The sequence below is a fragment of the Aeromonas rivuli genome (assembly GCF_020149575.1).
Classification (GTDB): Bacteria; Pseudomonadota; Gammaproteobacteria; order Enterobacterales; family Aeromonadaceae; genus Aeromonas; species Aeromonas rivuli.
Map to the genome: position 1 here is coordinate 4172501 of NZ_CP079742.1, position 56317 is coordinate 4228817.

The following is a 56317-nucleotide window of genomic DNA, read 5'->3' on the forward strand; positions in this document are numbered from 1 at the left end:
GCCCGCAGCAATATTCAAGATGGCACCATATTGCACCTCAGCCGCAGGAGTGCCAGCAACCCTGATGGTTATCCCCTGCTGATCGGCGAGGATGTCACCGTCGGTCACAAGGCCATGTTGCATGGTTGCACCATAGGTAATCGGGTGCTGATCGGCATGGGCGCCATCATGCTCGATGGAGTCGTGGTCGAAGATGAGGTGATGGTGGGTGCTGGCAGTCTGGTGCCGCCAGGCAAGCGACTAGAGTCGGGCTTCCTTTATATGGGCAATCCGGTGAAGCAGGCTCGCCCCCTCAAACCCGCCGAGATAGCCTTCCTCAAGACGTCGGCCGATAACTATGTCCTGCTCAAGGATGAATACCTGCAAGAAGCCTGATAATGAAAGACCCGGCCCTGATGTGATCTCGGGCCGGGTCTGCATTCACAATGTGTCCTCTATATAAGGAGGAGAGCTACGCCCTTGCTATTAATGGGCCTGATCCCAGTTGTCACCCGTTCCGGCTTCCACGACCAGGGGGACATGCAATTCGGCCGCCCCCGACATCAGTGCCTTGATGAGGGGCACATACTCTTCAACCTTGTCCGCCCGGACTTCGAACACCAGTTCATCGTGAACCTGCATCATCATGTGGATGGAGTCATCCTCAATGCCGTTCAGCCATGCCTCGACCTGGATCATGGCGCGCTTGATGATATCCGCCGCAGTCCCCTGCATGGGGGCATTGATAGCCGCGCGCTCGGCACCTTTGCGCAGCCCCGCGTTACGGGACTTGATGTCCGGCAGATAGAGGCGACGGCCGAACAGGGTCTCGACATAGCCCTGCGCCTCGGCCTGCTGGCGAGTGCGCTCCATGTAGTCGAGCACCCCCGGGTAGCGTTCGAAATAGAGATCCATGTATTTCTGCGCTTCGGCACGGCCGATCCCCAGCTGCTTGGCAAGGCCAAAGGCACTCATGCCATAGATAAGACCGAAGTTGATCGCCTTGGCACTGCGGCGCATGTCGGTGGTCACCGCATCCAGTGCAACGCCGAATACCTCGGCGGCGGTCGCCTTGTGGATATCCTTGCCCTCGGCAAACGCGGTCAACAGCCCCTTGTCTCCGGAGAGGTGCGCCATGATACGCAGCTCAATCTGGGAGTAATCCGCCGCCACCAGTTTGTAACCCGAAATGGGCACGAAGGCCTGACGAATGCGGCGTCCCTGTTCGTTGCGGATGGGAATATTCTGCAGGTTGGGATCGGTGGACGAGAGTCGGCCAGTCGCCGCCACCGCCTGATGATAGGAGGTGTGCACCCGTCCGGTCTGGGGCTTGATCATCAGCGGCAGCTTGTCGGTATAAGTCGACTTGAGCTTGGCTAACGTGCGGTGTTCCATTAGAAGCCGTGGCAACTCATAGTTCTCGGCCAGCTCGGCCAGCACCTCTTCCGCCGTGGAAGGCGCCCCCTTGGGGGTCTTCTTGATGATGGGCAGTGCCAGCTTGGTGAAGAGTATCTCGCCAAGCTGTTTCGGGGAGGAGAGGTTGAACTCCTGACCCGCCAGCTCGTGAGCCTGACCCTCCAGCTCTTTGAGACGCAGCTCTATCTCCTGGCTCTGTTGATGCAACAGCTTGGGATCTATGGTGGTGCCCAGCAGTTCCATGCGTGCCAGCACCGGCAACAAGGGCAGCTCTATCTCCTGGAACACCTTGACCAGGGAAGGCTCCTGAGCAAGCTGGCCCCAGAGGGCGTGATGCAGGCGCAGAGTAATGTCGGCATCTTCCGCCGCATAGGGAGCGGCTTGCTCCAGCTCAATCTGGTTGAAGGTGAGCTGCTTGGCGCCCTTGCCGGCGATCGCCTCGAACGAGATGGTCTCCACCCCCAGATACTTCTTGGCCAGGGAGTCCATGTCGTGACGGCTGGCAGTGGAGTTGAGCACATAGGATTCGAGCATGGTGTCGAAGGCGATACCCTGCAGGTCGATGCCATGATTGAGCAGCACGTTACGGTCGTATTTGAGATTCTGACCCACCTTGAATCGGGTGCTATCTTCCAGCAGCGGCTTGAGCTTGCCCAGCACCACCGCCTCGGTCAGCTGAACCGGCGCCCCCAGATAATCATGGCCAAAGGGCACGTAAGCGGCTTTGCCTGGCTCGATGGCGAACGAGACGCCTACGACACGCGCCTCCATGTAATCGAGACTGGTGGTCTCGGTGTCGAAGGCAAACAGCTCGGCCGTGGCCAGCTTGCCCAACCAGCTGTCAAATTCAGCCTCGGTCAAGACACACTGATAGTCGGTCTCGATGACAGCGGCCTTGTCTGACTCGGCCTGTACGTCTTCATTAGCAGTGGCATCGTCACTCCCCTCCAGCTCCTTGACCAGGTTGCGCAGCTCATATTCCCGGTAGACGGCCAGCAGTGACTCCTTGTCGATAGGGCCCAGCACCAGCTGCTCAAGGGATTGCTCCAGCTCAACGTCGGTCTTGATGGTCGCCAGCTCATATGAGAGCCGCACTTGCGGCTCCTGCTCGCGGAACTTGTCGGCAAATGCTTTGGAGCCACGAAAACCCAGGGCGGCTACCTTGTCCAGATTGGCGGCGATCTGGTCGATGCTGCCGATCCCTTGCAGCAGGGCCAGCGCCGTCTTCTCACCGACGCCCGTCATGCCGGGGATGTTGTCGACCTTGTCCCCCATCAGGGCCAGATAGTCGATGATGAGTTCCGGCGGCACGCCAAACTTCTCGATGACACCCTCTCTATCGGTTTTTACATCCTTCATGGTGTCGATCAGAGTGACATGGTCAGAGACCAGCTGCGCCATGTCCTTGTCACCAGTGCTGATGAGCACCGGCAACTGCTTCTCGGTCGCCTGGCAAGCCAGGGTCCCTATCACATCGTCGGCTTCGACCCCCTCGATCATCAGAAAGGGGAAACCCATTGCCTTGATCATCTTGTGGATGGGGGCAACCTGACTGCGCAGATCATCCGGCATGGGCGGGCGCTGAGCCTTGTAGTCCGGATAGATGTCATCGCGGAAGGTCTTGCCCTTGGCATCGAACACCACAGCCACATGACTGTCGGGGTACTGTTTGCGCAGGCTGCGCATCATGTTGGCCATCACCCGCACGGCGCCACTTGGCAATCCGGTCGAGGTACGAAGGTCAGCCTGTTGGGAGGCGAAGAAGGCGCGATACAGGTATGAAGAACCGTCGACCAGAATGAGGGGATTGCTAGGGGCCATGAAGTCGTCCTGCCAGAGAAATAAACAGCCGCTAGGATGCCACAGGGGCACGGCAGCACCAAGGGGGCTGGTCTAGCCGATTACTGGCTGAATGCCAACCAAAATCTGTGGATAACTCTGTGTCTAAAATAGCAATGCAGCAGCCAACCCTGTGATAAAACACAGAGGCAAACAAAAAAACCATTTAAAACCAAAGACATACAAGGCTAGAGCGATGTGATGTTGCAGCTTTGATGATCTAGGCAAATGTGGAAAAAATTTTAAGGGGATTGGTAAGGCAGGATCCAAAACGAAACAATCCTAGCACAGCACTGTGACTTGACCAGTCGGGGGTGAACGATAACCATACCAAAGTGCCAGTTTCCATCCTGGCTCACATTTTCGACAACCAGGAGTATCCCCATGAAAAAAGTGGCCGTGATCTTGAGTGGCTGTGGTGTGTTTGATGGCAGTGAAATCCATGAAGCGGTGATCAGCCTGCTGGCCCTGGCACGCCAAGGCGCAACGTATCAGTGCTTTGCCCCCGATGTACCCCAGCTGCATGTCATCAATCATCTGACCGGAACGGTCAGTGAGGGAGAGAGCAGAAACGTGCTGGTCGAGGCGGCCCGCCTCTGCCGCGGCCAGATCCGTGATGTGGCCGAGCTCGATGGCGCCGACTTTGACGCCCTGTTGCTGCCAGGAGGCTTTGGTGCGGCCAAAAATCTCTGTGATTTTGCCGTCAAGGGCGCGCAATGCCAGATCCAGCCGGACGTGCTCAAGGCGTGTCGCAGCTTTGCCAATGCCCGCAAACCCGCCGCCTATATCTGCATCTCCCCCGCCATGATCCCCCTGGTTTATGGCGCTGGCACCCTGGCCACCATAGGCAATGACCCAGATACTGCCACCGCCATGGAGACCATGGGCGCCAGCCACCTCGACTGCCCGGTCAACGAATGCGTGGTCGATGAGGAACGCCGGGTTATCTCGACCCCGGCTTACATGCTGGCCAACAACATAGTCGACGCCGCCGATGGGATAGAGAAGACGGTCAAGCGGCTGCTCGCTATGTGTTGAACGCTATTCCAGAGAGCCAGGGACTGGTTGAGGGTCTGCGAGCTGTATCACACTCCTTGGCACTCTGATGTCAGCAAAGAAAAGGCCGCTCCATGAGCGGCCTTTCAGCGTGCAGCGGCGTATCGTTTAGATGGCTTCGTCCATCTGATCGATCTTGCCGAGCAGGGCGCGCAGGCGCTCTTGCCAGGCAACGTGCTCATTGCGCAGTTGATGGTTCTCATCTTGCAGCTGATTGTTCTGCTGCTTCAGATCGTCCAGTTCCATCTTCAGCAAAGAGATGTTGTCGACGGCGGATTGGACTTTGGATTCGAGTTGTTCAAGGACTTCTAATGACATGATGCCTACCTATTTGTTCAATTGCGATGCCCCACAGAGGGCGATTCCAGCGCGTGAGGCCAGCATACCCTGAGCCGCTCGGCACAAACAAGCCGGAGCGAGGGAAAATGGGGTCTCAACGCCCTCCCAGCTCAAATCTGCGTCTATTTCCTTCACATCAGCCTCTGCCTCAGCCAGACCAGGCCAGGTAACCCCCAATCAACAGGCAGGCGACCAGATACATGAGGGCTCCGTAGAGCAGATTCCAACGCAGCAGCAAGGCAGCACTCAGGTTGTAGCGAGCGGCCAGCGCCAAGTTGGACCCGGACAGCGGGCTGGTCCCCGTCGCCAGTCCCCAGCCAAGCAGGAAGCACATGCCGAGCAGGCTGGGATCCGGGTTCAGGGGCCAGATCAGGGGAGCCAGACCCGAGATGCTGATCAACGGATGCACCCCGAAGATGGCGACCACCAGCATGAACAACAGGGTCAAACAGGCTTCGAGCCAGCCGAAGTGATTGAACAACGGCAGACCGTGATCGCCGAAGGCAAAGGTGGAGAGAGTGCTGTTGATGCTGGCCGCCAGCAGACCCGCTCCGAGGAACAACACCAGCTGGCCACCAATGGCGGGGAAGCGCTCCACCACCTGGCGCTTGAGCGCCATGGCACGCCCCTGAGACGGCATGAATACCAGGGCAAGGGCGGGTGCCACCAGGGCGATCACCGCCAGAATGCTGAGTGCAGGCCAGAGCTGCTTGACCACTACCACCACCACGGCCAGGGCCACCGGCAGAAGCAGGGTCTGCAAGCGCAGCGGGTAGCCTTGAAATTCCGCTATGGCTCCCAGCCTCTCCACCTGCCAGGCGGTGATCCCCATGGCCAGCAAGGCACCGACGATACCGAACGGCATGATGCTTGCGAGATGCATCCCTGGGGCATAGGTCAGGGCAACGGCCATGGCCACGAAGAAGGGTGACCAGAAGGCGGCGGCGCAGAAAATACGGCTGAGCACCATCACCTGACGCCGCTCCAGGCTGTTATTACGCTCCAGGCGATCACCGATGATGAAGAGCACAGACAGGTTGATGACGGCGCCGAGCAAATTCAGGCTCGCCATCGTGCTCCACAGTCCTTTGCGCCCCGACCATGCGTTAGTGCCGCCCTGCAGGCCGGCACTGGCCAGGTTGAGGGTACTCACGGCGGCAAACATGGTCAGCATATTGATGTTGGGTAGCAGCCAGTCCCCGAGGGAGAGACTGGCGCCGCGCCAGAGGGAGAACAGCAGTAGCAACAATGCGGCGCCATAGAGTGCCAGGGCTTGCCGTTTTGCCGCCCCCGCCAGCCTGGGCCAAGTCAGCAATGAGGCGAGCCAGGCCGCCAGCGCCGCTGGCCAGGGCGAGACACCCCCGTAAAGATGCAGCAGGTTAAGCAGCCACATTGCCAGGATCAGGTATCCCGACCACAACTTGGCCATGAGCCCGCCTTAATGAGAGTTCAGAGACACTGGTCCATGTCCAGCGAGGGTTTGTCACAGTCGGGATGGCCCACTATCTTGGCGGGCACGCCGGCGACGGTCGTATGAGGGGGCACCGGGTTGATCACCACGCTGCCCGCCCCTATCTTGGCGCCCATGCCGACCTCGATATTGCCGAGCACCTTGGCGCCCGCCCCTATCATGACCCCTTCACGGATCTTGGGATGGCGATCGCCACCCGCCTTGCCGGTCCCGCCCAGGGTGACGCTCTGCAAGATGGAGACATCATCCTCGATCACCGCCGTCTCGCCGACCACAATGCCGGTGGCATGGTCGAACATGATGCCCTTGCCGATCCGGGCCGCGGGATGCACGTCCACCCCGAACACCACGGATATCTGGTTTTGCAGATAGAGCGCCAGTGGCCTGCGCCCTTGCATCCATAGCCAGTTGGCAACCCGATAGCCCTGCAGGGCATGGAAGCCCTTGAGATAGAGCAGTGGCGTGGAGAAAAACTCGACCGCAGGATCGCGCTCCTGCACGGCGCAAATATCCGCAGCCACCACGGCCAGCAGGCCAGGATCGCTACGCAGCGCCAGCTCTATCACTTCGCGCAGGACGATGGCGGGCATGGTGGCGCTGTCGAGCTTGTTCGCCAACTGGAAGCTCAAGGCCGAGCGCAGCGTCTCATGATTGAGAATGGTGGAGTGGAAAAAGCTGGCCAGCATGGGCTCTTCCGCCGCCATCCTGCCCGCTTCCTGCTGAATTTTTTGCCACGTGTGGGCAACCAGATCATCCATGTTACTGCCTACTGTTGTTCGATTGGAGGGCCTTGCTGTTCCTTGAGCACCACTGAGATGGGGTCCATATGTATGATGACATCCATCCGCTCAAACCCCTGGCGCACCGCCATTTCCGCCTCATCGGCGATCTGGTGGGCCTTGACCAGGGGGAGCTGATCATCCAGCTCAAGGTGCAACTGTACAAACCGGGTGGGGCCGGATTGGCGAGTACGCAGGTCGTGAACCCCATGTACGCCTGGGACCTGACAGCAAAGAGTTATTATTCTCGCTTGTTCCTCCTCTGGCAACTGGCGATCCAGCAGTGCCTGTACCGATTCATAGCCAATCTGGATGGCACCCCATACCAGGAACAAGCCAATCACTATGGCAAATAGACCATCCGCCCAGAACCAACCCTGCCCCGCCAACACCAGGGCGAGCAGGACGCCCGCGTTGAGCAGCAGATCGGATCGGTAGTGCAGCATGTCCGCCTTGATGGCCACACTGCCGGTGCGCGCGACCACCCATCGCTGGAAAGTCACCAGTGCCAGGGTCAACACTATGGATCCCGCGCTCACCCAGATCCCCGCCTCTAGCCGCACTATGGGATCCTGCTTGAGGAGAGAAGAGATGCCGTGCATCACCAGCAGCAGGGCAGAGCCCGAGATGAAGGCTGACTGGACCAGCCCGGCCAGAGACTCTGCCTTGCCGTGACCGAATTTGTGCTCTTCATCGGCGGGTACCAGGGCATAGCGGATGGCAAACAAGTTGATGAGGGAGGCACTGACGTCCATAAAAGAGTCGGTCAGTGAGGCCAGCAGGCTGGAGGAGTCGGTCATCAACCAGGCAATCAGCTTGGCGGTGATAAGCAGGCTCGCGGTGCCGACGGCAGCCACGCTGGCCAGGGTGACCCAGCGGGAATATTGTTGATGGCTCACAACCGGCTTTCCTCTTGCGGTTAAAAAACTATTATACCCTGACCCTGCCTTCTCTTTGGCGCGAAAAATGATCGGAACTGGCGACAGATGAACAGAATCCTGCTGGTCGATGACGACCTGGACCTCACCCAACTACTGCACGAGATCCTGACCCTGGAAGGCTTTCAGGTCACCGTGGCCGACGACGGTGAACAGGGGCTGCAACGCCTGGCAGAGCAGGCGTTCGACCTGATATTGCTGGATGTCATGATGCCCAGACTCAACGGGTTCGCCATGCTGGCCCGCCTGCGCGAGCACCTCGACACCCCTGTGTTGATGCTGACCGCCCGGGGAGACAGTCAGGACAGAGTCAATGGCCTTGAAGCGGGCGCCGATGACTACCTGGCCAAGCCGTTCGACGACCGCGAATTGCTCGCCCGCATTCGCGCCATACTGCGCCGTACTCAGCACTCCGGCACGCAAAAGCTGGGTGCCGATGAAGTGTCGTTTATGGACATTCAGCTACAACCCGGCTTGCAGCAAGCTCGCTGTGCCGGAAGAGAGCTGGATCTGACCGCAACCGAATTTGGCTTGCTCGAATGCCTGCTGCGCAGTCCTGGCCAGATAATCAGCAAGAAACTGCTGTCCGAGCAAGTACTTGGCAAGAAACTCGAACCCTTTGATCGCGCCATCGACATGCATCTGAGCAACCTGCGCAAGAAGCTGCCGGAGCGGCCCGATGGCCAGCCCCGCTTCAAGACAGTGCGGGGCCGCGGCTATCTCTGGCTGGAAGCAACATGAAACCCCACAACATCCACGGCCTCTCCAGCCAGATCTTTCTCTGGTTCTGGAGCATGTTGCTGCTGATCCTGGCAGTCGTGATCAGCCTGCCATCCCTGGATCCCCGCAACACCATCCCCCTGCCCCCCAAAGAGCAGCTCTACATGAAGCAGCACGTCAGTGCCCTGCTGCAGGGGACCCCCCCCGACCAGGCGTTCGACTTGCAGCAGGCACTGCAGATTGCCGGTTTGATGCAGGTGGGCAGCATCTATGTGCGGGACCAGGATGGCCAGGTGCAGTCCACCACGCCGCCGGACAAGTTCGTGATGCGCTTCATGTTGGAGGTGGACCAGCTGACCAGCCCCATGATGGGCCGGGACCATGATGACGCCATCGCCGGCCCCTTCCTGCTCGAGCACAATGGCCACAGCTACCATGTCTACTTCGGGCTCAATGTCGATAACCCTTATCTGTTTCTGGTGATCCAGATCCTGGATCACCCCGTGCTGATCCTGCTGGTCGCCATGTTGATCAGCACGCCGCTCTGCCTGCTGCTCGCCATGCGGCTGACCCGCCCCATCCAGCAATTGCAGCAGTCTGTCTCCCAAATTGCGGCCGGTGAGCTGGAAACGCGCATCCCCAATCTCGAGAGACGGGATGAGATAGGCCAGTTGGCCGATAACGTCAGCCACATGGTGGAGACGCTCAAGCTGATGATCCAGAAGCAGAAGCAACTGCTCTCCGATATCTCCCACGAGCTGCGCAGCCCGCTCACCCGCATCCAGCTCGCCCAAGCCCTGATCCGCCGCAAGCAGGGTGACAGCAACGAGCTGGCAAGGATCGAGTCTGAGATTGGTCGGCTCGACAAGCTGATCGGCGACCTGCTCGATCTCTCTCGTGCCCAGCAACACGTGGAAGCGCCGGGCCACCATCAGCTCGCCGACCTGCTCGATCCCATACTGGATGACGCGCTGTTCGAGGCTCACCAGAGCGGCAAACAGCTCAGAGTGCCCCCCTTGCCCGATATTGCCCTGCGGATGTGGCCGGAGCTGCTGGCTCGCGCCCTGGAAAACCCGCTGCGCAACGCTCTCAAATACGCCACTGGCTTGATCGAAGTTGACTGGACCAGCACGGATCAGCACTGGATCATGACCATACGCGATGATGGCGCCGGGGTACCCGCCGATCAGCTGGCACTGCTGTTCCAGCCCTTCTACCGGGTCGATGATGCTCGCAACAGTCAGACCGGGGGCACAGGATTGGGACTCGCCATCGCCGCCGAGGCGGTGCGCCGCCACGGTGGCACCATCACGGCCGGCCATAACGAGCCCCATGGCCTGCTCATCACCATCACCTTGCCGTTGGCCTGAGTCTCTTTTCATTGCCGCGGGTGCTGGGTATGCTGGCGCCCCTTCAGGCCCCTATCAGGATGTTGTCATGCTCGACATAGTGCTCTACCAACCGGAAATTCCCCCCAATACCGGCAATATCATCCGACTCTGTGCCAATACCGGCTATCGGCTGCATCTGATAGAACCCCTGGGTTTTGAGTGGGACGACAAACGGGTAAAGCGCGCCGGACTGGACTACCACGAGTTTGCCGAGGTGAAGCGTTGGCCCAGCTTCGAGGCTTTCATGACCGGGATAGCCCCTGTCCGCGTGTTTGCCTGTACCACCAAGGGCAGCCGAGCGCACTCGGCCGTCCACTTCGCCCTCGGTGATGCCCTGCTATTTGGCCCGGAGAGCCGTGGCCTGCCCATGGAGATCATCGAGAGTCTTCCCCCCGAGCAGCGGTTGCGCATCCCCATGGTGCCCCAGAGTCGCAGCATGAATCTCGCCAATGCGGTGTCCGTGTTTGTCTACGAGAGCTGGCGTCAACTGGGCTACCAAGGCGCCCAGTAATCGACCCGGAAAGGGTATGCCCTAAACAAGAAGAGCCCCTTTGCTGGCAGGGGCTCTCTCATTCTGGCGGAACGGGGCAACTGTGCGGCCACTTAGCCGCGGGAGGCAAGCAGTCGACCATCGAGCTCCATGCGCCAGCAGAGCAGGCCAAGACTTAAGCCACGGCCGACCATGAGCGCCGCCATCGCCGCCCAGAGCGCACTGCTGCCCAGCGGCTGACATAGCCACCAGACCGGGAAGAAGCCAGCAAATACGGCGACCAACATGCTGTTACGCATCTCTCTGGCCCGGGTTGCACCGATGAAGATCCCATCGAACAGGAAGCACCAGACCGCCAGCAGCGGCATGACTACCAGCCAGGGCAAGTTGCGCTGCGCCTCCAGTATCACCTCTGGCAGAGAGGTGATACTGGCGATCAGGGCCTGGCCCGCCAAGCCAAATATCAGGGTGAAGCCCGCGGCTACCAGCAGGGCCCACCCCAGATTGAGCACTATCACCTCCCGCAGCCCCTGCCTGTCACGACGACCGATGGCACGCCCCACCATGGCCTCGGCGCCATAGGCAAAACCATCCAGCCCGTAAGAGATCAACATCAACAGGTTGAGCAGGACGGCATTGGCCGCCACCGTCACATCACCGAGCCGGGCCCCTTGCAGCGTCATGAAGGCGAAACAGAGTTGCAGGCAGAGAGAACGGATGAAAATATCCCGATTCAGTCCCAACAAGCGCAACAAGGCTGGCCACTGCCGCCAACGGCTCAAGGCACCTTGCCATACATCTGGCGCAAGGGATCGCAGGCGGCGACTCACCAGCCAGATGCCCACCCCGAGTGCACAGTAATCGGCGATGAGGGAGGCTGCCGCCACCCCCTTGACTTCCCAACCCAGCCCCAGCACGAATAGCGCATCCAGCACCATGTTGATGAGATTGCTCAGGATCAACAGTGCCATTGGGCTGCGCGCATCCTGCAATCCCAACAGCCAGCCCATGATCACCAGGTTGCACAGCGCCGCAGGCGCACTCCAGATGCGCACGGCCACATACTGACCCGCATAGTGTTGCACTTCGGCCGAGCCCCCGCTCAAGCCGATGATATGTGGCAGCAGCGGCAACACCAGCGCCATGACCAACACTCCCATGACCAGAGCCAACCCCATGGCACGGGCCAGGGTATCGAGCAGATCCCGGCCGCTGGCCGCGCCATGGGCTTGCGCCGTCAACCCTGTGGTCGACATGCGCAGGAAGCCGAGCAGCCAGAAGATCAGGTTGATCAGGGTCGCGCCGACCGAGACGCCTCCGAGAAACCAGGCCTGGCTCAGATGACCGATGACCCAGGTATCCACCAGGCCGAGCAGCGGGGTAGTGATGTTGGAAAACACCATGGGTAGCGCCAGGGCGAACACGGCGCCATGGCGGGCGGGGTCCCGTAACCAGGCTGGCAAAAGAGACATGAACTCAGCTGCCGGACAGGGTCAGAATGCGGGAAAAATCCGATACCAGCGTTTTCATCACCACATGAGGCACCTGACCCGGGGCCGAGTCGGGCCGGAAGATGGCCTGCAACTGCCCCTGCGGATTGACCAGCACTATGGAGGCTGAGTGATCGATCAGGTAGTCCTTTTCGCCCTGATCGGCGATGGAGTAGATGAGGCCGAGGTTGCGTACGAAGGGGAACAGGTCCGCGTGAGAGGCAGTCGCCGCCTTGAATTCAGGCTGGAAGAAAGCGACATAGCTCTTCAGACGCTCTGCGGTATCCCGCTGGGGGTCCGCCGAGATGAATACCACTTGGCTACGGGCATCCAGCGCCTTCAAATCGGGATAGATGGACCTCAGATCAGCTAGCGTGGTGGGGCAGACATCGGGGCAGAAGGTATAGCCAACAAACAGGAAACTCCAATGCCCCTGCAAACTGGCGGGTGTGAAGGGTTGACCATCAGCATCGGTCAGGGAGAAGGCGCCGAGATCGCGTCCGACCGGATAATAGGTCGCCTCCTCAGGCTCTTTGGGTTTATGGATAAACCAGGCGGTAGAAACACCCGCAACAAATACCAGCAACAACAGGGAAAAGCGCCACTTAACCATAATCAATCCAATGATCCGCCAACAAGACAATGAAGAGTACCATCAGGTGTGTGATGGAAAATTTGAAGCAGTGTATCGCAGTCTGTGCATCCGGCGAGAACTTGAGGCGCCAGGCCCACTGAATGAACCTCAGGTTGAGGCAGACGCTTCCGAGCAGATAACCCCACCCAGCCATGCCAACCACCCAGGGCAACAGGCAGATCAGGGTCAGCAACAGGGTATAGAGCAACACACAGGTCTTGGTAAATTCGATGCCATGGGTCACCGGCAACATGGGGACATTCGCCCGCGCATAGTCATCGCGCCTGTGAATGGCCAAGGCCCAGAAATGGGGGGGGGTCCAGGTAAAGATGATTGCCACCAGCAGCAGGGCGTGGGGATCCAGGGAGCCCGTTACCGCCGTCCAGCCAAGCAGAGGGGGCATGGCGCCCGCCAAGCCGCCGATCACTATGTTCTGCGGTGTCGCTCGCTTGAGCCAGACGGTGTAGACGACGGCATACCCGATCAAGGAGCAGGCAGTCAGCCAAGCGGTAAGCCCGTTAACCCCCAGCCAAAGAGTGCCTATACCGCCAACACACAACAAGAGAGCGAAGGCCATTGCCTGCTGCGTCTCTATCCGGCCCCGCGCAACCGGTCTGTGATGGGTACGCGCCATGCGCAAGTCTATGTGCCTGTCCAGTACATGATTGATGGCGGCCGCCCCTCCCGCCGCCAGGCCAATCCCGGTCAGCGTCAAAAACACCCGACCGAGACTAGGCACCTGTCCGGTGAGGTACATACCCACCAGCGCGGTCAGTAACAGGAGAGCAACCACCTTGGGTTTGGTAAGCATCAGATAATCTTGCCAACGCGACCAGGCCGTGGCGTACAACCCATGGGTTCGAATCATGTCATATCTCCCTTATCCGGCCTGACTGGCGACCGAGCGCAAACCAGATGGTCACCATGGTGAGTAGCAGCAAGGCAGCAACCCCATGATGGGCCAGTGCCACCGGAAGCGGCAGCAACAAACCTATGTTGCTCACCCCCAAGACTATTTGCAGCAATACCAGGCTCGCCAGCACCAATCCCAAACCCAACCGGCCCTCTCGACCTAGTCGCCAAGCCAGCAGCAGCAGGGTAAGCCCTGTGACGACGGCCCAACTTCTATGGGTCAGCTGTATCGTCATGCGAGCACCATATGGCAATACGCCGAATTGATAACTATCGCTAGGCGGCGGTATGGGGTCGAAGGCCTGGATAAAATCGAGCCAGCGCCACCAGGGCCCATCACACCAGGGCAGTTGATGGCAGGTGAGCGCCGCATAGTTGGCCGAAGTCCAGCCGCCCAATGCTATCTGCAGCACCAAGACCCCTAAACCGATGCGGGTCAGCCAGAGAGTGCGGGGGGGATAGGGCGTCGAGGGCGTTGACTCGGTGCCCGCCGACCAATGCTTCAAGTTAGCCAGCCAGAGTAGCGCCAATATGGTCATCCCCCCCAATAGATGGCCCATCACCACCAAGGGGAAGAGATTCATGGTCACCGTCAGCATACCCAGTGAGGCCTGGCCCAGTACCAATCCAAACGTCAGGCAGGCGAGCAGTCGGCCCTGTCGCCGGAGGAGGGAAACCAGTGTCATGGCAAGGATGACGAGACCAAGCACCCCGGCACAATATCGATGGAGCATCTCATTCCAGGCGAGGTGCGGCTGCAATGGGGTATCAGGGAAACGATGCTCGGCCAATGTCAGCTCATGGCTCTGACTGGGAACCATGTGAAAACCATAGCATCCTGGCCAGTCCGGACAGCCGAGGCCCGCCTCCGTCAGCCGGGTATAGGCCCCAAGTACGACTACCACGGCCGTGAGCAACAAGGCACACAGACTGATCCAGCGCATATCACCCCCAAGGCCCATGAGGCCAGATGGTTTATTGTTTTTATCCGATTCGTGATAATTTCAATAACTTGCGAAGGTCTGCCAACAGAGCCTCCCCGGCCGACAGTTCATTTCCTGCGGTAAGGGCAATGGGATAACGCAAGACCAACTGTCCTCTGGGGTCGGCGATATAGATGTAACCCTCCGCCAGCCCGGTCTGATTCACCGCAGTCTTGATCAGTGGATCCAAACTCTCGCTGCCCAGGCGCATGGGAACCACCCGGTCCCGCTCCTGGCCCAGTGCTAACCAGCTCTGGTGCAACAGATAGACGCCCGCCGAGCAGCGGGCATCGCAAACGGTATCGGTTGGCAACAGCAGATGCCAGCGGCCCTGTTGGGGCACCTGGCCCTGCACCCATTCTCCCTGGGCGGTTGCCCCCCCCTGAAACCAATGCTGGCTAAGCACCAGCCAGGCAATGGCAGGAGACGCCAAAAACACCAGCACCATGGCCAATAGTGGTGTCGCCTTCATTTCGCCTCCTTATCTCTGCGCGCATGTTCAGCCTCAACCTCGTGGGTTGTCTTGCGCCACCACCAAACAGTCAGGCCAATCAGGGTCAACGTCATGACAAACCACTGCACGGCATAGCCTATATGCCGGGATGGTGCCATCGGCATCTCAGGCTGGCGATGTACCAACTCAGGCCAGGCCCCTCCTTCCTCTAGCACCAGTACGAAGGGCAATACCGGCTGATGCCACTGCTTAGCCAGCCAGGGAACATCTATCGCCTGGAGCCGATGTGGCCACTCTTCCTCCGCGTCGCCGAGGTGCAGAGGGGGACGATAGGGGCGAGCCACCCGTCCTCGAACTCGGTACTCTCCTGCCGGTTGTGAAACAGCTGGTATAACCTGACGATCTTGTCCTTGGGGCAGCCAACCCAGATCGACCAGCAATAACCCCTGTGCCGTAACCATAGGGCGTAAAACCTGGTAACCCGGCCGCCCTTGATAAACCTGGTTATCGAGGAAGAGGGTGATCCCTGGGGCAAATCCCCCTTCCATTGAGAGTTGATAGCCATACCTGTCCTCCTTGACCAACAGGTCCTGCAGACTCAGTTCGACTTGGCCACGCTGATGCATCTGGTCAAGCAACTGGCGCTTTTGCGCTGCACGAGTCAGCTGCCAACTGCCTAGCCAGACCATGAGCAACGCCATGGCAAAGGCCAGCACTAGCAGACCAACTCTTCCTTTTGCCCCTGCAAAGCCACCTATAATCACGTCATCGCCCGGAGAGTAACGACCATGATCATCAAATTGCTCCTGTTATCACTGCTCGCCATGGTACTGATTTCCCTGTTCAGGGCCCTGTTCCAACTGGTCAAGGGCCAGACTCACCTGCCGGCAAGCCACTACCTGGGACGCAGAGTGCTCTTCTCCGTGCTACTCGTCGCCCTGTTACTGCTGGCCATGCTGAGCGGCATGTTGACCCTCAACCCTTCGCCTTTATGAGCGCTCTCTAAAGGATATAGACGAAAACAAACAGGCAGAGCCAGACCACATCAACAAAATGCCAGTACCAGGCGCTTGCCAGAAAGGCAAAGTGTTGATGAGCATTGAAATGTCCCTTCATCACCCTGAGCCACATGATGAAGAGCATGAGGGAGCCGAGGAATACGTGCATGCCGTGGAAGCCGGTCAGCATGAAGAAAGTATTGCCATAGATGCCGGATTTGAGGGTCAGCCCCATCTCTGTATAGGCGTGGTAGTACTCGAAAACCTGCAATGAAAGGAAAAGAAGACCGAGCAGGACAGTGCTGCCGAGCAATACCTTGACCCTATTCCTATGTCCCTGTTCCAGGGCCTGGTGGGCAAACTGCAAGGTCACCGAGGAGCTGAGCAGTAACAGCGTGTTGGCCAGTGGCAATCCCTGCCAGGGCATGGCTTCAGTACGGGTGCCGCCGGGAGTGGTCACCAATGGCCAGATGGCCTTGAAATCAGGCCAGAGCACTTCGTGAGTACTGAGGTGATGAAAATGTTCCCCACCCAGCCAGGGAACAGATAGCACCCTTGCATAGAACAGCGCACCGAAGAAAGCGCCGAAGAACATCACCTCGGAGAAGATGAACCAGCTCATTCCCTGACGAAAAGATCTGTCCATCTGCTCGCTGTAGAGCCCGCTCATGGACTCATTGATGACGTGACCAAACCAGCCAAACAGCATGACTATGATGGTCAAGATGCCCGCCAATAACAGCCATCCTCCCGGGCTGCCATGACTTATCAGGGTACCGGCTCCGGATGCCATCAGGAACAGACCCACAGCCCCCATGATGGGCCAGGGACTCTGCGCCGGGACATAGTAGCTATTCGCCATACTCGCCTCCGATACGGGGCTCGAGGCCTCGTCATGTGGGATCTCTTCAGCCATTCTGACCACCCTGCCCCATCGCCTTGGTCACGTCATACAGGGTGTAGGAGAGTGTCAGGGTATGCATCTCGACTGGCAGGGCCTGATCGATATAGAAACGCAGCGGCAGCTCCGCTCTCTCTCCGATGGCCAAGTGCTGCTGCTGAAAACAGAAGCACTCTGTCTTGTGCAGATAACGGGCCCCCAGCCCGGGGGTCACTGAGGGTACGGCTTGCAAGACCCTGGCACTATCCGCCAGATTCTCGACCATGAAATGGGTGCTGCTCAGCTCGCCAGGATGCACTTCTATCCGTTGTACGATCGGGGCAAATTTGCCCTCGAAGCCCGGGAAGGGATAGGCAACCAGTTCCAATGTCACTGTGCGGGATCGGTCAACCTCTCCGCTGGCTGCCGCAGCCGCCACCGGCTCCGTCTTGCCGTTTATCCCCGTGATCTGGCACAGAACGTCATACAAAGGCACAAGCGCATAACCAAACCCGAACATCAGTAGCGTGATCAGCACCAGTTTGAGGGTGAGCTTTGCATGCATGTCACTTCACCTCGGGAGGAGTTGTGAAGGTGTGGTATGGCGCTGGCGATGGCACTTCCCACTCCAGGCCCTGGGCACCATCCCAGGGTTTGGCTGGTGCGGCGGCGCCACCTCGGATGCATTTGATCACCACGTAGAGAAAGATGAATTGGGACAGACCGAATGCGAATCCCCCCAGGCTGACGATGCTGTTCACATCGGCAAACTGGATTGAATAATCAGGGATCCGCCGTGGCATGCCTGCCAGACCGAGGAAATGCATCGGGAAGAACAAGACATTGACCGAGATGACGGAACACCAGAAATGCCACTGGCCGAGCCGTTCGTCATACATGTGCCCTGTCCATTTAGGGAGCCAGTAATACGCCGCAGCCATGATGGAAAAAATGGCCCCTGTCACCAGTACATAATGAAAATGTGCCACCACGAAGTAGGTATCGTGATACTGAAAGTCCGCCGGTGTGATGGCCAGCATCAGCCCGGAGAATCCCCCCATGGTAAACAGCACTATGAAGGCAATGGCGAACAGCATGGGCACCTCAAAGCTGAGCGACCCGCGCCACATGGTAGCCACCCAGTTGAATACCTTCACGCCAGTTGGCACCGAAATGAGCATGGTGCAATACATGACGAAGAGTTCGGCGAACACCGGCATGCCGGTGGTGAACATATGATGAGCCCACACCAGGAAGCTCAGCCCGGCAATCGAGGCGGTGGCATAGACCATGGAGCTATAGCCAAACAGTGGCTTGCGAGAGAAGGTGGGGACTATGGCCGAGATGATGCCAAAACTCGGCAATATCATGATGTAGACCTCGGGGTGACCGAAGAACCAGAAGATATGCTGGAACATGACGGGATCCCCACCTCCGGCTGCATCAAAAAAGCTGGTACCGAAATATTTGTCGGTCAACACCATGGTCACCACGCCGGCCAGCACGGGCATGACGGCGATCAGTAAGAAGGCAGTCACTAGCCAGGTCCAGACGAACAGAGGCAGTTTCATCCAGGTCATGCCTGGCGCCCTCAGGTTACAGATGGTCACTATGACGTTAATGGCCCCCATGATGGAGCTGATCCCCATGATATGGATGGAAAAGACAAACAGTGCCGTGCTGTCAGGGGAGTAGTGGGTAGAGAGCGGCGCATAGAAGGTCCAACCGAAATTGGGGCCCCCACCCTCGGTGAACAGTGACCCCAGCAGGATCAGGAAAGCGAATGGCAGTATCCAGAAGCTCCAGTTGTTCATGCGCGGCAATGCCATGTCTGGTGCCCCAATCATCATGGGGATCATCCAGTTGGCCAATCCGGTGAACGCGGGCATGACGGCGCCAAATACCATCACCAGACCGTGAACCGTGGTCATCTGGTTGAAAAAGGCGGGCTCAACCAGTTGCAATCCCGGCTGGAACAGCTCGGCCCGGATCACCATGGCCATGGCTCCCCCGGTCAAAAACATGGCGAAACTAAACCAGAGATAGAGGGTTCCAATGTCCTTGTGGTTGGTGGTCAGCAACCAACGCAGCAAGCCTCTGGGCTTATGGCCATGTTCTGCCTGATGATCGACATCCGTGACGACACTCATCTTGCTCTCTCCTACCTGGTTTTTCCCTTGAGGAAGGCATCTACATCCTTGGCCTGCACTTCATCGCCCTTGTTATTACCCCAGGCATTGCGCTCATAGGTGATCACGGCTGACAGCTCCTGCAGGCTTAGCTGATTGGCGAAGGCCTGCATGGCCGTCCCTGGTTTGCCGTGCAACACCCGCTCCAGGTGATCCGCCTTGGGGCCCATCGCAATGGGGCTGCCTTTGAGAGCGGGGAAAGCACCAGGCACCCCTGCTCCATTCGCCATATGGCAGGCGGCGCAGTGGCCCAGATAGATCTTCTCGCCAAGTTTCATCAATTCGTCCCGACTCATGGTCATGGCCAGCAGTTTCTGCTCCTGCTCCTTGGCCGCCAGCTGCTCGGTTCGGGTCTTGCTCAACCACTGATTAAACTCGTCCTCAGGCTTGGCGATAACCACTATGGGCATGAAACCATGCCCCTTGCCGCACAACTCGGCACATTGGCCGCGATAGATACCGGGTTGATCGATACGGGTCCATGCCTCGTTGATGAAGCCTGGGTTGGCATCCTTCTTCACCGCGAAAGCGGGCACCCACCAGGAGTGGATCACATCTTGGGAGGTGATGAGAAAACGTACCTTCTTGCCAGTGGGCAGCACCAAGGGGCGATCCACCTCAAGCAGGTAGTTCTCTCCTTTGTTGCGCTTGTTATCGATCTGCGCCTGAGGCGTCGCCAGCAGGCTGTAGTATTCGACGCCATCATCGAAGTAGCGGTAATGCCACTTCCACTGCGACCCCGTTATCTGCACAGTCAGGTCGGCATCGGTTGTATCTTCCATGGCGATCAGGGTACGAGTGGCCGGAATGGCCATGCCAATGAGGATGAGGAAAGGGATCAGGGTCCAGAGGATCTCGACTCTGGTACTCTCGTGGAAATGGGCGGCTTTCGCTCCCTTATCCTGCCGATGGTGCCAGATGGCCCAGAACATGACCCCGAACACCACCAGACCTATCAAGGCGCAGATGATGAGAATGGTCATGTGCAAGTCATAAACGTTACGACTGACCGCGCTGACACCCTCCGTCATGTTGAAGCGCATACCATTGCCGAGCGCAACACCGCTCCAGGCACACAGGAATATTGAGAGAGTAATCAGGACTCTTTTCACTCTGCCCCCATTTTTAGCGCTGCCCTGTCGGGCATTTCTTCCCTGAGATTGGTCTTTGGTGCCAATCGACAGGTTAAGTAAAGCAGCAAATGAGAATGTGTGAAAAAAGTGTTAAAAAAGAATTTGAAAAAACAGGCGGGAATAACAAGGCCCCTCAACGGGGCCCGGGGTTACATCCAGTCAGCGTTGCGGATCACGCCAACCGCCAACCCCTCGATGGTGAGATGCTGACTCGCCAGATCGACGGCGATGGGTTGTAACTCTTCGTTTTCGGGTAGCAGCCACACTTGGCTACCTTTACGCTGGAAGCGTTTGACGGTCACATCCTCATCGAGGCGCGCCACCACGACTTGACCGTTGCGAACCTCTTGGGTCTTGTGTACCGCGAGCAGATCACCATCCATGATACCGATGTTCTTCATACTCATGCCCTGCACGCGCAGCAGGAAGTCGGCTCTCGGGTGAAACAGAGCGGGATCGACTTTATAGTGGCTCTCGATATGTTCCTGGGCCAGGATGGGCTCGCCGGCCGCGACCTTGCCGATGAGCGGTAAACCCTGATCTTCGTTCGCTGCCGCCTCGACATCGTCGAGCAAGAGCCGAATGCCACGGGAAGTGCCTGGTAGTATCTCTATGGCCCCTTTCTTGGCCAGGGCTTTTAGATGTTCTTCAGCAGCATTGGCCGACTTGAAGCCGAGTTTCTGGGCGATCTCGGCGCGCGTCGGCGGCATACCGGTCTCGCTCATGTTGGCCTTGATGAGATCCAGCACCTGAGCCTGGCGGGGAGTAAGGGGTTTCATAAGATTGGCACCTGTTTTTTTATACAGCACACTGGCAGTATATACAGTGTGTTGACCAAGGCAAGGTTCGACTGACAATTGTCGCGCTCTGAGCTCAAATAACCCGGATCCCGTCCCCTAACGCGGACTCATCGTACCTCTCGGCGACAAGCACGGCATGATTTGCTATGCTCACGCCGCCTTTTTTTGGAGAGCAGACGCATATGTCCCTTGGGCAGAGAATTTCCAGAGCCATACTGCAGTGGCCAGTCAGTGGCTTGGTCAATCACAAGAGCCTGCCGGAAAATCCCATCGCAGAGCTCGACCTGGACCCGGCCAGACCCATAGTCTATGCCCTGAAAACCAGTTCAATCACCGATCTGCTGACCCTTCAGCAGTGCTGTGAAGATCTCGACCTGCCAGGCCCTTTCACCCCCCTGACACTGGGAGGAGAAACCGTACCTCGCTACGTCTGCCTCGACCGGCCACCCCCCCTGTTTGGTGCTCGCAGCAAGCCACTCCCCTTCCTGCAAGAGTTTCAGCAGTTACTGGATCTGCATAAGCGTGATGCCGGGCTGGACGTACAGATAGTGCCCATCACTCTGTTCTGGGGCCGCGCCCCAGGCCGTGAGGGAGAGGAAGCCTCCGGCTGGAACATCATCAGTAGCCTGGCCCCCAACCGGCTCAAGAAGGCGCTGATCGTGATCCTCAAGGGCCGGGAAAACCTGGTGCGCTTCTCGCCGCCGCTCTCCCTGCGCCAGATGGCTGACAAACATGGCACAGATCAGGCCATCGCCCACAAGCTGGCGCGGGTGGCTCGCATCCACTTCAGCCGCCAGCAGCTGGCCGCGACCGGCCCCAAGCTGCCTAATCGCACCCTGCTATTCAGGCAGCTTCTGGACTCCGGGGTGATTCAGCAGGCCATAGAGGAAGAGGCTGAGCGCGATAATATCAGCCTCGACAAGGCCCAGAAGCGTGCCCATGACTACATGGATGAGATCGCGTCTGACTTCTCCTATCGGCTGATCCGGCTGGGGGAGAGCTTCCTCGGCTGGCTCTGGAACAAACTCTACCGCGGCCTCTCGGTCAATGGCGCCGAAAAGGTGCGGCAACTGGCCCAGGAGGGCCACGAGATCGTCTATGTGCCCTGCCATCGCAGCCACATGGACTATCTGCTGCTCTCCTACGTCATCTACCACCAGGGCATGGTGCCGCCTCATATCGCCGCGGGCATCAACCTCAACTTCTGGCCGGCCGGTCCCCTGTTCCGCCGTGGCGGTGCTTTCTTCATTCGCCGCACCTTCAAGGGCAACCCCCTCTACAGCACTGTGTTCCGTGAATACCTCAACCTGCTGTTTGCCAAGGGTTATTCGGTGGAGTTCTTCACCGAGGGCGGACGTTCGCGCACCGGTCGCCTGCTCCCCCCCAAGACCGGTATGCTGGCCATGACGCTGCAGGCCATGATGCGTGGCCTGGACAGGCCGGTGACCCTGGTTCCCGTCTATCTGGGCTACGAACACGTGATGGAGGTCAACACCTACCACAACGAGCTCAAGGGCAGTCGCAAGGAGAAGGAGAGCTTCCTGCAAGTGCTGGGCATACTGCGCAAGTTGCGCAACTACGGCCGCGGCTTCGTCAACTTCGGTGAGCCGCTGACCCTCAATGGTTATCTCAACGAGCATGTGCCCGAATGGAGGGCTGATATTGGTCGGGACGAACGCCCGGACTGGATGGCGCCCACCGTCACCCGGCTGGCCGAGCTGCTGATGACCCGCATCAATGACGCCGCCGCCGTCAACGGCCTGACCCTGAGCGCCCTGGCACTGCTGGCCGCCGAGCGTCATGCCCTGACCCGCGACGAGTTGCAGGCCCAGCTCAATACCTATCTGGATTTGCTCAAACAGGTACCCTACAGCGAGCACAACACCTTGCCGGAAGCGGGTGCCAAGGATCTGCTGGATCAGGCCATGGAGCTCAACAAGTTTCAGGTCAGCGAAGACAAGCTGGGGCAGATCATCAGCCTGGACCGCTATCAGGCGATCCTGCTGACCTACTACCGCAACAATATCTTGCACCTGTTTGCCCTGCCCTCACTGGTGGCGGCGTTGATCGAGCGTTGCGAGGGGATCTCTCGCAACGAGATAGTGGCTCGCTGCATCGACATCTATCCCCTGCTCAAGACGGAGCTGTTCCTGCGCTATGAAGAGGATGAGCTGCCCAGTCTGATCGATGCCCTGCTGGCCGAGCTGCAACGCCAGCAACTGATCGAGTCCCGCGATGGTGGTCACTGGGTCAACCTCGGCAACCAGATGCGCCTGCTGTTGCTGGCCGAGAGCATCCAGGAGACGTTGCAGCGCTATGCCATAGTGCTGACTCGCATGCTTGCCCAGCCTCGCATAGAAGCTGAACAGCTGGAGGCTGACGGTTTGATGATGGCGGAGCGACTCGGTACTCTGCATGGCATCAATGCCCCCGAGTTCTTCGACCAGAAGCTGTTCAGCACCCTGATCCACACCCTGCGCAGCGAAGGGTATCTGGACTCGGGCAGCAAACCCGACCTCGGGCGCTTCCAGGCCCTGGCCGACAACATACTGCCCCTGCTCAGCAACAAGATCCGCCGCACCATACGGGCGGGCAACCAGTAAGCCAGACCCGCTTATTGAATGGGAGTGCAAAGCAAGAACCAAGGGGCCCCAGCACGGGGCCCCTTGTCTATGCCGCGCCCCCATGACGCGACGTCATGCCCTTCCACACCAATGCAATGAAGGCCGCACGGGCGGCCTTCATTGCATTCAATCGTCCAGGGTTTACCAGTAGTGCAACACCAGACCTGCAAACACCAGGGCGCCGGCATAGTTGTTGTTCAAAAAAGCCTGAAAGCAGGCCGCGCGGTCGCGCTCGCGAATGAGTCGCTGCTGGTAGACAAACAGGATGGCGACGCCGAGCAGGCACCAGTAATAGCTGGCGCCTAGCGCCATCATTTGGCCGATCCCCAGCAGGATCAGCAGGGTCGCCAGTTGCAGCACTCCGATGATCAACTTGTCGAAGCGACCAAACAGTATGGCACTCGACTTGATGCCGAGTCGCAGGTCATCATCTCTGTCCACCATGGCGTACTGGGTGTCATAGGCGATGGTCCACAGCAAGTTGGCCAGGAAGATGAGCCAGGCTACCGGCGGCAGCGCATCGGCCGCCGCCGCATAGGCCATGGGAATGGACCAGGAGAAGGCCAGGCCGAGCACCAGCTGGGGAATGGAGATAAAACGCTTCATGAAGGGGTAGCAGACAGCCAGCAGCAGACCGGCAAACGACAGACCTATGGTAAGCGCATTCTGGGTCAGCACCAGGGCAAACGAGAGCAGAGTCAGCACAGCAAACAGCAACAGCGCCTCTCTCGGGCTCACCTTGCCCATGGGCAGAGGTCGCCCCGCGGTACGCTTCACATGGCCATCGAAATGGCGGTCCGCATAGTCATTGATGACACAACCCGCCGAACGCATGGAGAAGACCCCGATCACGAACACCAGCAAGGTACCAAGATTGGGCAGGCCGTCGGCCGCCAGCCAGAGCGCCCACAGGGTCGGCCAGAGTAGCAACAGCGTGCCGATCGGCTTGTCGAGCCGGGCCAGCTGGGCATAGGCCAGGCCACGCTCCTTGGTCAATACAGTCACAGCAACTCCTTGTATAAATTCGGGAAAATCAAGGCTGACAGAGAAGGCAGCCTGAGGGCTGACGCCCTCGGCCCAGGGGCAACCGGAGCCTCTCCATCACCCCAGTTGTCGAGGGGAGGATTGCATCGCGCATCCCAATCCGGGCAGCAATACCTCATGCACCAAGAGGGGCCAGCCGTTGAGATAGAGCCGTGAGCGTCGCCCCCAGACCACGCCAGCCTCACCCGCCTCATCCATCAGCTCGAAACGGGCCAGCTGCAGGCAGTCACGCTGAGCGGGAGCCACCCCGAAAATGCGATCGCCCAAGGGCTGTTCGCCCAGCTGATCGAGTGCGGCTCCGCTCAGGGCCGCATCGGCAAACAGAGTCCAACCCAGGACGGCAGGCCCGCCATCCCCATGCAGGATCACCTCCCGCCGCAGTCCGGTCACGACGCCGAGCAGATCCTGTTCATCCGGCGTCAGTGCCTGATGGTGGTGACCGAGCAGCTCCAGAGAGAAGTGAGCATTGTGGCGGCGCAGACGCGCCGTCATGGACCCGGTATCGAGTAGCCAGGGGGCCAGTTCGGCTGGCGGCATGGCACTGGCTGGCGCCAGCCAGTCGCTTATCCGCATGAGGGGAACAGTCAGCTCGGATTTCACCGCATCACCATCCAGAGAGTTCCGTTATCAGGTTAAAATCCGGTTTATTATCCGTAAATCGATCGAAAAATGTAAGGAAATCCGTGCTTGACGCCCCAGCAGGCAACATCAAAAATGGGACATCTCACCAGTCTGAGTCCCCTACCATGCCCTATGTACTGAAACACGCTCGCCAGCTCGCCACGTTGCTGCTTGTTCTGCTGGCCAACCCGGCTTGGGCAGAAGAGTCCACCACCGATGCCGCCGCCCAACAGGATGGGGTTGCCTACCATCCCCTGGAGCCGGATATCATCACCAACTACCTGAGCGAGGGCAAGACCCTGGGCTATGTGCGGGTCACCGTCGAGCTCATGGCCGAAAACCATGGGGATCTCAAGTTGCTGGAGACCCATGATCCCTTGATCCGTGACGCCATCATACGGCTGATGGGCAGCAAGACTGCCGAACAGATCAAGTCTCTCCCTAGCCGCGAAGAGCTGCGCAAGGAGTGCGAGGCCAGAGTCAATGAACTGCTGGTGCGTGAGACGGGCAAGAAGGCGGTCAAGGAGCTGATCTTCACCAAATTCCTCTACCAGTGAACCCGTTGCGGGCCCACTGTATTAGTAATGCAAATCGATTAGAATACGGCGATACATTAGCCAAGGTGGTCGGATCCTATGGGCAACAAGACCCTCTGTGAGTGGCGCCGCCACGAGATCCCCTTCGATCTCAAGGCCCTGCGCAAGATAGTGCGCAAACCCAAGTTCATCTGCGGAAAATGCGCCCGCAGCGCCAATGACAAGAGCTACCTCTGCCAGCCGTTGCGCCTCAAGGAGTAGTCACCCGGCCTCCTTCCTGTCACCCGGATCGGCAGGAGGCGGTGACTATCCTCGTCAGCACCGTCATGGGCAGGATGAACTCACCATGCCCCCTGAACCTCTACTGATCTGTCCAGCTCTGGCGCCCCTGAGCAAACAGCTTGCGCGCTTGCGCATCATTGGGGCAGACCCCGCGATACTCCTCGCCTGAGCGCCCCGCCAGATAGAGGTGCTCGGGGCGACAATACCAGGCCAATCCCCTCTTGCGGCCCTGTTCCCAGAGAGCTTCATCGACCTTGATACCGCACTGGGTCTGATGGAACTCGACCCTCTGTTCGGTAAACCCCAGCTTGCCATCGGCTTCGCCAACCTGATCCCACTGCTTTTCACAGGGGTCATCCGAGTTGGAAACGCAGCCGCCAAGCAGGGCGGCGTAGAGTATTAGTAATGGGCGCATCTTCATCCTTGAGCGTCATTCGGGCTTTCATTCTAACGAGCCGATGCCCCACCACCAAGCCCGCTTTGCGGGTGCCAAACAAATCAGGCGGGCCCTTGGCCCGCCTGAACTTGTACTACCCGGTATCATTGGTCGTCTAGGTCGTCGTCAAACTGCCAACTGTCGTCGTCCAACTCCTCCAACTGCTCTTCCCAGGATTCCGGCTCCCAGTCATCGTCGAGCTCGTAATCCGGCTTGTGTCCACCCATGCTCATTCTCCTTGGATAGTGCACCCGCCCTCAAAGTCTATCCAGAAAAATGGAGGCTGCCAGTCAGGCAGGTTCTAGCCTTGCAGCTTAATCACCGTCCAGGCTGGCTAAACAGCGGGAGAGCGTGCGCGCCAGTGCCCCTTGATTGCGCAGCACCACGGCACGGGCCTGCTCACCCATGGTGCGGCGGGCGCCTCCATCGGCGAGCAGTGCGCTCACCCGGTTTCCCAGCTCGTGCTCATCGGCCACCACCAGGCCCCCGCCCTGAGCCACTAGCTGACGGGTGATATCACTGAAGTTGAAGTAAGCGGGTCCGGTCAGGCAGGGCTTGCCCAGGGCCGCCGGTTCCAGCAGGTTGTGACCGCCGACCTTCACCAGACTGCCGCCGACGAAGGTCAGATCGGCCGCCGCCAGCATCAGTGGCAACTCCCCCATGGTATCGCCGAGATAGACCTTGTCACCCTCTTCGACCCGTTCAGCCTGACGCTGATGCTGAGAGCGACGCACGCAGCCATAGGAGGCACACAGCGCCGCCACGCTGTCGAACCGCTCCGGATGGCGCGGCACCAGGATCAGCAGGGCAGACGGATGTGCCCTGAGCACCCGATCGAAGGCGGCCAGCACCTGCTCGTCTTCCCCCTGATGGGTGCTGGCGGCGATCCAGACCGGCCGTTCCTGTCCAAGCTGCTGGCGCAGGGCGTGGCCCTTGCTCTGCACCTCATCACCAAACTGGATATCGAACTTGATGGAGCCCGTCACCGCCAACCTCTCTTTGCCTATGCCGAGCCGATGAAAGCGGTCCGCATCATCCTGATGCTGACAGAGCAGCAGACTGAGCGGACGACTCAATGCATCAAAGGCCCCCTGAAAGCGGCCATAACGCTGGCAGGAGCGCTCGGAGAGACGCCCATTGATGATGGTCACAGGCAAGTGATGATGGGCGCAGGCGTGCAGCCAGTTCGGCCACAGCTCGGTCTCCATTATCCAGAGGGCACGAGGCTGGAAGCGCTTGAGGAAGGCGGCTACCGCCCAGGGATAATCGAGGGGCGCATAGCGGTGCACCACCAGATCCCCGAGCTTGGCCGCCTGTTCGGCGCCGGTACGGGTGGTGGTGGTGAGCAGAATGGGCAAATCCGGCCGCTCGGCCTTGAGGGCGCGAATGAAAGGGCTGATGGCCAGGGTCTCACCCACGCTGACCGCGTGGATCCAGAGTGGCGCCTCCTGGCCGGTCGGCGGTACGCGGCCCAGATGCTCGGCCCAGCGCGCACCAAACCCCGGCTTGCCTCGCTTCGGCTTGTAGAGCGCCAGCAGCGCCAACGGCAAGCCCAGATGGATCAGCAGGTTGTAGAGCAGCCGATAGAGCATGCTATTCCGGCTCCGACCGCTTGCCCGCATTGGCAACAAAATGCGGTGGGTCAACCCGCTGTAGCGCTATCGGCTGAGCCGCCGACTCGCCGCACTCCAACCGCTTGCACGCCTCTATCACCTGTTCCGGCATCAGCTCAATCAGGCACTTGAGGTGACCAAACTTGCAGGTGCGCTTGAAGCAGGGACGGCATTCGATATCGGTGTGCACTATCTCGACCCTGTCTGCCAGCGGTGGCGTATAGAGTGGCGAGGTGGAGCCATAGACCCCGATCAACGGCCGGTTGAGGGCGGCGGCGATGTGCATCAGGCCGGAGTCATTGGAGATGACCCGCCCGGCCAGCGCCATCAGATCGATCGCCTCATACAGGCTGGTCTTACCCGCCAGTACATGGCAGTTGGGCCGTGACAGGGGGTTGATCCGCTCGCGGATGGTATTGGCCACAGGCACATCCTTGCCCGAGCCGAAGATCCATACCTGCCAACCCTCATCCAGATGCTTCTGCGCCACCACGGCATAGTGCCCTTCCGGCCAGCGCTTGGCCGGACCGAACTCGGCACCTGGGCAGAGCACCAGCACGGGACGGGCACTGCTGAGCCCCAATCGCTCCAGCGCCTTGCCCTGATTGACCAGATCGACATTGAGCGATGGATGGGGAATGGCGGGAATATCGGCCCGGCTCTTCATCTGCGCCTTGGGATAGGCCAGCGCCAGATAGGCCTCTACCATCAGCGGGAAGGCAGACTTGTTGCTGCGCATGTCGTTGAGCAGGCCGAAGCGGTGCTCCCCCTTCCAGCCGGTGCGCACCGGTATCCTGGCGAACCAGGGGATCAGTGCCGACTTCATGGAGTTGGGCTGGATGATGGCCTGATCGTACTTCTCGGCAGCCAGCAGCTTGCCGAGCCGACGCCGCTCCCCCAACTTGAAATCACCGTGACCAAGGGGCATGGCGACCGCCTTGTCCACCTCGGGCATGCGTTCGAGCAGAGCCCTGCACCAGGCCGGCGCCATCACATGCAGCTCACAGTCCGGGTGGTTGGCCTTGATCGCCTTGTAGAGGCTCTGGGACATCACCATGTCGCCGACCCAGGAGGGGCCGATCACCAATATCTTCATGCTTGTTCTGTTCCTGCGTCTTGCAACATGCCGCTCACGAAGTCGTCGCCAGATACCCAGCTGAACACCTCATGGGCCTTTATGTGAGTCTGAAAATAGCTGTGCAGACCATAGTGATGATAACCATCTCGTCTGACAGTACGGCCCCACCAGCGTTTGAACCGCTTCTCCAGCCGGTCCTTGGCATGCAGATCGTGCATCGTCTCCATGGCGACCACTTTCTCTTTTTGGCGCGCCAGCGTCAGGGGGTGGCTGTAACAGTGCCAAGGCCCCAGCCTGGAGTGTTCACTCTGCCAGGGGGGCAAGGTGGTGCCCGCATGCTCGGGGCCATAAGGGAAATCATGGACCTTGCGCAGGTGATTCGCATAGAGCAGCACCCGGGACGGGCAGTGCCCGCTCTGCTGGATAGCCAGCGCCAAGGCTTGGGCAGTGGCAACGTGGTCGCCATGGGGATCCACCTCGGGGTGGGTCACCAGGACGCTGCTCGGACGCACCCGCATCAGCAGCGCCGCGAGATCGGCCACCAGCAACCGTCCGCGGTTGGCAGCCTGCTCGTCACCCGGCAAGGGTTGGGGATTCCAGCGCCGAAACGGCGCCGGTGTCAGTTCGGGTAACTGAGCATGGGCGACCAGGCTGTCCGGGTCAGCTACCAGCTTTGCCAGGCTGTCATTGAAGTAACCCAGGCAAAACAGGCGAGCGGCGCTCACCCCAGCCAGCAGCGGCGTGGTCACACTGTTCCAGGCCCGGATCATCCCCTTGCGCGCCGAGGCGCTCGCCAAGTCACCATCCAGGCCGGGTATATATTGGCGATCCAGCCGGCCAAGCTTCTCCCCCGCACTCAGAGTCACTATCCAGCTGCGTTCTGCATAGTCGCTGTAGAGGCCAAAGGCGGCCAGCTCGGCATCGTCCGGATGAGGGGAGAGAATAAGCACGGGCCCATCGTCCAGTGTCGGATTGGCAAAGGCCAACAGGCGGGCCTCTGCTTGCCAGCGACAATCCCGTCCCTGCAGCGCTATCTCGTCCAGCCGGGTCAAGCCGGTCAGATTGAGGAAACGCCGGCCGCGCTGGTTCGCCTCGAAGAACTGCGGCTGGCCAGACTCTGCCCCGGTGATGCCGATGCGACCCTGGCGCCGTTTGTGGGTCGCTTCATAGCCAAACTCCAACAACAGGGTGTGATTGACCAGCTCACCCACGGCGCTCGCATCCAGTTTGCCATCCGGCGACAGCGTGACGGGGGAAACCCAGCTTGGGGCCAGGGGGTAACGGTGATCCAGCATCGTCATGATTTAATCCTCAATGAGGGCGAGGAAACGGCGGGCAATCTCGCCATCGTCGAACCGGTCAACCCAGTGGGGCTGGATCTGGACAGGGTCAGCCAGGGCTTCACGCATCTTGGCGGCCAGGGCAACCTCATCATGGGCGGCCAACAAGCGGGTCTGTTCTTCGATCAGCACCTCGCGAATGCCACCCGGTACATCGGTGGCAACGGCCTGGGTGCCGCAGGCCAGGGCTTCAATAAGCACCAGCCCAAGTCCCTCGGTCCTGGAGCTGAGTATGAAGGCCTCGGCCCCTGCAACCCAGGGATAGGGATTGGCTTGATGGCCGAGCAGTATCACTCGCCCATCCAGCGCCAGGGTCTGTATCAGCCGCTCCAGCGAGGCTCGCTCGCTACCCTCTCCGATAATCACCAGCTTGCAATCGAGTTCAGCCCGCTTGAAGGCCCGCAGCAGCAGGGCCTGATCCTTCACAGGTACCAGGCGTGCCACGTGCACCAGGAAAGGTCCCGTAATGGGGGGATCTTGAGCGAGCTGCGCCAGCCGACGCACCCGCGCCAGCGGGACACCATTGTGGATCACCGCCTGTCGTGCCGGCCGGATCGAGAAGTGTGACAGCATCTGTTGCAGCACCTCGGCGATACCCTGGGAAACGCAGATCACCTGCTTGTCCTGGAACAACTTGGCGGCGAGCCAGCCGCCGAATCGATAGTAGCGCAGCTTGGAAGAAGGTCCCTCCACCAGTTGCCAGCAGCGTGGGTCATGCAAGTCCCACAACAATTCGAATGCCCCCTGGCCCCGGATCAAGATCTGATCGAAGGCACCATATTGCGCCTCCCACTCGGCGATCCTGCGTCTGGCCAGCGCGCTGGTGCGCCAGCCCGTCCAGACGAAGCCCGAGCCAGGCAGCAGATGCTTGAGCAGACCCCGCCCGAGCAGATCGCAACTCAGCCCCAACAAGCCGCGCCGGGCTGCCCGCTCGATATCACCACCTGCATGGAGATGCACCGCGGGATCCGGCGTCAGTCTGGCCTCGCCACGCAGCACCCAGACATGCACCTCATGACCCTGGGCTGCCATGGCGTTGGCCAGCGTGATAGTGGCCTGCTCTATGCCTCCTGCCTGCAAGCGACGCAATATGATCAGAATGCGCTTCATCTGACTTGATCCGTACAACCCTGCGGATAGCGGCGGCGCCAGCAGAGGGTGATCAGACCCCCGAGGATGATGTTGAACACGAAGGTACCGGTACCAAACGACATATAGGACTCAAAGTTGTTCACAATGATCCAGAAGACGAAGAAGCAGAAACCGAACACCAGTACATCGGTCGGCATCAGCCGTGCTCGCCAGGTAAGCCAGCAGTCACGGCCGATGACAATGGCCAGGGCGAGCAACATGAGCGAACCTGCCAAGCCATAGCTGAGCTGAACTTCGAGGAAGTAGTTGTGCAGATGACCAAACTGCTGTTTGACCCAGTCGGGCAACACATCGGAATGGCTGATGACCCGACTGCGGGCCTGGGAGCCCCAGCCAAACCAGGGACGCTCAGCTATCTTGTCGGCAGCCACTTTCCAGGTGTTGGCCCGTACGCCGACACTGGTATAGGGGATATCGTCCCAGTCACCATGCAATAGCTGCTGAATGACAGGGGCCTCCTGCTCATACCGTTTCTCGACATGGGAGAGACCCCGTTGTCCCAAGCTGACAAATAACAGGGCTGTGCCCATCAGCAGCAACGCCAGCACCCAGCAGCGCGGTCGCTTGAGCCAGATCCAGAACACCAGAGCCAGCAGCAGAGCCGCGAAAATCGCGATGAAAATGGCCCGGGTCTGGGTCACGATGATCCCCAGTACCGCCACCCCCAGCCCCCCCAACCAGAGCGGCAGCCGCCACCAGCGCTGTGCGCCGACCGATAACCAACGCTGGCTAAAACAGAGGCAACCCAGCATCAGGGTGCCGAAATACATGGCGATATGCTGGGCGTTGCGGATGCCAAAATCGACTCTCTGCCCTGACAAGCCTTGCTGCCAGGTGCTCCAGTCGGCTGGCGAACCCAGCACAGTAAACAGCAATCCCAAGGCGGCGATGCCCCACAGCCAGAAGACATTGCGCAGCCTGCCCGCCAGCAACACGGCGGTGGCAAAGAAGAAGAAGATCTTGGTCAGCCGATCGAGATGGGGGTTTGAGCTGGTAATGACGGTCGGTTCCAGCAGGCCCAGTAGCCAGGGGATCAGCTGGACCAGCAACGCCAGCCACACAAACTTGAAGTAGACGTCCAGACCCATGCGCCTGTGGGAGCTCAGCATCAGCAGCAGCGTCATGGCAAGGAAGCCGACTTCCATCGCCTTGCCTATGCCACCGAACCAGATACGACAGAGCGCATAGATAAGCAGGCAGGCTACCCCCAGCATTCTCAAGTAGGGGGTCATCCCTTCCCCAGGGACGTTGCTCCATTGCCCATCCAGACTTTTTATTATGTTTTTATCCAATTTATGGTGCTCGGTCAGGCAGGGACAGGGCCTCAAACTGAGGCAGTACGCTCTCGGCCAGGAAGGCTTGATAATAGTCGGCAGTGATAGTCACAGGAGAGGCATCCATCCGGCCGATGGCATCGGCCAGCGCCACCTCATCCTGCAATGGCACCAGGAAAGCGGCCAACTCGCCGGTCAGTATCTCTTTCGGGCCAGAGGGGCAATCGACACTGACGATGGGAGTACCCAGAAACAGCGACTCGATCAATACCCTGGGTAACCCCTCCCCATCCGAGGTGAGGATCAGCGCCTTGGCATGCTTGATATAAGGATAGGGATTGGTCTGATAGCCGGGCAGGATCACCTGCTCCTCCAGATCCAGCTCACGAATGAGCGTTCGCAATCGCGCCTCCTCTTCCGGCTTGCCCTTGCCAAGCAGCAGTAGGGGAGTGCTCACCCCGCTGGCTTTATAGGCTCGCAACAGCCGATCATGACGCTTGCGATGCTCAAAGGTGCCCACGTTGATCAGATAGTCCCCGGTCGGCACAGCGGCAGGTTCGGCAGCCATGCGCACGAAGCCATCTCGCTCATAGGGGTTATAGATGGCCAGGATCCGCTCAGGTTTGAGCTCGGCATCCTGCAGCAAACCGTCGACCACTCCCTGAGAGCAGCCGATCACCTTGCGGCCATTGTAGAAGCGCTGCAGCTTGGCCTTGGCTTTCGCCTTGCTCTTGGCGGTATAGCGGGAGGCGAGCATGTTGCTCTTCACCCAGAACCAGAGGTTGGGGTGTTTGATATGGCGAGTGATCTTGTCACAGGAGCAGGAGAGCACCACATGGGGATCGAGACGGCGGATGGCCCGGGCGATGAACCAGGCTTGTCCTTTTTCGACCAGCACATTGGAGATGGCCTTGGTGATGCCATTGACCAGCGCCAGGTTGATCACCTCGAGGCCGGGGGGAAGACGATGCTCGATCAGGTCACGCAGTATGAAGACAGTCACCTGATGACCGCGTTGACGCAGCCCTTCCGCCGTGTTGATGAGAGACTTCTGCGCGCCGCCACCATACAAATCTTCAATCACGAATACGAAACGCTTGGAGTTCATGCATCATCTCATCAAGGAATAACATCGATAACCGAGTCGGCTGCCGGCCGACCCGTCAGCCGTGCTCCTATAGCCAGTCACACCCGCGGATGGGCTGCCTGCGACAGGGGTGAATAACACCCTGGTCCGGGTGAATATTCATCCTGGCTGCCAAAAAATTAATTGCCACAGCCATAAATCTGCGCAACTCATGCTTGGCGAGCAAATCATATCCGGCGATTTTCCGTGACCCCCTGCGGCAAGTCAAACTTTGCCCACCAAACTTGAATCAGGATAGAATGGGGCTCACCTCCCTTTGCCGGTTATTTCCATGGAACAACAAGAAGCTGTCACCCTGGCGGTGGCCCTGACCACCTTTAACAGCATGCGCTGCCTGCCAATGGTACTGGACAGTGTGCAAGGGCTGGCGCAGCGTATCGTGGTCGTCGATTCAGGCTCCACCGATGGCACCCGCGAGTATGCAACCGAGCGCGGCTGCATCGTCATCGAACGTCCCTGGCCCGGCCCGCTCAAGCAGAAAGTCTTCGCCATGGAACAGTGTGCTCCGGCCAAGTGGATCCTGCTGCTCGATTCCGACGAATCCCTCGAGCCCGAGCTCAGAAGCGACATGGAACGGGTACTGCAAGCAGACGATCTGACCATCAGTGCCTGGGAATTCCAGCGCAAGATCTGGTTCCTCGGCGGCTGGCTGCATCACATGTATCAGCCGGAATGGCGTCTGCGCCTGGTGCGCAGCGATCAGTGGCGCATGGAGGGCAAGATGGACCTCTATCACGACAAGCTGGTCACGGACGGCAAGGTCGGCAAACTCAAGGGCATCTGCCGCCATGACTCCTATGCCGACATCAAAGATGCGGTGATGCGGGCCCAACGCTACGCCGAACGCGCCGTTGGCCGGGAAATGAAAGGGGGCCGCTGGTATGACTTCGCCTGGTGCATCGTCGATGTGCTATGGCGTCACGGTATTCGTCAGCGCGCCTTCCTCGATGGCAAACGCGGCCTCATCATGCTCGGCATTACCATGGCCTCCAAGCTGATCCGTCAGGCCTACTTCTGCCAGCAGCGTCTGCAACCGCCCAAGAAAGATTGGGAAAACCCGGTCGTCTAACCGACCCACTTGACCAACAGGTTATCATCAGGGCCCATAATGGGCCCTGAATCATTTCTGTCACCGGTCAGCTCGCCTGCCAGAGCGGCTTGCCCCATTGGGCGATGGCACTGGCCATGGTCTTGGGATCGAGCTGACTCATGTCCTCCGGATGATCGCTGTCCTCCGGCGGGCTGAAGGCCAGGTGGCGTCCCTCTTGATTGAGGGGGCGCCAGCGCAGCGGCGTGGCAGAGCGATGGGCCGGGAAGAAGCCCACCGTCGGCACATCCAGGGCGGCGGCAATGTGCAGAGGGCCTGTGCTACCGGCCATAAACAGAGCGGCATTGGCCAGCACCTGGCAAAACTTGGGCAAGCCTTCATCCGAGCGATAGATCCAGCCATTGCCGCCATGGGCCAGCAATTCGGCCGCCAACTGCTCCGCCTTGCTCTCTTCCCCCGGACCTGCCGTCAGCACACACTGCAACTCGGGACAAGCCTGGTTGAGTTTGATAATGAGCCGGGCGTACTGCTCGATGGAGAGGTTATTGGCCGAGCCGCCACTGCCGGCATGGACCATCAACCAGGGACGCGTCACATCGAGGCCCAGCTTTTGCGCCGTCTGACTGCGTACCTCCACAAGGGACTGGCCATCGAAGCGCAAGTAGGGCGCTTGTGGCTCAATCACCTTCGCCTGTTGATCGGTCAGGAAGTGACGGATCAAGTCGAGATTGTATTCATACTCCGGCTTCTGGGAGCGAGAGCGGCGCTGCACCAGCCGCTGATTGTAGAGCACTTGCGCCAGCTTGGTCGCCGGCGCCAGCCGGTAAGGGATATGGGCTTTCCACACCAATTTTGCATTGCGGGTATTGGAGAAGAGGCAGATAGAGGCATCGAAGGCGGCGGCCTTGATGCGTGCCAGCAGAGCACGCTGCTGCTCCTTGTCGGCCTGGGCGCCCGGATCCAGGATCACCTCGTCAATCCAGGGACAGAGCCGGGCCAGCGGTGCCGTGTAGCCGGGAACCAGGGCCGTCACATGGCAGTTCATGGAGTGCTTGAGCATGGCAAAACTTGGCCAGGCCAGCATAAAGTCACCAATCTTGTCATTGCGAACGACCAGAATGCGTTTCATAAGAGATCCCTTTGCTCCCCACACCCAAAGCGGGGAGGCTGAATGCGCGATGGGGGTATTCTTGCCTGATGCACTGCTATTCTCAAGCGACGACCTTATAATGCGACCAATTTTCCGGTTGCAGGACGCCAACACATGAGCACCAGGGTTATCTATCCGGGGACTTTTGATCCCATCACCAATGGCCACACCGATCTGGTGGGCCGTGCCGCCCAGTTGTTTGACGAGGTCGTGGTCGGCGTCGCCAACAGCCCCAGCAAGCGGCCGCTGTTCGATCTGGCCGAGCGGGTCGCCCTCGCCCGTGAAGTCACGTCTCATCTGGACAACGTCACCGTGGTCGGTTTCTCCGGCTTGCTGGTCAATTTTGCCCGGGAGCAACATGCCAATGTGCTGATCCGTGGCTTGCGCGCCGTCTCCGACTTCGAATACGAATTCCAGCTTGCCAACATGAATCGCCGGCTGATGCCGGAGTTGGAAAGCGTCTTCCTGACCCCGGCCGAGGAGAACTCCTTCATCTCCTCCAGCCTGGTCAAAGAAGTCGCCCTGCACGGCGGCGACATTCACCAATTTGTCGATCCCAGAGTCTGCCAGGCAATCGCCGCCAAGCTCGCCAAGTCGTGACCCAGGCCCCCTAAACCACAAGATTCATCGCAAAAGAGCAGGCCAGGCCTGCTCTTTTTCATTCACCCCGGTAAAACAGCGCCCGGCCGGATAGCGCCAGGGTATCCAGCCACTCATAACGGCGCCGATACATGGCCCGCTTCTTCGAGGCTATCTCCTGCAGCGGCTTGCGCCCAGCGGGCATCAGGGTCACGAAGTTGCTATCCAGCTCCTGCGCACCAAACTCCTGCCACAACTCGTCATAATCCGCCTGCAGGTTTGCCTTCTGTTTGCTGCTGTAGCGCCTGGCCTGAAACACATGAGCCCGCTTGCACACCGCATCGACTCGCACTGCTCCCATCGCCTCGGCCAACCCCAGCACCAGCATCACCACCAGGGACTTGGGTCTCAGACCATGACCCTCCTTGGTCAGCTCACGCACCCTGTCCTGTGCCTGCGCAACCCCGGGTTCGGGGCCCTGCACCGAGCCAATCACCAGACGCAGGGCATCAGGCTGTCCGGCAAAGGAGAAGGCGCAGCTATAGAGCCGCCGCCCCTGCTTATCAATGATAGAGACGGCCAGCTCGGCCTCGCGCCTGAAGGTGCCATCGTGACGCAACAGGATGCGGCAGCCACTCTGGGGATAGAGGCCCAACTCGATTCCCTCCGCCAGATAGAGAGGGGCTATCAACACGGGGTAGCAGAGTTGCAATAGGCGATAGTGCTCGACCAGCATGGCTGCCCGCTGGCGAGCATTGGAGCAGGCAAAACGATAGGGGCGCAGCGGCTTGTCGAGCAGCTCTGGATATTGACCTGGCAGGGCCTTGAGTGGCTCGCTGCGAAACAGTTCAAACACTTGGCTCATGGATTTGCGGTAAAACAGACTGCGCAGCACGAATTTGCCGCGCTTGAAGTGCAAGCGACTGCCACCATCCGGGTAGAGGTAACGCGCCATGGCGAGCGCGCCGTAATGGGGCTGACGGGATAGTTGCTCCCAACCGAACGAGTTGCTGGTCATACCTTGCTCTCCAACTGCCTGAATGGAGGGCGATCCTAGGGATGACGCTCTGGCACTTCAATCGACTGGCAACACTTGCTTACAACTTCCCCAAATAAGTCCTAGTGCTGGCAGTGGCTGCAGAACACTGTGGTGCGCTGACCGATCCGGATCTCGGTCAGTGGCAGCTGACACTGATAACAGGGTTGGCCGCCCCGGCCATACACTTGCAACTGCTGCACAAAATAACCGGGTTTGCCATCGGCACTGGTGAAGTCCTTGAGGGTGGTGCCCCCCTGCACGATGGCGGCGGCCAACACCCGCTTGATCTCGGCGACCAAGGTTGCCAAGCGCTCGCCGCTCACCTCGCCTGCCGCCCGCCTGGGGCTAATGCCAGCAGCAAACAACGCCTCGTTGGCGTAGATGTTGCCAACACCGACCACCACATGGTTATCCATCAAGAAAGTCTTGATCGCTATGCTGCGCCCCCTGGCCCGACTCTGCAGATAATCGGCATTGAAGGCATCGGTGAGGGGCTCAGGGCCAAGTTTGGCGAGCAGGGCATGGGCCTCGGCGGGCTCGCGGGTCCAGAGCAGGGCACCGAAGCGGCGCGGGTCGTTGAGGCGCAGCAGCTTGCCATTGGCCAGCTCGATATCCACATGATCGTGCTTCTCGGCCGGGGTGCCGATATTGAGCACTCGCAGGCTGCCGGACATGCCCAGATGCAGGATGGCGGTGCCAAAATCGGTCTCCAGCAACAGGTATTTGGCGCGGCGACTGACCCTGCGGATGGTGAGACTGACCAACTCCTGGATCTCCCCCGGTATTGGCCAGCGCAGCCGACCATCTCGCACCACCACGCGGGTCACTTCGATGCCGGTAAGCCAGGGAGAGATGCCCTGGCGGCTCACTTCAACTTCGGGTAATTCGGGCATCTTATCCTCGCAGACTCAGGGAGTGGGTTTGAGCAGGGCGCGATACTGCTCCGCGCTAAGCGCCAGCCAGCGATCCTCACCCAGGCGAACGGCATAACGGCCATTGTCCTGATAAAGGGCCAGCCTCAGAGGTTCTCCCTGTCCGGCCAACCAGAGCCTGAACTCGACCGGGCTGCCACGCAGCGGCTCACTCGGCGGCAACTGCCAGCCTTGCCATTGTTCCATATGGCGGGTCAGGGCCAGGTTATCCAACCCCAGATCCGGCACAGTGCGCCAGCCTTGACCCAATCGCTCCAGGGTCCAGCTCGGCCCTTGCCAGGTCAGCACCACGGCACCCTCGGGCAACAGGCTGTGCAAGCGCTGGGCGCTATTCTCCTGCTGGGCCTGCTCAAGGCGATGCAGCAGCACTATCACCACCAATACCGCGATGATGATGACGTTGTTCCAGCCTTTACGACTCAATTTCAACATGGCAAGCCTCCGTTCTAGTCGGCAGTGTACTGAATTTGAGCCATAAAAAAACCCGGCACGAAGCCGGGTTTTTGAGACAAATTCAAGTGGTTACTTGATTTTGCCTTCTTTGTAGATCACATGCTGACGAATAACGGGATCAAATTTCTTGATCTCCATTTTTTCGGGCATGGTGCGCTTGTTCTTGGTAGTGGTATAGAAGTGACCAGTACCGGCGCTGGAGTTCAGACGAATTTTATCGCGAATACCTTTAGCCATGATCTAATTCCTTATACCTTAACGCCGCTGGCACGCAGTTCAGCCAGAACCACTTCAACGCCGCGCTTGTCGATGATACGCATGCCTTTTGCGGATACGCGCAGGCTCACGAAGCGTTTTTCACCCTCAACCCAAAAACGGTGAGTGTGCAGGTTCGGCAGGAAACGACGCTTGGTAGCGTTGTTAGCGTGCGAACGGTTGTTACCAACTGCCGGGCGCTTGCCGGTTACTTGGCATACTCTAGACATGTCAGTCTCTCCAAATCTTACTTCATTGCTCGAGCAAATATCTGCCCCGCTGGCCTTCGATTGCGGGGCAAACAGAAGGCGGCATTTTATACAGCATCCGTGATCAAAGATCAACTAATACAGAGCCAGAGCCCGGTTATAACCAACCACGCTCTGCAAAAGAAACCGTGATGCCGTCACCGATCACCAAGTGATCCAGCACTCTGATATCGATCAGGGCCAAGGCGGCCATGATGCGATCTGTGATCTGACGGTCGGCCCGACTGGGCTCGGCCACGCCAGACGGGTGATTATGCGCCAGAATCACGGCCGCTGCATTATGTTTGAGTGCTATCTGCACGATTTCTCTGGGCCAGACGCTCGCCGAATCCAGCGTCCCGTAGAAAAGTTCGACAAACTTGATCACCCTGTGCTGATTGTCGAGCAGCAACAAAGCAAACACCTCCCGCGCCCTGTCCCTGAGCTGGGCCTGCAAATAGTCCCGGGTCAGCTGGGGCGAGGTGAGCGCATCACCCCGTTGCAATTGCTCGGCCAGATGGCGCTTGCTCATCTCCAGCACCGCCTGCAGCTGGGCATATTTTGCCGGCCCCAGGCCATGGGCGGCGCAGAAAGCCTGTTGATCTGCACCGAGCAGCGCTCGCAATGAACCAAACGCCCGCAATAATTGCCGGGCCAGATCCACGGCGCTCTGACCATTGACCCCGGTTCGCAGGAAGATGGCGAGCAATTCGGCATCGGACAGGCCCGCCGCCCCCTGCAGCAACAGTTTCTCGCGGGGACGCTCCTCCGCTGGCCACTCTTTGATACTCATATGTTTCCCCACCTGCACTGTTGACAGAAAACATAGCAAAGATTGACGAGAGCCTGACCACAAGTCCCCCATGTCAGCCTCTGTCGTCACCCTCAGGCTGTGCTATCTTAGCCGACCAGTCAGAACGAGCCGGAAGCAAAGCAGATGAGATTGGCCGACAAACGCATCCTGTTGGGTGTCAGCGGTGGCATCGCCGCCTACAAGAGCGCCGAATTGATACGTCGCCTGAAGGATCAGGGGGCCGAGGTACGGGTGGTGATGACCCGTTCCGCCAAGGAGTTTATTACCCCGCTGACCCTGCAAGCGGTCTCCGGCAATCCTGTCGCCGATAGTCTGCTGGATCCCGCCGCCGAGGCGGGCATGGGCCATATCGAACTGGCCAAGTGGGCGGATCTGGTGCTGATCGCACCGGCCAGCGCCAATCTGATGGCGCGCATGGCCGCCGGCATGGCCGACGAGCTGCTGACCACCCTCTGCCTGGCAACCCCCGCCCAGGTGGTAGTCGCCCCCGCCATGAATCAGCAGATGTATCGCAACCCGGCCACCCAGGCCAATCTCCAGACCCTCGCCAGTCGAGGCATTCTGCTATGGGGGCCGGACTCCGGTAGCCAGGCCTGTGGCGATGTAGGTCCGGGCCGCATGCTGGACCCTCTCGATCTGGTAGAACGCTGCTGCCAACAGTTGACCGTCGATCCCCTGCTCGCAGGCGTCAGGCTGCTGCTCACCGCCGGACCGACCCGGGAGGCCCTGGATCCGGTGCGTTACATCAGCAACCACAGCTCCGGCAAGATGGGTTACGCCATCGCCCGCGCCGCCCGTGAGGCGGGTGCAGAAGTGACGCTGGTGAGCGGCCCGGTCGCCCTGACCACCCCAAGCGGGGTGGCGCGGGTCGATGTGGAGAGCGCCCTGCAGATGCATCAGGCGGTGATGAGCCGAGTTCATGAGTGCGATCTCTTCATTGGCTGCGCCGCCGTGGCCGACTACCGCCCCGAACAGGTGGCCAGCCAGAAGATCAAGAAGACCGGCGACAACAACCAGATGGTGCTGACCCTGGTCAAGAATCCCGACATCATCGCCGCCGTGGGGGCGCTGCCGAACAAGCCCTTCACCGTCGGATTTGCCGCCGAAACCGTGGATGTGGAACAATATGCCCTCGGCAAATTGCAGCGAAAGCGGTTGGACATGATAGCCGCCAACGATGTGTCCCAGTCCGGGCAAGGCTTCAATGCCGATGACAACGCCCTCACCGTCTTCTGGCAAGGGGGTCAAGCCACCCTGCCGCTGGCCGATAAGCTGACGCTGGCTCGTCATCTTGTCGCCCTTATTGCGCGTCACTATCGACCCTGAGTCCCCAGCCTTGGGGCCATTCCAACTGACGAACGATCCATGACGACCCGGATAGCCTTGAAGATCCTGGATGTCCATACAAGAACCCATTGAAAGCTAACGATTCATGACAACACAAATAGAACTGAAGATCCTGGATGCCCGCATCGGCACCGAATTCCCCCTGCCTGCCTATGCCACACCAGGTTCTGCCGGTATGGATCTGCGCGCCCTGCTCGACCAGGCCATCACGCTGGCACCGGGTGATACCACACTCGTCCCTACCGGTCTGGCGATCCATATCCAGGATCCGGGCTTGTGTGCCACTATCTTGCCCCGCTCCGGCCTCGGTCATAAGCACGGCATCGTATTGGGCAATTTGGTCGGCCTTATCGACTCCGACTATCAGGGCCAGTTGATGATCTCGGTCTGGAACCGTGGCAATGACAGTTTCACCGTTCAGCCAGGGGAGCGCATCGCCCAGCTAGTGATCATGCCCGTGGTGCAGGCCAGCTTCCAGCTCGTCGAAGAGTTTGATCAGAGCGAACGAGGTGAAGGTGGGTTTGGTTCTTCCGGTCGCCAATAACAGGACCCAACGCAGCCTTGGTTGCGTGGCTAACAATAGAACCAAGCCATTGTTTTTTTAGGGGAATCCATGGCAAGCAGTAATCAGAAACAGAGTCGGCGCGACCAGATCCTGCAGGCGCTCGCCCACATGCTGGAAACCAGCCCGGGTCAGCGTATTACCACGGCCCGGCTCGCGGCCGAGGTCGGCGTTTCGGAAGCGGCCCTCTATCGTCACTTCCCCAGCAAGGCACGGATGTTCGAGGGGCTGATCGACTTTATCGAGGATTCCCTGCTGTCACGGGTCAACATGATCCTGGCCGACGAGAAGGACACCATGACCCGCTGCCATCACATTTTGCAGCTGCTCCTGGTGTTTGCGGAGCGCAATCCCGGCATCACCCGCATCCTCAACGGCGATGCGCTGCTGGGTGAGCATGACCGGCTGCGGGATCGGATCAGCATCCTGTTCGACAAGCTGGAGACCCAGCTCAAACAGGTGCTGCGAGAGAAGCGGCTGCGAGAAGGTCAGGGTTTCCAGCTCGACGAGACCATGTTGGCCAACCTGCTGCTGGCCTATGCCGAGGGGCGGATCAGCCAATTCGTTCGCTCCGAGTTCAAGCTCAAACCGACCGCGGACTTCGAAGATCAATGGCAGTTCATCCGCAGCCAGTTGCTGCAGAGTTGACCCAAACGATGAGGAGGCACTTGGCCTCCTCAGCTTTTTATGGCAAAAATTAACATCTTGCGAACCACAACGACCCAAACTGTCGCAATGCGCTGTTATAGTCCGTGGTTTTGATTAATTCGCCCAACAGGAAGTGTTATGGAACCCGAAATGCTCACCAGTGCTCAGACCTGGCTCGTCAACAATCAGGGCCTGCTGCTCGAGTATGGCGTCAACATCACCGCAGCACTGATCACCCTGCTGCTCGGTTATATTGCCACCAACCTTATCAGTGGCGGTGTCGAGAAGGTCATGAAGGCCCGCAACCTCGATGCCACCATTACCCACTTCGTCGGCAGCGTGCTCAAATACGGTCTGCTGGTGTTCGTGGTGCTCGCCGCCCTGGGCCGCGTTGGGGTCCAGACGACCTCCTTCATTGCCATCATTGGTGCCGCCGGTCTGGCCATCGGTCTGGCGCTGCAAGGCTCACTCTCCAACTTTGCGGCCGGTTTCCTGCTGATTATCTTCCGCCCCATCAAGTCCGGTGAGTTCATCGAAGTGGCGGGTACTGCGGGTGTGGTGCAGTCGGTACAGCTGTTCACCACCACCCTCACCTCCGCTGACAACAAGATGGTGGTGGTGCCCAACTCCGCCATCCTCAACGGCAACATCATCAACTACTCGCGCATGGACACCCGTCGGGTCGACATGACCTTCGGCATCGGCTACGGCTCAGATCTTCGCAAGGCCAAGTTGGTACTGGAGCGTCTGGTCAACGAAGAGCCACGCATCCTGAAAGAGCCGGCGGTCACCATTGCCGTTGCCGCCCTGCTCGACTCCTCGGTCAGCATAGTCGTGCGTCCCTGGGTCAAGACCGGCGACTACTGGGGTGTCTGGTTTGACTTCCACGAGCGGGTCAAGCTCGCCTTCGACGCCGAGGGCATCGAGATCCCCTTCCCGCAGATGGCATTGCACATGCACAAACCGCAAGCCTGACAGGCTGGCAACAAAAAAGCCGCTCACTGAGCGGCTTTTTTTATGGTGCTGTCCCGTCCTGAATATGGTTTACACCTTTCCCCCCAATAAATGGAGAGCCCGATGGGACAAGCTGTGAAACGAACCCAGTGCGATGACTCGCTGACTTTTAAACTGGCCCTGGTCGAGCAGATTGAAAAAGGCGAGCTCACCTACAAACAGGCTCAGGCGCGTTAGACAGAAAAAGTGGCCGACCGGGAGGCGGTAGCGGCCGCCATGGCACGGCCAGAAATTGTGCCATTAAACCCCGTACTGGGCGCGGTAGGCCTTCATGGCCGCCAGTTGCTCGGCCAGCGCGGGCTGCTCTGCCTGCTTCTCTTCCAGCTTTTCTTCCAGATAAGCGATCAGGTCGCTCATCTGGATGATGGCGATGATGTGGGCGCCGTAGTCACGCTCCACTTCCTGGATTGCGGAGAGCTCGCCCTTGCCCTTCTCCTGACGGTCCAGGGCGATCAGCACCCCGGCCAGGGAGGCACCGTTGGCCTGGATCAGATCCATGGATTCGCGGATGGCGGTCCCGGCGGTGATGACATCGTCCACCAGCATGATGCGCCCCTTGAGCGAGCTGCCCACCAAGTTGCCGCCCTCGCCGTGATCCTTGGCCTCCTTGCGGTTGAAGCACCAGGGCACGTCCACGTCGTGCTGCTCTACCAGCTGCACCGCGGTGGCGGAGGCGATAGGGATCCCCTTGTAGGCCGGGCCAAACAGCACGTCGAATTCGATGCCGGCATCCATCAGGGCGGCGGCATAGAAGCGGCCGAGGCGGGCCAGATCGCGGCCGCTGTTGAACAGCCCGGCGTTGAAGAAGTAGGGGCTCTTGCGGCCGGATTTCAGGGTGAACTCACCGAATTTGAGAACCTGTTTCTCCAGGGCGAACTCGATAAATTGACGCTGGTAGGCTTTCATTCTGGCTCCTTGCTTGGCTTGTCGTTGACTGGTGTGGGGGTATAAAAAAACGCGGTCAATGCCGCGTTTTTCAAATCAGAAATTCAGGAGAGCGCCTGCTTCTGCAGCGCTATGATGTCGTCGATGCCGCCCTTGGCCAGCGCCAGCATCGCCAGCAGATCCTCGTGGGTGAAGGGCTCGGCCTCGGCGGTGCCCTGCACCTCTATGATGCGGCCGTCTTCGGTCATCACCACGTTCATGTCGGTCTCGGCGGCGGAATCTTCGATGTACTCCAGGTCGCAGATGGCTTCGCCCTGATACATGCCGACGGAAACGGCGGCGATCATCTGCTTGAGCGGGCTCTGCTTGAGCATGCCTTTCTCGACCATCCAGTTCAGCGCATCCACCAGCGCCACGCAGGCACCTGTGATGGCGGCGGTGCGGGTGCCGCCGTCGGCCTGCAGCACGTCACAATCCACAGTGATGGAGTGCTCGCCCAGCGCGGTCAAATCCACGGCAGCGCGCAGGGAGCGGGCGATCAGTCGGGAGATCTCCAGGGTGCGACCGCTCTGCTTGCCGGCGGCCGCCTCGCGGTTCATGCGCGAATGGGTGGAGCGCGGCAGCATGCCGTACTCGGCGGTGACCCAGCCCTGGCCCTTGCCTTTCAGGAAGCGCGGCACGCTGGTGTCGACGCTGGCGGTGCACAGCACGCGGGTGTGGCCGAACTCCACCAGCACAGATCCTTCCGCATGCTTGGTGAAGTTGCGGGTGATGGTAACCGGGCGTACTTGCGCGGCACTGCGATCGCTGGGACGTGACATGGGACTGACCTCTGGGCTGGCTCAAATTGGCGAAGAAGTATAAGCGATTGCGCCCCAAATATCAGCCGCTAAGAAACCGTCATGCTTGGTCGCGAGCCATCATCTCAACGGTGAGGAACCGCATCGAAACCGGCGTCCATCACCCACAAGAGCCGGGGCCGTGGCGGACCTGGGCCCCGCCACAGCCGGAACAGGTTCTAAAGCCACCGCTATGGCTGACGGGGCAAGCCTGGCTGAGTATACTGGCCGCACACTTCATCAAGCCCGGAACAATCAATGATTCACAGCATGACCGCCTACGCCCGCAAGGAATTCAAGGGCGACTGGGGCACAGCCGTTTGGGAAATTCGTTCGGTCAACCAGCGCTATCTGGAAACCTACATCCGCCTGCCGGAGCAGCTGCGCAGCCTGGAGCCGGTCCTGCGTGAGCGTTTCCGTGCCAAGCTGCAGCGCGGCAAGGTGGAGTGCAACCTGCGATTCGAAGCAGCCCAAGCCGCCGCCAGCCAACTGCACATCAATGAAGAGTTGGCCAGGCTCATCATCGACAGCGCCAACTGGGTAATGAAAGAGGCGGGCCAGGGCCAGCTCAACCCGGTGGACGTGCTGCGCTGGCCGGGTGTCATGGCCGCTGCCGAACAGGATATGGATGCGGTAGGAACCGAGCTGATGGGTGGTTTCGATCTGACCATGGAGGAGTTCCTCGCCTCCCGTGCCAGCGAAGGGGCCAACCTCAAGGCCTTGATCCAGCAGCGTCTGGACGGCATCCAGGTGGAAGTGAAGAAGGTGCGCGTACACCTGCCGCAAATCATCGAGTGGCAGCGCCAGAAGCTCACCGACCGCCTGACCGAGGCCAAGGTGGAGCTGGATCCGGCCCGCATCGAGCAGGAAATCGTGCTGCTGGCCCAGAAGATCGACGTGGCCGAAGAGCTGGATCGCCTGGAGATGCACATCAGCGAAACCATCAAGATCATGAAGAAGGGTGGCGCCTGCGGCCGTCGTCTCGACTTCATGATGCAGGAGTTCAACCGCGAGTCGAACACGCTGGGTTCGAAATCCATCAACGCCGAAGTGACCCAGTCCGCCGTCGAGCTGAAGGTGCTCATCGAGCAGATGCGCGAGCAGATCCAAAATATTGAATGATGGTCTTCTTTATCCCTTAAGGATAAAAACAACATTAAAATCAAAGAGATTTCTTGTTTTGAAAATCACAACATTCATCCAAACGCATTTTAGTTTGGGTAGTGGTGGGTAGTAGATTGGGGAGTTCAATCTCGCTATAGTTTTGCTAGCGAAATTGTACTCCCCAATTTTTTAAGGCAGGAAAATGGGCAAGCTGTACGACAAAACAGTCAAAAAACTGATCAAGGAAAAATCCGCCGTCCGGCATGCCGATGGTAACGGGCTATACCTGATGACCCCTGCTCGCGGTGAAGCTTATTGGATGCTGCGCTACACCACGCCCACGACAAAACTTCGGCGAGAGTACACCATAGGTCAGGTATCTGACTGGTCTCTAGCAGATGCCCGGGACGAAGCGGCCAAGCTGCGGCTGGCCATCAAGCGCGATGGTGTTGACCCGGTTCAGGTTCGCCTCAAGATCAACAGGAACCCGTTTAAGACACTGAACGACCTCTTTGAGGATTATCACCAGTTACGCAAACGCGAAATAACCTCACATGAAAAAGAGCGCAGCCTCTATGAGCGTGAGATCGCCGGGCGCATCGGTCATCTTGAACTAGATAAAATCAGGCCGCTGGATATCAGTGAAATCCTGCGCGATATCACCAACGGATATGGCGGAAAACCACCAAGACCGACCATTTCGAATGATGTGATGCGTATGCTCAAACGTACCTTTGATCATGGTATGAAGCTGGATGTCACTCGCTTTAATCCTGCCAGTCCATTCCGCCCCAGAGATGCAGGTGGGCCAGAGCGGGCTGCCAACTATCCAATGACAGAACCGGAGGTGATCGAGTTTTTCACCAAGCTTCGTGCGATCCCGGCCCAGTTCAGTCGTGAAAACTATCTGGCCTGTGCCCTACTGATCGCTACCTGCACCAGAAAAATGGAACTGCTGGCTGCGCCATGGAGCGAGTTTGATCTGGAGCAGAAGGTTTGGCATCTCCCCAAAGAGCGCACCAAAAAGCGCAAGTCTATCGACATTCCACTCAGTGAACCTGCCATGTCCTGGCTGAAAGAGCTGAAAATTCGTAGCTGTGGCAGTGAGTGGGTTTTCCCGGCCAGGAGGATCAGCAAGCAGGCTCGAACACCCCATGTCTGCGAAAACACTCTGAATCATGCAATCAAAAAGTTGTTCGAACAGAACTTCTTCTCGTTTGATAAACGACGCGTTCATGACCTGCGCGGTACCGCGAGGACAATGCTCGGCAAAATGGGATTTGATGATGCCCTCGCCAAACGCTGCTTGAACCAGCAAGCGGGGAGTCGTGTTGATGAAATCTACAACCGCCATGCCTACTTTGCAGAGCGCACAGAGGCACACATAAAACTCGCTGAATGGTTGGCCCCCATCGTCAATGGCCCGGTCAACTACACTGGTGCCAAGCTTGATGAAGTCAGTTAATACAAGAGCCCCATAACAGGGGCTCAACTCTACCTCTAGGCAGCCTTGCGTTGCTCAATCCACCACAGCAGATCAGACAGTCGCCATGCAACACAGTGGATGCTCAATCTCACCCGCTTTGGCGCCAGCCCCTCCCGCTCCATCTTCCACCACAGCGTTCGAGTAACGCCAGTAATGGCTCGACGATCCGCTTCTCGAACCAGCCGCTCACATTGGCCAGAGCAGTGAAGCACCTGAGCCCTTATTTCATCACTCGGAGCCGCAAATAGAGATTTATCCATGGTATGACACCTCAAAACAGCGCTGGGAAAAATGGGAAAGTGGGAAACATTCATTCATCGCCGTCCAACTCCTGCATTCCCGCATAAATGCGATCCGGCCACAGGGCAAAGAAGCGATAGAATTTCCCTTGAATCATGATCTTCACTGTCGCCCGTTCCGGTTCATTGGTAGCTAACCACTCTCGCTGCAGCAGCGGCATTACCTCCCGCATGTACTGGCCAGGCAAGCCCAATTGCTGCAGAAACTGATTTTTATCGATCAGCCACTGCCGCTCGCCACTGACCTCGCGGGTATATCCCAGCGACGAAACGGTGCGATGTTGATCTAATGCCTGCAATCCCCTCTCCCATTTCGGTAACAGATCCTTCAAACGAGCCAACACCTGATGCTCTTCTAGGTTCATCACATGGCCTCTGGCAGCCAGCCATTGCTGCCACACTGCTCGTACAGATGCGATGGATTCCTCCTCTTCCCAGGGCACCAGATAATTGCGTGATGCCAACCCCAAGGCCGTTGCAACCAGCGCAAATCTCCTCAGCACTCTGACAACCTGGGAGGACATTTGACTTGTACGCCAGAGATCGGTGAGTCGCTGGGTCTCCCCTGAAACATAGCGAGCCAACTCATCGGTGGATGTCAGCAGATATATCCACTCTTTAAACAGGCTTCCGTGATATTGGCCTGTCTGAAGCTTTATGTGATCGGCAAACTGCTGTGAGCTCTGAAGGTTGTGCAATTCATCAAATGCACCATACCTGCCAAAGGTCGGAATCTCGATCAATCGGGTCTGCTGACCGGCCAACGGCCTTTTGCCCAACGACGCAAAAATCTCAGACAGGTATATCTCCCCAGAGCTCAACGCCTGTGTGCGCCAATGGGTTGATCTGGCGAGACTACCATTCTCCGTGGCGCGCAGCTTGCTCGCCCCGGATACAAGGTGGTAAATGATGACATCCACGTCCTCAGGCTTAGCCATACCGATCTCATCCAGTGGCAGCAGCATGTCATGCTGTTCGGCGGCCACTGCCGCTAGGCCATTGGCGGTAGCAATCCACCCTCTCACAAACTGATGTCCTGCATAGACTGATGCGGCGACCGCCAACAGGGTCGTTTTCCCTGTGGATGAATGGCCCACCAGATGAAATAAGCCGCTTTCCAAACCCGCGGGATACAGAAGAGGAGCCATCAGGGCCACGCCCACAGCAAAAATCATCATCGGATTACCGATACAGTGTTCACCGATATTTGCCTGCCACTGAGCCAATGAACCTGAACATTGCGGCCTTACGTCACCCAGCTGGCCAGCATAAAAATAGGGTTCCCCAGCCGAACCCACAGACCAATCCGGTGTGACAAATACCCGTTCATGCCACCCTGTGCGTTCCACACAGATACCGGTGGGTGCCTTTGCCATTTCTCGAATCAAATAGAGCTGCAGGCGAGGCCAGCTCTGTGGATATGGTTCCAACCAATAACCCGCATCGACCAGTTTTTCGCGGATTTGTCGCGACTGCTCCCCATAGAGCACTCGGTTGAAAATCACTTCCTGCTGCACCACACCATCCAGATTTCGCCACTGGATCAAGGCGCCAAATCCCCTTTGATATGAGGCGTCCCGTGTTCTGGCCGACACCCGGATCCAACTACCAACACGCAACCATCGGTCCCGGTCCAAGCACTCCAATCCATCATCCGTCAATCGAAACTCCATCCCGCCTCCCTATCACAGCTCAGCCATCCAGCGACGCACGTCGGCGGCTCGGAATCGCACAGCTTTTCCAACTGGTGAATCGCCCCTACTTTCCTAGACACCTCAAGAGCCTCAAACTGAGGTCATTCAGGAGGTGTTATGAGCAAGCAGCAACGTTACACGGAAGAATTTAAACTGGCCGCCGTCAAGCAGGTGACTGAGCGCCATTACCCAGTGGCAGAGGTCGCCGAGCGACTCGGTGTTTCCAGCCACAGTCTTTACGCCTGGATCAAACGCTATAGCCAACCCGACGTGCAGCAGCATGAGTCCAGCCAGCAAGCCGAGATCCGCCGTCTCAAGGCCGAATTGCGCCGCGTCACCGATGAGCGAGATATCTTAAAAAAGGCCGCCGCGTACTTTGCCAAGCTGTCAGGGTAAGGTACGCCTTCATCCGGGAGCACGAGTCCACGCATCCCGTCCGCAGGCTGTGCCGGATGATGAATGTCCATCCGAGCGGTTATTACGCTTGGCAGCGGCAGCCCTTATCTACCCGAGCCCAGGAGGATCAACGCCTCCTGGGCCAGATCAAGCAATGTTGGCTAGAAAGCGGGGGCGTCTATGGTTATCGCAAGATCCGGGATGACCTGCGAGAAATGGGCGAGACCTGTGGCAAGCACCGGGTGGCGCGATTAATGCGACATGAAGGGTTACGTTCACAAACCGGCTATCACCGCCGTCCAGGCCATTATGGTGGCCGGCCAACGGTGGTTGCACCGAATCATTTGGAACGTCAGTTCGATGTGACCGAGCCCAATAAGGTCTGGGTAACGGACATCACCTACATTCGCACCCATGAAGGCTGGCTCTATCTGGCTGTGGTATTGGATTTGTTCTCACGACACGTCATTGGTTGGTCGATGGGGCAGCGGATCGACCGAGAGCTGGCCATCAGTGCGTTACTGATGGCGGTGTGGCGACGGCGACCCGAACAAGAAGTGCTGGTTCATTCCGACCAAGGGAGCCAGTTTAGCAGCTATGACTGGCAGGATTTTTTGCGGGAAAACCGGCTCAAGGCCAGCATGAGCAGGCGCGGCAATTGCCATGATAACGCGGTAGCGGAGAGTTTCTTCCAGCTCCTCAAACGCGAGCGTATCCGTCGCAAAACCTATGTGGATCGTGAGGAAGCCCGGCAGGATGTGTTCGATTACATTGAAATGTTTTACAACCCCAAACGCCGGCACAGTTTCAACAACGGGCTATCGCCAGTAGAGTGTGAAAAGCAATATTTCGAACGGCTCAAAAGTGTCTAGAGAAGCCGGAGCGATTCATGGATTGGGTTTGATCGGGTGGGGAAAGCGCCCAGCTTTTACATATCGGCGCAATGTCGGCTGAGACAGTCTAGTGACCGCACAAACCTCCTCATAGGTAAGAAGATTGTCGGTCGTGAACTGAAAATGAGCATTCATATGTCCTCCCATAACATCGTGATGTGTCATGAGCGATCATAAGATGCAGACTCGTTCAGCCTCGCCTCTGTAACTGCCCGTTTTGGGCACTTACAGCGTTTTCTGGAAAATTTTTCGGATGTGAAATTTAAGATGGAAACAGGAAGGGGGTTGGTAGAGCCAGATGAAATGGAAAAAATTTCACATGTGAAATTTTGGCGAGAGTTCAGTTAATACCTAAACAGGTGCAATCGCAGCAAGGTTGCACCTGTTCGTGACGAAAATCATGGAGCTTGCTCAGCAAGTACGGACATTGCAGATATATCAACGCCCTCGAAGTAACGTCAACATCGCACATTCATGGCTTTCTATGTTGTTGATGCCTTGCCCCTCCGGCCCCCACTCGTCATAGCTCATCATGATGGCTTGTTTCAAGCTCTCAGCACGGTTGCTATCACGATAAAAGGCTTTTTTATCTGCTGGGGAATAGTTACTAAGTCTCGAGTTGCTGCTTGGCGAGATAAGGCACAGGTTGCCAAACCGATGGACATCATCCCCCATTTTGTTTGCACCGGAGGGATCTGTTTGCGGAAAATAGTGCTCAACCGACGTTCGACTCGGTGAAAATTGGAAGCCATCAAAGTGCTTCTTAATCTCGGGATTATTAATCCCCTTACCATCGAATGATTGGCCAGCAGCAAGCTCACGCCACAAACGATAATCGAGCAAATTGAACACAAAGTTCTGTACACCGGTACCACGATGTAAAGCCTCGGCATTGAATTGTTCCTTTTCACCACAAATTTCAGTCAAGAATTCATGGCTGAGCTGCTCAAGCTCACTGAGATAAGTAGCTCCATCAACGTTCAGCTCGTCCAACGCCAGAGCATTCAAAATGGCTAGCGAACGATTGAGCCATCGCTTATACACATAGGCAGGATGCGAGACATGGAACATCGACAAGATCATCACCAGTTGTTCGTTAACATCCGAGCGTTCATCTTTGTCGAAGGAGTTGTTATAGCTAAAACTTGAATTCCGATCTCTGTCATAATACTCAAGTGTCAGCAGGCTCCACTTCTCATCCTGATCGCGCTTGATAACGTAGCGGTCAAATAGCGCTCTAAATTTCAGTAGATTAAAGGAAAATAGAATGATCTTCTCCCTATCACTTTTTATGATTTCAAACGCTTGAAGTAACTTTTTGTCATCTAGGGAGACTGCGTCATCCACAGTTACTTTTAGCACATGCAGTAGGAAGTTGGAAAAATCGATGATCGAGTCAAACCGCTGCTTCTTTGCTTTTTCATCATCGCCATCACGCTGATGAAAGCGCCGCTTCTGGATAATACTCAGAAGAGTAGGCTTATCGTCCGTGTCACAATTGGTGTCTATCGCACATTTGATCGACTCAAAATCTGCAGGAAATCCTAACCACTTTTCGCCAAATAACGCTTTGCGAGCCTCCGAGCTAAAGCCCAGTTGTACATAGCGACTCATATCGGCGCAAGCATCCCATATTGCAGAAAAGCAGTTTCTTGCTGCAGCTTCACCGTTAAAAACTGACATCAAATTCGCTTTCAACACCTCGTGCTTTTCTAGCTGTTCTCCCCGGTTATTCATGATCTCAAAATAGTGATTGAGGTCGGTATCTTGTGGCACAGCAACTCGCAAAATCGTGACGTTCTTGAGCAGATGCTGGCAAAATTTGGAGATATCTATGGCTTGGGTCTTAAAGTAGCGTTCTATAATGGTAAACGCCGCTCTGATTGAGGGCTCCTCTGGTGCATCACTCTGAACTGGTTGATATAGGTTTTGCAGCGTTCTCGCTGATTTAGGACGACTGTCGAAATCAAGGTTAAGGCTGAGCGGGGTCAAATCCTGCTGACTGCAGTCAGTAATCTGTTTTAAATACGCCAATAAAATCGACAGCGTGGTGTGCCGTTGTTGACCGTCTATGGTTTCATAAACCGTCGTTCTATTATGAAAGCCATCATTATTGTCACGAACATACACCACCAAGCTGCCTAAAAAGTATTTAGACTCTTCTGGCTTGTCTGCATTATCGGCGGCTTGAGCAGCATCCGCTATATCTCGAACCAGCTGCTCTATCTCTGATGCACCCCAAGCATAGTTACGCTGATAAATGGGAATGACATAATGACTATTGTCACCAAATAACTCTTCGATAGTCAGCAAGGCTAAATCGTTACTCGGTGGCATGAGCATCTCCCAGCATTTTAGCGATTGAATCTTCTACGGGTTTAGCATTTTTGAAGCGGATATTCTCACAACGCGGTGGTTGAAAATTTAGTACTTGTTGTGGGTGAACAGCTTTGCCGAGAACTCTTAATAGCCCCCAAGGTTCACGCGCATAACCATCAACGCTATCCATGCCGATTTTTTGATATTGCAGCCGTAAGTAGTAACTCCAGCAAAAACAGACTCTTGCTGCTTTATCTAACTCTTTCTCGCCAAACTTGTCGTAATAAGCCATCACCGCACACATAAAGAGATTTTTTATATACATATCCCCTTTGCGTGAACTGCCAGCATAATTGGTGTATTTTGTTAAAAACTCGCCAAGTCGCGCGTTGTCACGTTCAAACAGGGTGTGATGAAGGGCTTTGTAGTGCTGGATATACTCAAAAAAGCGCTTTCCGTTAATCATCACTTGATCAACTTGAAACGGATAAGGTTTGCTTTGCTTATCCCACTTCCTGGCAAGATCAGTATTGTAATGCTCAATAGCGAAATCCAGAGCGAGCATAGACTGTATATAGTGATAATCAGCTGTAGCCAGGTTAACGCCTTTGAACACCTCAAGATTATGGCGACTGAACTGAACGCCATAATCACCATCCAACCATCGGCGCAGACGGAACAAGAACTCGCCCATAATGATGTGAAGGTTAGCGGACTCATCATCTGGACTGACCCCTTGCTCCCACAGGCTGACATGGTGTAGTCGTTCGGCTTGCTCTGTGGCATCCATCATTTCGCGCAAATGGTATGCCTTTAGCAAATCATGGGGTGCGAGTGCCTTGCCTCTGGCATTTTGCGAGTCAAAAAACTGAAAGGCTTCGCTCAAATCATCGAGCGTCACTTCGATCAGTTCACACTTATTAAGCACAAAGTGCAGCAGTGATTTACGTTCGTCATCCTTTAGCCCCACAAGGCGGTTTTCAATGACTTTGGCATTATGCTCAAGGTTGTTGATGCTGATCCTTGACGCAAAAGCGTGTTCCAATAGCGGCGTTGAAAACTCACAACTATGGTCAAGCAATGAACAAAGCAAAGTTAAGGTCAGCAGGCGCTGCTGACCATCAACGATATTAAGTTCACCTTTATAAGATGGCTTTAACGCATCCCTGTGCAACACCACTGTTCCAAGGCGATAGCACTGTTTACTACGGTGGGTTAACACATCATCGATCAATTGATTGACGTGTTTTTGTTGCCATTTGTAGGGGCGCTGGTATGAAGGAATGGCAAGGCGCTGCTGAAGCAGTGCCCCCACGGTTTGAACCCGATAAGTTACGTCCCCCATAACTAAAGCGCCTGCTCTACAAGAGCCTCGGCCAAGGCAAGTTGGGTCTGCTGGCTGGTTTGCAGGCGGGATTTAAGTTGTTCGCAGATGACCATTAACTCAGCGACTTTAGTGACAATGCGATGCTGTTCTACGAGTGGAGGAAGCGGTAATAGTTTTCTTTTTAAATCGCCAAGTAATAAGTTATTAATGGCGCTGCCACCAGATAGCTTTAATAGATTGGGGATCTCAGACTCAAGAAATAATGCCACATATCTATTTGAAATGTAATTATTTGCAACTTTAATTACGGCAACGCTCTTTTGAAATGTGGTTTTTCTTGTATAAATATGATCTTGGGCTATAGCCATTTTACCAACTGTAGCACCCGTATTTACCATGCAAATATCACCTGCTTCCAAGTCGGTTCGCTGATGTACCTCTGCAAACTCTGCTTCAACAATTTGCCTAGCATTATCGTAAACCAGTTTGCCGTTCTGGATGTTTTTGGCTGATAAAAAATAGAATCCAGAATTATCTAAATTATTACAATCACCATGTTTCCCATCCGTTATCAGAAAAGTAATCTCTTGCAGATAACACCATGCCCACCCCTGCGGCAGTTCAAACGGTTTTTCGTCTTCGCTGATCGCAGGTAGCGGTTTCTCTTTTTTGATTTTCTTCTCTTTGACCAGCTGGGCTTTTTCGGCGGCGACACGCTCCAGCAAGGCTGCGGCGGGTTCATCGCTCGGGTCTTGCGGCACCAGCTTGCCCATCACCGCCAGTTGCAGGATGGTCTGCTTCAGGGCGTCGATGCTGGCCTCGGTGGTAAAGAGGGTATCGAAGTGAGCGCTTAGCCGCGTCCAGTTTTGGGCCAGCTCATCGGCGTCGGTGCTGTCTGTCAGGGTCGCCAACAGGGCCTCCACCAGAGTCTGGTGCGCCGCCAGTTGC

Annotated in this window: 59 protein-coding genes (2 of these 59 cut by a window edge); 18 read left to right on the forward strand and 41 right to left on the reverse strand. The window is 57.8% G+C overall.

All coding sequences use genetic code 11. From position 1 onward, the window contains the following. Positions 1-375: the 3' portion of a gamma carbonic anhydrase family protein gene (locus KYK33_RS19225; RefSeq protein WP_224431540.1), read on the forward strand. The gene continues 165 nt to the left of window position 1, outside the view; the window shows 375 of its 540 coding nt (coding positions 166-540); the start codon falls outside the window, past its left edge; its stop codon occupies positions 373-375. 90 nt (positions 376-465) lie between these two features. On the opposite strand, the gene polA is transcribed toward KYK33_RS19225, so the two are convergent. Then, positions 466-3216: a DNA polymerase I gene (gene polA / locus KYK33_RS19230; protein ID WP_224431541.1), complete on the reverse strand. Its 2751-nt coding sequence runs from the start codon at positions 3214-3216 to the stop codon at positions 466-468. Positions 3217-3618: 402 nt separating this feature from the next. On the opposite strand from polA, the gene elbB reads away from it, so the two are divergent. Further along, complete coding sequence (gene elbB, locus KYK33_RS19235; protein ID WP_042042725.1) at positions 3619-4272, forward strand: isoprenoid biosynthesis glyoxalase ElbB; 654 nt, start codon at positions 3619-3621, stop codon at positions 4270-4272. A gap of 126 nt (positions 4273-4398) precedes the next feature. Here the strand turns inward: elbB and KYK33_RS19240 are convergent, their stop codons facing one another. The 4 genes from KYK33_RS19240 to fieF form a co-directional block, all read right to left on the reverse strand. Further along, the gene (locus KYK33_RS19240; RefSeq protein ID WP_042042726.1) at positions 4399-4608 is read right to left on the reverse strand and encodes a cell division protein ZapB; all 210 of its coding nucleotides are present in this window, start codon (positions 4606-4608) and stop codon (positions 4399-4401) included. Positions 4609-4777: 169 nt separating this feature from the next. Beyond that, the gene (locus KYK33_RS19245) at positions 4778-6058 is read right to left on the reverse strand and encodes a hypothetical protein (protein ID WP_224431542.1); all 1281 of its coding nucleotides are present in this window, start codon (positions 6056-6058) and stop codon (positions 4778-4780) included. Positions 6059-6078: 20 nt separating this feature from the next. Beyond that, on the reverse strand, positions 6079-6858 hold the full coding sequence (cysE, locus tag KYK33_RS19250) for a serine O-acetyltransferase (protein WP_042042730.1): 780 nt from the start codon (positions 6856-6858) through the stop codon (positions 6079-6081). A gap of 8 nt (positions 6859-6866) precedes the next feature. Further along, positions 6867-7778: a cation efflux pump FieF gene (gene fieF, locus KYK33_RS19255; RefSeq protein ID WP_042042732.1), complete on the reverse strand. Its 912-nt coding sequence runs from the start codon at positions 7776-7778 to the stop codon at positions 6867-6869. Positions 7779-7865: 87 nt separating this feature from the next. Between fieF and KYK33_RS19260 the strand changes: the two genes are divergently transcribed. From KYK33_RS19260 to trmL, 3 genes are all read left to right on the forward strand, one after another. Further along, positions 7866-8558 carry a response regulator gene (locus KYK33_RS19260; protein WP_042042734.1) on the forward strand — a complete coding sequence of 231 codons (693 nt, stop codon included), beginning with the start codon at positions 7866-7868 and terminating at the stop codon, positions 8556-8558. Continuing rightward, positions 8555-9907, forward strand: a complete 1353-nt coding sequence (locus KYK33_RS19265; protein ID WP_042042735.1) for an ATP-binding protein — start codon at positions 8555-8557, stop codon at positions 9905-9907. Before KYK33_RS19260 ends, KYK33_RS19265 begins: the two co-directional genes overlap by 4 nt. Positions 9908-9974: 67 nt before the next feature. After that, entirely contained in the window at positions 9975-10439 is a 465-nt protein-coding gene (trmL, locus tag KYK33_RS19270) for a tRNA (uridine(34)/cytosine(34)/5-carboxymethylaminomethyluridine(34)-2'-O)-methyltransferase TrmL (protein WP_042042736.1), read from the forward strand. Positions 10440-10531: 92 nt separating this feature from the next. Here the strand turns inward: trmL and dinF are convergent, their stop codons facing one another. From dinF to KYK33_RS19300, 6 genes are read right to left on the reverse strand one after another with little or no spacing between them, the layout of a single operon-like run. Next, positions 10532-11890 (reverse strand): MATE family efflux transporter DinF, encoded by a 1359-nt coding sequence (dinF, locus tag KYK33_RS19275; protein WP_224431543.1) that lies wholly within the window; start codon positions 11888-11890, stop codon positions 10532-10534. Between the two features lie 4 nt (positions 11891-11894). After that, positions 11895-12521, reverse strand: a complete 627-nt coding sequence (locus KYK33_RS19280) for an SCO family protein (protein ID WP_224431544.1) — start codon at positions 12519-12521, stop codon at positions 11895-11897. Next, the gene (gene cyoE / locus KYK33_RS19285; protein ID WP_042042739.1) at positions 12514-13410 is read right to left on the reverse strand and encodes a heme o synthase; all 897 of its coding nucleotides are present in this window, start codon (positions 13408-13410) and stop codon (positions 12514-12516) included. Before cyoE ends, KYK33_RS19280 begins: the two co-directional genes overlap by 8 nt. A 1-nt stretch (position 13411) precedes the next feature. Beyond that, positions 13412-14398 (reverse strand): COX15/CtaA family protein, encoded by a 987-nt coding sequence (locus KYK33_RS19290; RefSeq protein ID WP_224431545.1) that lies wholly within the window; start codon positions 14396-14398, stop codon positions 13412-13414. Between the two features lie 40 nt (positions 14399-14438). Beyond that, positions 14439-14909: a hypothetical protein gene (locus KYK33_RS19295; RefSeq protein ID WP_224431546.1), complete on the reverse strand. Its 471-nt coding sequence runs from the start codon at positions 14907-14909 to the stop codon at positions 14439-14441. Continuing rightward, entirely contained in the window at positions 14906-15607 is a 702-nt protein-coding gene (locus tag KYK33_RS19300) for an SURF1 family protein (protein ID WP_224431547.1), read from the reverse strand. The genes KYK33_RS19295 and KYK33_RS19300 overlap by 4 nt, the downstream gene beginning before the upstream one ends. A 72-nt stretch (positions 15608-15679) precedes the next feature. Between KYK33_RS19300 and KYK33_RS19305 the strand changes: the two genes are divergently transcribed. Beyond that, entirely contained in the window at positions 15680-15886 is a 207-nt protein-coding gene (locus KYK33_RS19305; RefSeq protein WP_224431548.1) for a DUF2909 family protein, read from the forward strand. A 7-nt stretch (positions 15887-15893) separates the two neighbouring features. On the opposite strand, the gene KYK33_RS19310 is transcribed toward KYK33_RS19305, so the two are convergent. From KYK33_RS19310 to lexA, 5 genes are all read right to left on the reverse strand, one after another. Next, positions 15894-16751: a cytochrome c oxidase subunit 3 gene (locus KYK33_RS19310; RefSeq protein WP_224431549.1), complete on the reverse strand. Its 858-nt coding sequence runs from the start codon at positions 16749-16751 to the stop codon at positions 15894-15896. A gap of 46 nt (positions 16752-16797) precedes the next feature. Beyond that, positions 16798-17334, reverse strand: a complete 537-nt coding sequence (locus tag KYK33_RS19315) for a cytochrome c oxidase assembly protein (RefSeq protein WP_224431550.1) — start codon at positions 17332-17334, stop codon at positions 16798-16800. Position 17335: 1 nt separating this feature from the next. Next, a complete protein-coding gene (ctaD, locus tag KYK33_RS19320; RefSeq protein ID WP_224431551.1) occupies positions 17336-18919 on the reverse strand; it encodes a cytochrome c oxidase subunit I in 1584 nt (527 codons plus the stop codon). Between the two features lie 11 nt (positions 18920-18930). Beyond that, complete coding sequence (gene coxB, locus KYK33_RS19325; RefSeq protein WP_224431552.1) at positions 18931-20070, reverse strand: cytochrome c oxidase subunit II; 1140 nt, start codon at positions 20068-20070, stop codon at positions 18931-18933. A gap of 170 nt (positions 20071-20240) precedes the next feature. Next, a complete protein-coding gene (gene lexA, locus KYK33_RS19330; protein WP_042042748.1) occupies positions 20241-20870 on the reverse strand; it encodes a transcriptional repressor LexA in 630 nt (209 codons plus the stop codon). 203 nt (positions 20871-21073) lie between these two features. Between lexA and plsB the strand changes: the two genes are divergently transcribed. After that, on the forward strand, positions 21074-23494 hold the full coding sequence (plsB, locus tag KYK33_RS19335; RefSeq protein ID WP_224431553.1) for a glycerol-3-phosphate 1-O-acyltransferase PlsB: 2421 nt from the start codon (positions 21074-21076) through the stop codon (positions 23492-23494). A gap of 162 nt (positions 23495-23656) precedes the next feature. Here plsB and ubiA read toward each other — a convergent pair whose 3' ends face one another. After that, on the reverse strand, positions 23657-24520 hold the full coding sequence (ubiA, locus tag KYK33_RS19340; protein WP_224431554.1) for a 4-hydroxybenzoate octaprenyltransferase: 864 nt from the start codon (positions 24518-24520) through the stop codon (positions 23657-23659). A 96-nt stretch (positions 24521-24616) separates the two neighbouring features. Next, positions 24617-25159 (reverse strand): chorismate--pyruvate lyase family protein, encoded by a 543-nt coding sequence (locus tag KYK33_RS19345; RefSeq protein WP_224431555.1) that lies wholly within the window; start codon positions 25157-25159, stop codon positions 24617-24619. A 158-nt stretch (positions 25160-25317) separates the two neighbouring features. Between KYK33_RS19345 and KYK33_RS19350 the strand changes: the two genes are divergently transcribed. Both KYK33_RS19350 and KYK33_RS19355 read left to right on the forward strand, forming a co-directional pair. Further along, positions 25318-25737, forward strand: coding sequence for a flagellar basal body-associated FliL family protein (locus KYK33_RS19350; protein WP_396021405.1), 420 nt, complete (start codon positions 25318-25320; stop codon positions 25735-25737). Between the two features lie 78 nt (positions 25738-25815). Then, positions 25816-25977 carry a hypothetical protein gene (locus tag KYK33_RS19355; RefSeq protein WP_157014033.1) on the forward strand — a complete coding sequence of 54 codons (162 nt, stop codon included), beginning with the start codon at positions 25816-25818 and terminating at the stop codon, positions 25975-25977. A 100-nt stretch (positions 25978-26077) separates the two neighbouring features. Here KYK33_RS19355 and KYK33_RS19360 read toward each other — a convergent pair whose 3' ends face one another. The 8 genes from KYK33_RS19360 to KYK33_RS19390 form a co-directional block, all read right to left on the reverse strand. Further along, complete coding sequence (locus tag KYK33_RS19360) at positions 26078-26413, reverse strand: DUF2799 domain-containing protein (RefSeq protein ID WP_224431557.1); 336 nt, start codon at positions 26411-26413, stop codon at positions 26078-26080. Positions 26414-26538: 125 nt separating this feature from the next. Continuing rightward, positions 26539-26661, reverse strand: coding sequence for a hypothetical protein (locus tag KYK33_RS20165; protein ID WP_152435948.1), 123 nt, complete (start codon positions 26659-26661; stop codon positions 26539-26541). A gap of 87 nt (positions 26662-26748) precedes the next feature. Beyond that, positions 26749-28026, reverse strand: a complete 1278-nt coding sequence (gene waaA / locus KYK33_RS19365) for a lipid IV(A) 3-deoxy-D-manno-octulosonic acid transferase (RefSeq protein ID WP_224431558.1) — start codon at positions 28024-28026, stop codon at positions 26749-26751. Position 28027: 1 nt separating this feature from the next. Then, a complete protein-coding gene (waaF, locus tag KYK33_RS19370) occupies positions 28028-29143 on the reverse strand; it encodes a lipopolysaccharide heptosyltransferase II (RefSeq protein WP_224431559.1) in 1116 nt (371 codons plus the stop codon). After that, positions 29140-30426, reverse strand: a complete 1287-nt coding sequence (locus KYK33_RS19375; protein WP_224431560.1) for a PIG-L deacetylase family protein — start codon at positions 30424-30426, stop codon at positions 29140-29142. Before KYK33_RS19375 ends, waaF begins: the two co-directional genes overlap by 4 nt. 3 nt (positions 30427-30429) lie before the next feature. Further along, positions 30430-31575, reverse strand: coding sequence for a glycosyltransferase (locus KYK33_RS19380; RefSeq protein ID WP_224431561.1), 1146 nt, complete (start codon positions 31573-31575; stop codon positions 30430-30432). Further along, entirely contained in the window at positions 31572-32849 is a 1278-nt protein-coding gene (locus KYK33_RS19385; protein ID WP_224431562.1) for an O-antigen ligase family protein, read from the reverse strand. Before KYK33_RS19385 ends, KYK33_RS19380 begins: the two co-directional genes overlap by 4 nt. Positions 32850-32910: 61 nt before the next feature. Beyond that, positions 32911-33999: a glycosyltransferase gene (locus KYK33_RS19390; protein WP_224431563.1), complete on the reverse strand. Its 1089-nt coding sequence runs from the start codon at positions 33997-33999 to the stop codon at positions 32911-32913. Between the two features lie 310 nt (positions 34000-34309). Between KYK33_RS19390 and KYK33_RS19395 the strand changes: the two genes are divergently transcribed. After that, complete coding sequence (locus tag KYK33_RS19395; RefSeq protein WP_052448237.1) at positions 34310-35107, forward strand: glycosyltransferase family 2 protein; 798 nt, start codon at positions 34310-34312, stop codon at positions 35105-35107. A 67-nt stretch (positions 35108-35174) separates the two neighbouring features. Here KYK33_RS19395 and KYK33_RS19400 read toward each other — a convergent pair whose 3' ends face one another. Then, complete coding sequence (locus tag KYK33_RS19400) at positions 35175-36215, reverse strand: glycosyltransferase family 9 protein (RefSeq protein ID WP_042042762.1); 1041 nt, start codon at positions 36213-36215, stop codon at positions 35175-35177. 135 nt (positions 36216-36350) lie between these two features. On the opposite strand from KYK33_RS19400, the gene coaD reads away from it, so the two are divergent. Continuing rightward, entirely contained in the window at positions 36351-36836 is a 486-nt protein-coding gene (gene coaD / locus KYK33_RS19405) for a pantetheine-phosphate adenylyltransferase (protein WP_224431564.1), read from the forward strand. 58 nt (positions 36837-36894) lie between these two features. Here coaD and KYK33_RS19410 read toward each other — a convergent pair whose 3' ends face one another. The 6 genes from KYK33_RS19410 to radC all read right to left on the reverse strand — a co-directional run bounded on the left by KYK33_RS19410 (position 36895) and on the right by radC (position 40535). Next, positions 36895-37770 (reverse strand): VirK/YbjX family protein, encoded by an 876-nt coding sequence (locus KYK33_RS19410; RefSeq protein ID WP_224433062.1) that lies wholly within the window; start codon positions 37768-37770, stop codon positions 36895-36897. A gap of 164 nt (positions 37771-37934) precedes the next feature. Then, on the reverse strand, positions 37935-38747 hold the full coding sequence (gene mutM, locus KYK33_RS19415; RefSeq protein ID WP_224431565.1) for a bifunctional DNA-formamidopyrimidine glycosylase/DNA-(apurinic or apyrimidinic site) lyase: 813 nt from the start codon (positions 38745-38747) through the stop codon (positions 37935-37937). A 15-nt stretch (positions 38748-38762) separates the two neighbouring features. Then, positions 38763-39218, reverse strand: coding sequence for a hypothetical protein (locus KYK33_RS19420; protein WP_224431566.1), 456 nt, complete (start codon positions 39216-39218; stop codon positions 38763-38765). 90 nt (positions 39219-39308) lie between these two features. Beyond that, entirely contained in the window at positions 39309-39476 is a 168-nt protein-coding gene (gene rpmG, locus KYK33_RS19425; protein WP_005323752.1) for a 50S ribosomal protein L33, read from the reverse strand. Between the two features lie 11 nt (positions 39477-39487). After that, entirely contained in the window at positions 39488-39724 is a 237-nt protein-coding gene (gene rpmB / locus KYK33_RS19430; protein WP_005321271.1) for a 50S ribosomal protein L28, read from the reverse strand. 136 nt (positions 39725-39860) lie between these two features. Further along, a complete protein-coding gene (radC, locus tag KYK33_RS19435) occupies positions 39861-40535 on the reverse strand; it encodes a RadC family protein (RefSeq protein WP_042042767.1) in 675 nt (224 codons plus the stop codon). A 144-nt stretch (positions 40536-40679) separates the two neighbouring features. Here radC and coaBC point away from each other — a divergent pair, with 144 nt between their 5' ends. The 4 genes from coaBC (at position 40680) to KYK33_RS19455 (ending at position 44088) form a co-directional block, all read left to right on the forward strand. Then, positions 40680-41882: a bifunctional phosphopantothenoylcysteine decarboxylase/phosphopantothenate--cysteine ligase CoaBC gene (gene coaBC / locus KYK33_RS19440; RefSeq protein ID WP_224431567.1), complete on the forward strand. Its 1203-nt coding sequence runs from the start codon at positions 40680-40682 to the stop codon at positions 41880-41882. Positions 41883-41988: 106 nt separating this feature from the next. After that, positions 41989-42447, forward strand: a complete 459-nt coding sequence (gene dut / locus KYK33_RS19445) for a dUTP diphosphatase (RefSeq protein ID WP_042042769.1) — start codon at positions 41989-41991, stop codon at positions 42445-42447. A 69-nt stretch (positions 42448-42516) separates the two neighbouring features. Beyond that, positions 42517-43113, forward strand: coding sequence for a nucleoid occlusion factor SlmA (gene slmA / locus KYK33_RS19450; RefSeq protein WP_042042770.1), 597 nt, complete (start codon positions 42517-42519; stop codon positions 43111-43113). 138 nt (positions 43114-43251) lie between these two features. After that, entirely contained in the window at positions 43252-44088 is an 837-nt protein-coding gene (locus KYK33_RS19455; RefSeq protein WP_042042771.1) for a mechanosensitive ion channel domain-containing protein, read from the forward strand. Positions 44089-44367: 279 nt separating this feature from the next. On the opposite strand, the gene pyrE is transcribed toward KYK33_RS19455, so the two are convergent. After that, positions 44368-45033 carry an orotate phosphoribosyltransferase gene (gene pyrE, locus KYK33_RS19460; protein ID WP_224431568.1) on the reverse strand — a complete coding sequence of 222 codons (666 nt, stop codon included), beginning with the start codon at positions 45031-45033 and terminating at the stop codon, positions 44368-44370. 83 nt (positions 45034-45116) lie between these two features. Further along, positions 45117-45833 (reverse strand): ribonuclease PH, encoded by a 717-nt coding sequence (gene rph / locus KYK33_RS19465; RefSeq protein WP_224431569.1) that lies wholly within the window; start codon positions 45831-45833, stop codon positions 45117-45119. A 276-nt stretch (positions 45834-46109) separates the two neighbouring features. Between rph and KYK33_RS19470 the strand changes: the two genes are divergently transcribed. Further along, on the forward strand, positions 46110-46973 hold the full coding sequence (locus tag KYK33_RS19470) for a YicC/YloC family endoribonuclease (protein WP_224431570.1): 864 nt from the start codon (positions 46110-46112) through the stop codon (positions 46971-46973). 184 nt (positions 46974-47157) lie between these two features. Continuing rightward, positions 47158-48420 (forward strand): tyrosine-type recombinase/integrase, encoded by a 1263-nt coding sequence (locus tag KYK33_RS19475; protein ID WP_224431571.1) that lies wholly within the window; start codon positions 47158-47160, stop codon positions 48418-48420. 35 nt (positions 48421-48455) lie between these two features. Here the strand turns inward: KYK33_RS19475 and KYK33_RS19480 are convergent, their stop codons facing one another. Both KYK33_RS19480 and KYK33_RS19485 read right to left on the reverse strand, forming a co-directional pair. Then, complete coding sequence (locus tag KYK33_RS19480; RefSeq protein WP_318010404.1) at positions 48456-48755, reverse strand: helix-turn-helix transcriptional regulator; 300 nt, start codon at positions 48753-48755, stop codon at positions 48456-48458. Next, positions 48752-50413 carry a DUF927 domain-containing protein gene (locus tag KYK33_RS19485; RefSeq protein ID WP_224431572.1) on the reverse strand — a complete coding sequence of 554 codons (1662 nt, stop codon included), beginning with the start codon at positions 50411-50413 and terminating at the stop codon, positions 48752-48754. Before KYK33_RS19485 ends, KYK33_RS19480 begins: the two co-directional genes overlap by 4 nt. 138 nt (positions 50414-50551) lie before the next feature. Here KYK33_RS19485 and KYK33_RS19490 point away from each other — a divergent pair. Beyond that, positions 50552-51702 (forward strand): IS3 family transposase gene (locus KYK33_RS19490; protein WP_224431203.1). Its coding sequence is split into 2 segments (ribosomal slippage): positions 50552-50786 and positions 50786-51702, totalling 1152 coding nucleotides; the frame shifts between segments, so codons are not numbered across the junction. A 15-nt stretch (positions 51703-51717) separates the two neighbouring features. Here KYK33_RS19490 and KYK33_RS19495 read toward each other — a convergent pair. The 4 genes from KYK33_RS19495 to KYK33_RS19510 all read right to left on the reverse strand — a co-directional run. Then, the gene (locus KYK33_RS19495) at positions 51718-51888 is read right to left on the reverse strand and encodes a helix-turn-helix transcriptional regulator (RefSeq protein ID WP_318010405.1); all 171 of its coding nucleotides are present in this window, start codon (positions 51886-51888) and stop codon (positions 51718-51720) included. A 273-nt stretch (positions 51889-52161) separates the two neighbouring features. Further along, complete coding sequence (locus tag KYK33_RS19500; RefSeq protein ID WP_224431573.1) at positions 52162-54060, reverse strand: DUF262 domain-containing protein; 1899 nt, start codon at positions 54058-54060, stop codon at positions 52162-52164. Then, entirely contained in the window at positions 54047-55387 is a 1341-nt protein-coding gene (locus tag KYK33_RS19505; RefSeq protein WP_224431574.1) for a DUF262 domain-containing protein, read from the reverse strand. The genes KYK33_RS19500 and KYK33_RS19505 overlap by 14 nt, the downstream gene beginning before the upstream one ends. A 2-nt stretch (positions 55388-55389) precedes the next feature. Next, a protein-coding gene (locus tag KYK33_RS19510; RefSeq protein WP_224431575.1) for a restriction endonuclease subunit S crosses the window boundary here: on the reverse strand, positions 55390-56317 show its 3' portion. Its footprint extends 821 nt past the window's final position; the window shows 928 of its 1749 coding nt (coding positions 822-1749); the start codon falls outside the window, past its right edge; the stop codon is at positions 55390-55392.

Bases quoted from the DNA above. Each gene is read 5' to 3' on its own strand.
- KYK33_RS19355 (WP_157014033.1), top strand. From the start codon at position 25,816: ATGGGCAACAAGACCCTCTGTGAGTGGCGCCGCCACGAGATCCCCTTC.
- KYK33_RS19480 (WP_318010404.1), bottom strand. From the start codon at position 48,755: ATGAATGTTTCCCACTTTCCCATTTTTCCCAGCGCTGTTTTGAGGTGT.
- KYK33_RS20165 (WP_152435948.1), bottom strand. From the start codon at position 26,661: ATGGGTGGACACAAGCCGGATTACGAGCTCGACGATGACTGGGAGCCG.
- ctaD (WP_224431551.1), bottom strand. From the start codon at position 18,919: ATGAGTGTCGTCACGGATGTCGATCATCAGGCAGAACATGGCCATAAG.
- KYK33_RS19360 (WP_224431557.1), bottom strand. From the start codon at position 26,413: ATGCGCCCATTACTAATACTCTACGCCGCCCTGCTTGGCGGCTGCGTT.
- radC (WP_042042767.1), bottom strand. From the start codon at position 40,535: ATGAGTATCAAAGAGTGGCCAGCGGAGGAGCGTCCCCGCGAGAAACTG.
- elbB (WP_042042725.1), top strand. From the start codon at position 3,619: ATGAAAAAAGTGGCCGTGATCTTGAGTGGCTGTGGTGTGTTTGATGGC.
- KYK33_RS19305 (WP_224431548.1), top strand. From the start codon at position 15,680: ATGATCATCAAATTGCTCCTGTTATCACTGCTCGCCATGGTACTGATT.
- rph (WP_224431569.1), bottom strand. From the start codon at position 45,833: ATGTCACGTCCCAGCGATCGCAGTGCCGCGCAAGTACGCCCGGTTACC.
- KYK33_RS19380 (WP_224431561.1), bottom strand. From the start codon at position 31,575: ATGAAGCGCATTCTGATCATATTGCGTCGCTTGCAGGCAGGAGGCATA.
- KYK33_RS19455 (WP_042042771.1), top strand. From the start codon at position 43,252: ATGGAACCCGAAATGCTCACCAGTGCTCAGACCTGGCTCGTCAACAAT.
- coaD (WP_224431564.1), top strand. From the start codon at position 36,351: ATGAGCACCAGGGTTATCTATCCGGGGACTTTTGATCCCATCACCAAT.
- KYK33_RS19420 (WP_224431566.1), bottom strand. From the start codon at position 39,218: ATGTTGAAATTGAGTCGTAAAGGCTGGAACAACGTCATCATCATCGCG.
- KYK33_RS19265 (WP_042042735.1), top strand. From the start codon at position 8,555: ATGAAACCCCACAACATCCACGGCCTCTCCAGCCAGATCTTTCTCTGG.
- plsB (WP_224431553.1), top strand. From the start codon at position 21,074: ATGTCCCTTGGGCAGAGAATTTCCAGAGCCATACTGCAGTGGCCAGTC.
- KYK33_RS19410 (WP_224433062.1), bottom strand. From the start codon at position 37,770: ATGGCGCGTTACCTCTACCCGGATGGTGGCAGTCGCTTGCACTTCAAG.
- trmL (WP_042042736.1), top strand. From the start codon at position 9,975: ATGCTCGACATAGTGCTCTACCAACCGGAAATTCCCCCCAATACCGGC.
- KYK33_RS19470 (WP_224431570.1), top strand. From the start codon at position 46,110: ATGATTCACAGCATGACCGCCTACGCCCGCAAGGAATTCAAGGGCGAC.
- rpmB (WP_005321271.1), bottom strand. From the start codon at position 39,724: ATGTCTAGAGTATGCCAAGTAACCGGCAAGCGCCCGGCAGTTGGTAAC.
- KYK33_RS19310 (WP_224431549.1), bottom strand. From the start codon at position 16,751: ATGGCGAATAGCTACTATGTCCCGGCGCAGAGTCCCTGGCCCATCATG.
- mutM (WP_224431565.1), bottom strand. From the start codon at position 38,747: ATGCCCGAATTACCCGAAGTTGAAGTGAGCCGCCAGGGCATCTCTCCC.
- dinF (WP_224431543.1), bottom strand. From the start codon at position 11,890: ATGTCTCTTTTGCCAGCCTGGTTACGGGACCCCGCCCGCCATGGCGCC.
- cysE (WP_042042730.1), bottom strand. From the start codon at position 6,858: ATGGATGATCTGGTTGCCCACACGTGGCAAAAAATTCAGCAGGAAGCG.
- KYK33_RS19390 (WP_224431563.1), bottom strand. From the start codon at position 33,999: ATGAACTCCAAGCGTTTCGTATTCGTGATTGAAGATTTGTATGGTGGC.
- KYK33_RS19290 (WP_224431545.1), bottom strand. From the start codon at position 14,398: ATGCGCTGGATCAGTCTGTGTGCCTTGTTGCTCACGGCCGTGGTAGTC.
- KYK33_RS19375 (WP_224431560.1), bottom strand. From the start codon at position 30,426: ATGACGATGCTGGATCACCGTTACCCCCTGGCCCCAAGCTGGGTTTCC.
- KYK33_RS19385 (WP_224431562.1), bottom strand. From the start codon at position 32,849: ATGACCCCCTACTTGAGAATGCTGGGGGTAGCCTGCCTGCTTATCTAT.
- coaBC (WP_224431567.1), top strand. From the start codon at position 40,680: ATGAGATTGGCCGACAAACGCATCCTGTTGGGTGTCAGCGGTGGCATC.
- waaF (WP_224431559.1), bottom strand. From the start codon at position 29,143: ATGAAGATATTGGTGATCGGCCCCTCCTGGGTCGGCGACATGGTGATG.
- rpmG (WP_005323752.1), bottom strand. From the start codon at position 39,476: ATGGCTAAAGGTATTCGCGATAAAATTCGTCTGAACTCCAGCGCCGGT.
- KYK33_RS19245 (WP_224431542.1), bottom strand. From the start codon at position 6,058: ATGGCCAAGTTGTGGTCGGGATACCTGATCCTGGCAATGTGGCTGCTT.
- KYK33_RS19485 (WP_224431572.1), bottom strand. From the start codon at position 50,413: ATGGAGTTTCGATTGACGGATGATGGATTGGAGTGCTTGGACCGGGAC.
- KYK33_RS19295 (WP_224431546.1), bottom strand. From the start codon at position 14,909: ATGAAGGCGACACCACTATTGGCCATGGTGCTGGTGTTTTTGGCGTCT.
- KYK33_RS19260 (WP_042042734.1), top strand. From the start codon at position 7,866: ATGAACAGAATCCTGCTGGTCGATGACGACCTGGACCTCACCCAACTA.
- KYK33_RS19240 (WP_042042726.1), bottom strand. From the start codon at position 4,608: ATGTCATTAGAAGTCCTTGAACAACTCGAATCCAAAGTCCAATCCGCC.
- KYK33_RS19495 (WP_318010405.1), bottom strand. From the start codon at position 51,888: ATGACACATCACGATGTTATGGGAGGACATATGAATGCTCATTTTCAG.
- KYK33_RS19475 (WP_224431571.1), top strand. From the start codon at position 47,158: ATGGGCAAGCTGTACGACAAAACAGTCAAAAAACTGATCAAGGAAAAA.
- cyoE (WP_042042739.1), bottom strand. From the start codon at position 13,410: ATGATTCGAACCCATGGGTTGTACGCCACGGCCTGGTCGCGTTGGCAA.
- pyrE (WP_224431568.1), bottom strand. From the start codon at position 45,033: ATGAAAGCCTACCAGCGTCAATTTATCGAGTTCGCCCTGGAGAAACAG.
- dut (WP_042042769.1), top strand. From the start codon at position 41,989: ATGACAACACAAATAGAACTGAAGATCCTGGATGCCCGCATCGGCACC.
- KYK33_RS19400 (WP_042042762.1), bottom strand. From the start codon at position 36,215: ATGAAACGCATTCTGGTCGTTCGCAATGACAAGATTGGTGACTTTATG.
- polA (WP_224431541.1), bottom strand. From the start codon at position 3,216: ATGGCCCCTAGCAATCCCCTCATTCTGGTCGACGGTTCTTCATACCTG.
- KYK33_RS19505 (WP_224431574.1), bottom strand. From the start codon at position 55,387: ATGGGGGACGTAACTTATCGGGTTCAAACCGTGGGGGCACTGCTTCAG.
- KYK33_RS19315 (WP_224431550.1), bottom strand. From the start codon at position 17,334: ATGCATGCAAAGCTCACCCTCAAACTGGTGCTGATCACGCTACTGATG.
- lexA (WP_042042748.1), bottom strand. From the start codon at position 20,870: ATGAAACCCCTTACTCCCCGCCAGGCTCAGGTGCTGGATCTCATCAAG.
- waaA (WP_224431558.1), bottom strand. From the start codon at position 28,026: ATGCTCTATCGGCTGCTCTACAACCTGCTGATCCATCTGGGCTTGCCG.
- slmA (WP_042042770.1), top strand. From the start codon at position 42,517: ATGGCAAGCAGTAATCAGAAACAGAGTCGGCGCGACCAGATCCTGCAG.
- KYK33_RS19280 (WP_224431544.1), bottom strand. From the start codon at position 12,521: ATGGTTAAGTGGCGCTTTTCCCTGTTGTTGCTGGTATTTGTTGCGGGT.
- KYK33_RS19500 (WP_224431573.1), bottom strand. From the start codon at position 54,060: ATGCCACCGAGTAACGATTTAGCCTTGCTGACTATCGAAGAGTTATTT.
- KYK33_RS19395 (WP_052448237.1), top strand. From the start codon at position 34,310: ATGGAACAACAAGAAGCTGTCACCCTGGCGGTGGCCCTGACCACCTTT.